General features: G+C 66.2%; 49 protein-coding genes and 4 tRNA genes. 26 read left to right on the top strand and 27 right to left on the bottom strand.

From position 1 onward, the window contains the following. Positions 1 to 163: 163 nt before the first annotated feature. From ACLMAL_RS16895 to ACLMAL_RS16885, 3 genes are all read right to left on the bottom strand, one after another. On the bottom strand, positions 164 to 868 hold the full coding sequence (locus ACLMAL_RS16895) for a hypothetical protein (RefSeq protein WP_411999906.1): 705 nt from the start codon (positions 866 to 868) through the stop codon (positions 164 to 166). A 319-nt stretch (positions 869 to 1187) separates the two neighbouring features. Continuing rightward, positions 1188 to 2864, bottom strand: coding sequence for a DUF2142 domain-containing protein (locus tag ACLMAL_RS16890; RefSeq protein ID WP_411999905.1), 1677 nt, complete (start codon positions 2862 to 2864; stop codon positions 1188 to 1190). Next, positions 2861 to 3853, bottom strand: coding sequence for a glycosyltransferase (locus ACLMAL_RS16885; protein ID WP_411999904.1), 993 nt, complete (start codon positions 3851 to 3853; stop codon positions 2861 to 2863). Before ACLMAL_RS16885 ends, ACLMAL_RS16890 begins: the two co-directional genes overlap by 4 nt. Positions 3854 to 3991: 138 nt before the next feature. On the opposite strand from ACLMAL_RS16885, the gene ACLMAL_RS16880 reads away from it, so the two are divergent. Further along, positions 3992 to 4582, top strand: coding sequence for a GtrA family protein (locus ACLMAL_RS16880; RefSeq protein ID WP_411999903.1), 591 nt, complete (start codon positions 3992 to 3994; stop codon positions 4580 to 4582). Positions 4583 to 4736: 154 nt separating this feature from the next. Beyond that, the gene (locus ACLMAL_RS16875) at positions 4737 to 6638 is read left to right on the top strand and encodes a glycosyltransferase (protein ID WP_411999902.1); all 1902 of its coding nucleotides are present in this window, start codon (positions 4737 to 4739) and stop codon (positions 6636 to 6638) included. Between the two features lie 172 nt (positions 6639 to 6810). Here ACLMAL_RS16875 and ACLMAL_RS16870 read toward each other — a convergent pair whose 3' ends face one another. The 7 genes from ACLMAL_RS16870 to ACLMAL_RS16840 form a co-directional block, all read right to left on the bottom strand. Continuing rightward, complete coding sequence (locus ACLMAL_RS16870) at positions 6811 to 7662, bottom strand: SDR family oxidoreductase (protein ID WP_411999901.1); 852 nt, start codon at positions 7660 to 7662, stop codon at positions 6811 to 6813. A 160-nt stretch (positions 7663 to 7822) separates the two neighbouring features. Then, positions 7823 to 8518 carry a hypothetical protein gene (locus ACLMAL_RS16865; protein WP_411999900.1) on the bottom strand — a complete coding sequence of 232 codons (696 nt, stop codon included), beginning with the start codon at positions 8516 to 8518 and terminating at the stop codon, positions 7823 to 7825. Between the two features lie 55 nt (positions 8519 to 8573). After that, positions 8574 to 9623 carry a ribosome small subunit-dependent GTPase A gene (gene rsgA / locus ACLMAL_RS16860; protein WP_411999899.1) on the bottom strand — a complete coding sequence of 350 codons (1050 nt, stop codon included), beginning with the start codon at positions 9621 to 9623 and terminating at the stop codon, positions 8574 to 8576. 271 nt (positions 9624 to 9894) lie between these two features. Further along, complete coding sequence (locus ACLMAL_RS16855) at positions 9895 to 10986, bottom strand: glycosyltransferase (RefSeq protein WP_411999898.1); 1092 nt, start codon at positions 10984 to 10986, stop codon at positions 9895 to 9897. A 73-nt stretch (positions 10987 to 11059) separates the two neighbouring features. Beyond that, complete coding sequence (locus ACLMAL_RS16850; protein WP_411999897.1) at positions 11060 to 11899, bottom strand: ABC transporter ATP-binding protein; 840 nt, start codon at positions 11897 to 11899, stop codon at positions 11060 to 11062. 10 nt (positions 11900 to 11909) lie between these two features. Further along, positions 11910 to 12764, bottom strand: a complete 855-nt coding sequence (locus ACLMAL_RS16845) for an ABC transporter permease (RefSeq protein WP_411999930.1) — start codon at positions 12762 to 12764, stop codon at positions 11910 to 11912. Positions 12765 to 13028: 264 nt separating this feature from the next. Then, the gene (locus ACLMAL_RS16840) at positions 13029 to 13637 is read right to left on the bottom strand and encodes a bacterial proteasome activator family protein (protein ID WP_411999896.1); all 609 of its coding nucleotides are present in this window, start codon (positions 13635 to 13637) and stop codon (positions 13029 to 13031) included. A gap of 237 nt (positions 13638 to 13874) precedes the next feature. On the opposite strand from ACLMAL_RS16840, the gene ACLMAL_RS16835 reads away from it, so the two are divergent. Further along, positions 13875 to 15077: a cysteine desulfurase-like protein gene (locus ACLMAL_RS16835; RefSeq protein ID WP_366529420.1), complete on the top strand. Its 1203-nt coding sequence runs from the start codon at positions 13875 to 13877 to the stop codon at positions 15075 to 15077. Between the two features lie 227 nt (positions 15078 to 15304). On the opposite strand, the gene ACLMAL_RS16830 is transcribed toward ACLMAL_RS16835, so the two are convergent. Continuing rightward, positions 15305 to 15790, bottom strand: a complete 486-nt coding sequence (locus ACLMAL_RS16830) for a carboxymuconolactone decarboxylase family protein (RefSeq protein WP_411999895.1) — start codon at positions 15788 to 15790, stop codon at positions 15305 to 15307. Positions 15791 to 15963: 173 nt separating this feature from the next. Between ACLMAL_RS16830 and ACLMAL_RS16825 the strand changes: the two genes are divergently transcribed. Next, the gene (locus tag ACLMAL_RS16825) at positions 15964 to 16842 is read left to right on the top strand and encodes an RNA polymerase sigma-70 factor (protein ID WP_411999894.1); all 879 of its coding nucleotides are present in this window, start codon (positions 15964 to 15966) and stop codon (positions 16840 to 16842) included. 76 nt (positions 16843 to 16918) lie between these two features. Here the strand turns inward: ACLMAL_RS16825 and ACLMAL_RS16820 are convergent, their stop codons facing one another. Then, complete coding sequence (locus ACLMAL_RS16820) at positions 16919 to 17923, bottom strand: NAD(P)H-quinone oxidoreductase (protein ID WP_411999893.1); 1005 nt, start codon at positions 17921 to 17923, stop codon at positions 16919 to 16921. A 153-nt stretch (positions 17924 to 18076) separates the two neighbouring features. Here ACLMAL_RS16820 and ACLMAL_RS16815 point away from each other — a divergent pair, with 153 nt between their 5' ends. The 3 genes from ACLMAL_RS16815 (at position 18077) to ACLMAL_RS16805 (ending at position 19907) form a co-directional block, all read left to right on the top strand. Continuing rightward, positions 18077 to 19252 (top strand): lactate 2-monooxygenase, encoded by a 1176-nt coding sequence (locus ACLMAL_RS16815; protein ID WP_411999892.1) that lies wholly within the window; start codon positions 18077 to 18079, stop codon positions 19250 to 19252. A gap of 132 nt (positions 19253 to 19384) precedes the next feature. After that, a complete protein-coding gene (locus tag ACLMAL_RS16810; protein ID WP_328412600.1) occupies positions 19385 to 19795 on the top strand; it encodes a MarR family winged helix-turn-helix transcriptional regulator in 411 nt (136 codons plus the stop codon). 24 nt (positions 19796 to 19819) lie between these two features. Next, a tRNA-Ser gene (locus tag ACLMAL_RS16805) sits at positions 19820 to 19907 on the top strand. 24 nt (positions 19908 to 19931) lie between these two features. Here the strand turns inward: ACLMAL_RS16805 and ACLMAL_RS16800 are convergent. Continuing rightward, the gene (locus ACLMAL_RS16800) at positions 19932 to 20984 is read right to left on the bottom strand and encodes a nitric oxide synthase oxygenase (RefSeq protein WP_411999929.1); all 1053 of its coding nucleotides are present in this window, start codon (positions 20982 to 20984) and stop codon (positions 19932 to 19934) included. Between the two features lie 297 nt (positions 20985 to 21281). Here ACLMAL_RS16800 and ACLMAL_RS16795 point away from each other — a divergent pair, with 297 nt between their 5' ends. Both ACLMAL_RS16795 and ACLMAL_RS16790 read left to right on the top strand, forming a co-directional pair. After that, positions 21282 to 21428 carry a hypothetical protein gene (locus ACLMAL_RS16795; protein ID WP_328408102.1) on the top strand — a complete coding sequence of 49 codons (147 nt, stop codon included), beginning with the start codon at positions 21282 to 21284 and terminating at the stop codon, positions 21426 to 21428. A gap of 340 nt (positions 21429 to 21768) precedes the next feature. Further along, on the top strand, positions 21769 to 22836 hold the full coding sequence (locus ACLMAL_RS16790; protein ID WP_411999891.1) for an alpha/beta hydrolase: 1068 nt from the start codon (positions 21769 to 21771) through the stop codon (positions 22834 to 22836). Positions 22837 to 22889: 53 nt separating this feature from the next. Here ACLMAL_RS16790 and hisC read toward each other — a convergent pair whose 3' ends face one another. Continuing rightward, a complete protein-coding gene (gene hisC, locus ACLMAL_RS16785; protein ID WP_411999890.1) occupies positions 22890 to 23984 on the bottom strand; it encodes a histidinol-phosphate transaminase in 1095 nt (364 codons plus the stop codon). A 96-nt stretch (positions 23985 to 24080) separates the two neighbouring features. On the opposite strand from hisC, the gene ACLMAL_RS16780 reads away from it, so the two are divergent. The 4 genes from ACLMAL_RS16780 (at position 24081) to ACLMAL_RS16765 (ending at position 25316) form a co-directional block, all read left to right on the top strand. Beyond that, positions 24081 to 24821: a dienelactone hydrolase family protein gene (locus tag ACLMAL_RS16780; protein WP_411999889.1), complete on the top strand. Its 741-nt coding sequence runs from the start codon at positions 24081 to 24083 to the stop codon at positions 24819 to 24821. Between the two features lie 91 nt (positions 24822 to 24912). Then, positions 24913 to 25002 (top strand) — tRNA-Ser (locus ACLMAL_RS16775). Positions 25003 to 25039: 37 nt separating this feature from the next. Further along, positions 25040 to 25112, top strand: a tRNA-Arg gene (locus tag ACLMAL_RS16770). 72 nt (positions 25113 to 25184) lie between these two features. Continuing rightward, entirely contained in the window at positions 25185 to 25316 is a 132-nt protein-coding gene (locus ACLMAL_RS16765; RefSeq protein ID WP_411999888.1) for a hypothetical protein, read from the top strand. A 24-nt stretch (positions 25317 to 25340) separates the two neighbouring features. Here the strand turns inward: ACLMAL_RS16765 and ACLMAL_RS16760 are convergent, their stop codons facing one another. The 6 genes from ACLMAL_RS16760 to ACLMAL_RS16735 form a co-directional block, all read right to left on the bottom strand. Beyond that, the gene (locus ACLMAL_RS16760; RefSeq protein WP_411999887.1) at positions 25341 to 25826 is read right to left on the bottom strand and encodes a hypothetical protein; all 486 of its coding nucleotides are present in this window, start codon (positions 25824 to 25826) and stop codon (positions 25341 to 25343) included. Continuing rightward, on the bottom strand, positions 25793 to 26014 hold the full coding sequence (locus tag ACLMAL_RS16755) for a hypothetical protein (protein ID WP_328408111.1): 222 nt from the start codon (positions 26012 to 26014) through the stop codon (positions 25793 to 25795). The genes ACLMAL_RS16760 and ACLMAL_RS16755 overlap by 34 nt, the downstream gene beginning before the upstream one ends. Positions 26015 to 26378: 364 nt before the next feature. Beyond that, positions 26379 to 26597, bottom strand: coding sequence for a hypothetical protein (locus ACLMAL_RS16750; RefSeq protein ID WP_411999886.1), 219 nt, complete (start codon positions 26595 to 26597; stop codon positions 26379 to 26381). A 1383-nt stretch (positions 26598 to 27980) separates the two neighbouring features. Then, complete coding sequence (locus ACLMAL_RS16745) at positions 27981 to 28748, bottom strand: VOC family protein (RefSeq protein WP_411999885.1); 768 nt, start codon at positions 28746 to 28748, stop codon at positions 27981 to 27983. Positions 28749 to 29045: 297 nt separating this feature from the next. Continuing rightward, entirely contained in the window at positions 29046 to 29774 is a 729-nt protein-coding gene (locus ACLMAL_RS16740) for a maleylpyruvate isomerase family mycothiol-dependent enzyme (protein WP_411999884.1), read from the bottom strand. A 70-nt stretch (positions 29775 to 29844) separates the two neighbouring features. Next, positions 29845 to 30237, bottom strand: a complete 393-nt coding sequence (locus ACLMAL_RS16735) for a RidA family protein (protein WP_411999883.1) — start codon at positions 30235 to 30237, stop codon at positions 29845 to 29847. Between the two features lie 72 nt (positions 30238 to 30309). On the opposite strand from ACLMAL_RS16735, the gene ACLMAL_RS16730 reads away from it, so the two are divergent. Further along, on the top strand, positions 30310 to 31884 hold the full coding sequence (locus tag ACLMAL_RS16730) for an esterase-like activity of phytase family protein (protein ID WP_411999882.1): 1575 nt from the start codon (positions 30310 to 30312) through the stop codon (positions 31882 to 31884). Here ACLMAL_RS16730 and ACLMAL_RS16725 read toward each other — a convergent pair. From ACLMAL_RS16725 to ACLMAL_RS16715, 3 genes are all read right to left on the bottom strand, one after another. Beyond that, complete coding sequence (locus ACLMAL_RS16725) at positions 31881 to 32588, bottom strand: DUF998 domain-containing protein (RefSeq protein WP_411999881.1); 708 nt, start codon at positions 32586 to 32588, stop codon at positions 31881 to 31883. The two genes, ACLMAL_RS16730 and ACLMAL_RS16725, sit on opposite strands and share 4 nt — an antisense overlap. A gap of 269 nt (positions 32589 to 32857) precedes the next feature. Beyond that, on the bottom strand, positions 32858 to 33289 hold the full coding sequence (locus ACLMAL_RS16720) for a very short patch repair endonuclease (RefSeq protein ID WP_411999880.1): 432 nt from the start codon (positions 33287 to 33289) through the stop codon (positions 32858 to 32860). Continuing rightward, positions 33286 to 34440 (bottom strand): DNA (cytosine-5-)-methyltransferase, encoded by a 1155-nt coding sequence (locus ACLMAL_RS16715; RefSeq protein ID WP_328408126.1) that lies wholly within the window; start codon positions 34438 to 34440, stop codon positions 33286 to 33288. The genes ACLMAL_RS16720 and ACLMAL_RS16715 overlap by 4 nt, the downstream gene beginning before the upstream one ends. A 357-nt stretch (positions 34441 to 34797) precedes the next feature. Between ACLMAL_RS16715 and ACLMAL_RS16710 the strand changes: the two genes are divergently transcribed. Both ACLMAL_RS16710 and fadD32 read left to right on the top strand, forming a co-directional pair. Continuing rightward, on the top strand, positions 34798 to 36048 hold the full coding sequence (locus tag ACLMAL_RS16710) for a KasA/KasB family beta-ketoacyl-ACP synthase (RefSeq protein ID WP_411999879.1): 1251 nt from the start codon (positions 34798 to 34800) through the stop codon (positions 36046 to 36048). 100 nt (positions 36049 to 36148) lie between these two features. Next, the gene (gene fadD32 / locus ACLMAL_RS16705) at positions 36149 to 38062 is read left to right on the top strand and encodes a long-chain-fatty-acid--AMP ligase FadD32 (RefSeq protein ID WP_411999878.1); all 1914 of its coding nucleotides are present in this window, start codon (positions 36149 to 36151) and stop codon (positions 38060 to 38062) included. A gap of 10 nt (positions 38063 to 38072) precedes the next feature. On the opposite strand, the gene ACLMAL_RS16700 is transcribed toward fadD32, so the two are convergent. After that, positions 38073 to 38351 (bottom strand): putative quinol monooxygenase, encoded by a 279-nt coding sequence (locus ACLMAL_RS16700; protein WP_411999877.1) that lies wholly within the window; start codon positions 38349 to 38351, stop codon positions 38073 to 38075. Positions 38352 to 38625: 274 nt separating this feature from the next. Here ACLMAL_RS16700 and ACLMAL_RS16695 point away from each other — a divergent pair, with 274 nt between their 5' ends. The 3 genes from ACLMAL_RS16695 to ACLMAL_RS16685 are packed head-to-tail and all read left to right on the top strand — an operon-like array spanning position 38626 to position 43161. After that, positions 38626 to 40473, top strand: a complete 1848-nt coding sequence (locus ACLMAL_RS16695; RefSeq protein ID WP_411999876.1) for an ABC transporter ATP-binding protein — start codon at positions 38626 to 38628, stop codon at positions 40471 to 40473. Then, positions 40470 to 42521, top strand: a complete 2052-nt coding sequence (locus tag ACLMAL_RS16690; protein ID WP_411999875.1) for an ABC transporter ATP-binding protein — start codon at positions 40470 to 40472, stop codon at positions 42519 to 42521. The genes ACLMAL_RS16695 and ACLMAL_RS16690 overlap by 4 nt, the downstream gene beginning before the upstream one ends. 37 nt (positions 42522 to 42558) lie before the next feature. Beyond that, positions 42559 to 43161, top strand: coding sequence for a putative glycolipid-binding domain-containing protein (locus ACLMAL_RS16685; RefSeq protein WP_411999874.1), 603 nt, complete (start codon positions 42559 to 42561; stop codon positions 43159 to 43161). Positions 43162 to 43439: 278 nt separating this feature from the next. Here ACLMAL_RS16685 and ACLMAL_RS16680 read toward each other — a convergent pair whose 3' ends face one another. Then, a complete protein-coding gene (locus tag ACLMAL_RS16680) occupies positions 43440 to 44390 on the bottom strand; it encodes a prephenate dehydrogenase (protein ID WP_411999873.1) in 951 nt (316 codons plus the stop codon). 58 nt (positions 44391 to 44448) lie between these two features. Here ACLMAL_RS16680 and ACLMAL_RS16675 point away from each other — a divergent pair, with 58 nt between their 5' ends. From ACLMAL_RS16675 to ACLMAL_RS16655, 5 genes are all read left to right on the top strand, one after another. Next, positions 44449 to 44988 carry a tRNA adenosine deaminase-associated protein gene (locus ACLMAL_RS16675; RefSeq protein WP_328408135.1) on the top strand — a complete coding sequence of 180 codons (540 nt, stop codon included), beginning with the start codon at positions 44449 to 44451 and terminating at the stop codon, positions 44986 to 44988. Between the two features lie 52 nt (positions 44989 to 45040). Next, positions 45041 to 45475 carry a nucleoside deaminase gene (locus ACLMAL_RS16670; RefSeq protein WP_411999928.1) on the top strand — a complete coding sequence of 145 codons (435 nt, stop codon included), beginning with the start codon at positions 45041 to 45043 and terminating at the stop codon, positions 45473 to 45475. A gap of 263 nt (positions 45476 to 45738) precedes the next feature. Next, positions 45739 to 45829: transfer RNA gene (locus ACLMAL_RS16665), tRNA-Ser, on the top strand. A 173-nt stretch (positions 45830 to 46002) separates the two neighbouring features. Further along, a complete protein-coding gene (locus ACLMAL_RS16660) occupies positions 46003 to 46254 on the top strand; it encodes a type II toxin-antitoxin system Phd/YefM family antitoxin (protein WP_411999872.1) in 252 nt (83 codons plus the stop codon). Next, on the top strand, positions 46247 to 46660 hold the full coding sequence (locus ACLMAL_RS16655) for a type II toxin-antitoxin system VapC family toxin (RefSeq protein ID WP_411999871.1): 414 nt from the start codon (positions 46247 to 46249) through the stop codon (positions 46658 to 46660). Before ACLMAL_RS16660 ends, ACLMAL_RS16655 begins: the two co-directional genes overlap by 8 nt. 203 nt (positions 46661 to 46863) lie before the next feature. Here ACLMAL_RS16655 and ACLMAL_RS16650 read toward each other — a convergent pair whose 3' ends face one another. Beyond that, positions 46864 to 47622 carry an SDR family oxidoreductase gene (locus ACLMAL_RS16650; protein ID WP_411999870.1) on the bottom strand — a complete coding sequence of 253 codons (759 nt, stop codon included), beginning with the start codon at positions 47620 to 47622 and terminating at the stop codon, positions 46864 to 46866. A 314-nt stretch (positions 47623 to 47936) separates the two neighbouring features. Between ACLMAL_RS16650 and ACLMAL_RS16645 the strand changes: the two genes are divergently transcribed. After that, complete coding sequence (locus ACLMAL_RS16645; protein ID WP_411999869.1) at positions 47937 to 48137, top strand: hypothetical protein; 201 nt, start codon at positions 47937 to 47939, stop codon at positions 48135 to 48137. Positions 48138 to 48362: 225 nt separating this feature from the next. Continuing rightward, positions 48363 to 48563 carry a hypothetical protein gene (locus tag ACLMAL_RS16640; RefSeq protein WP_328408144.1) on the top strand — a complete coding sequence of 67 codons (201 nt, stop codon included), beginning with the start codon at positions 48363 to 48365 and terminating at the stop codon, positions 48561 to 48563. Between the two features lie 90 nt (positions 48564 to 48653). Here the strand turns inward: ACLMAL_RS16640 and ACLMAL_RS16635 are convergent, their stop codons facing one another. Next, positions 48654 to 49643, bottom strand: a complete 990-nt coding sequence (locus tag ACLMAL_RS16635) for an EamA family transporter (RefSeq protein ID WP_411999868.1) — start codon at positions 49641 to 49643, stop codon at positions 48654 to 48656. Positions 49644 to 49864 lie beyond the last annotated feature (221 nt).

Raw genomic sequence — 49864 nt, 5'->3', positions numbered from 1 at the left:
ACACGTCGCTCACCAACTCAACGATCGTCCACGCAAAACGCTCGACTGGGAAACCCCAGCCGAGCGTCTGCGTGATCTACTTACCCGCTAAAAGCAGGCAGTGTTGCGACGACCCCTTGAATTCACCCATTTGCCGGGCGGGTTTCGTGGGTTCGAAGGCGCGTTACTTGGCCGGCGCGTTGAACGGCTGGTTGATGGTGGTGAAGTACTGGATCGCCGCACCGATGGCGACCGGGGCGGTGATGAAGATCTGGCCTGCGACGGCGCCGACGGCGCCGACCAGGGCCACACCCGCGACGCAGCCGACAGCGGCGGCAGGCAGGAACGGACCGAACAGGCCGACGATGGTGCCGCCGACAACCGCGCCGCCCAGCACGCCGCCGAGCACGCAACCGACAGCCGCGCCACCGAGGCCGCCGACCAGGGTGCCGATGGTGGCGCCCATGGCGATGGTGTCCTTCATGCGGTTGAAGGCGGCCTGCTCACGGTCGTATTCGCTCTTCCAGGGAGCCTTGTCCTCGAAGGGCAGCGCGACCGGCTTGTACGCGGCGTGTGCCATGTCCATCTGCGGGGTGAGAGTCGCGGTGCGGCCCGAAATCGCGGCGGCGATCGGGAACTCGAAGTCGTCCACCCGGAACGACAGCGGCGTTCCCGCCAGCACCGTTCCATTGGTCGCCTTGATCTTGAAGACGCCGTCTTCGACGGTCATGGCGCCGGCATCGGTCGTGACGATGGTCGAGGTGTCGGTGGCGTTCGCGGTGAAGTTGACCGGCGCCTCGTCGGCGGGTGCGGCGTTGACAGTGCCGGCGGTCACGCCGATCGCGGCGATCAGCAGTGCCGACGTGGCGGCAAATTTCCTCATCAGCATTTTGAATCCTCGATACACATTGTTCGGAGTGGACTCCGTAATAAGAATCGAGGTCAGCTAATTCGTGGTGAATCAAACGTGATTGTTTATTAAGCCCCCGTTCACCTGCCGGGCCGGGTGGTCTCTTTGGTGTCTGAAAAGTGCTACCTGTCAGCGGTTTTCGTGTTCAGCACCAGGGTAGACCGCGGAGGGTTTGCGCAGCATCTCGAGACGGACATCACAACTTATCTCACGTAGTGATGTGTCAATTGTGATCTGGGTGAGTGTTCGGCAAATTCAAGATCACAATTCGCGACCGATGGTCCGGCAACTATCAAGATCAGCCCCAGACAATGGAGTAGTACTTCCACAGCGCGGCGATGAGTGCGAACGCAGTGGCCGCGATGACGGTGATCGCCGGGCCCCGCGTCGGCGTCTTGCCCTCGGAGTCGGTGAGGCGCAACGGCATCCACCGCAGCAGCACGGTGAGCCCGATGATCGCCAGCGGGACGAAGTAGCGGCCCTGCACGCCGTCGATGATGTAGTAGCCGACCGGCGTGAAGGACATAAAGAGCGTCACGTAGATCATCGCGACGCTCGCAGCCAGGGTGAGCGCGACGATCAGGGCGCGCCGGAACGTCGCGGTGGCCGGGTTCATCCGCTCCGCGATGCCGACGCTCACCGCGAAGGCGAGCAGGCAGGCCAGCATCGACAGGGCGGGCACGTCGATGTAGGAGAAGCCGAGTTCGCCGAAGAACTGGCTGAACCACCGCTGGTCCCGCAGTGCGATGCTCTCGCCGAAGGTATTCACGAAATGCAGGGGATCGGCGAGGATGCCGTGCAACTGCTCGCCGGGCTTGACCGAATTCCACTGGTGCGGTGGGCGCATCAGGCCCATGCCGTCCCCAGTCGGCGCGGCGACCTTCATCCAGGCCGCGAAGACAAGACCACCGGCGGCGGCGAATCCCCAAGGGATCCAGCGCTGCCAACCGGACTCGGCCCACGATGCGCCGGGCGCGACGCGGGAGAATCCGAACCGATGCACCGGTACCACCACGATGAGCATCGCGAGCAGCACATATGTCGGCTTGCTGATCGGCAGCAGGATGGTCGCGGTCAGCAGCGCCGCCGTTTCCACCCGCCCGAGCCGGTCGCCGAGGAACAGCGCTTTGACCAGCAACGCGGACACCATGATGGCCAGCGCGTTGGTCAACGTGTCGGCGGTGACCGTGCCCGACTGGAATACCGCGATCGGCAGCGCGGCGACGGTGAACGCCAGCCATTGCACCCGATGTCTGCGCAGCGCCCACAAGCCGAATCCGACAACGGTCAGGTAGACGAAAAGTCCGGCGAGCCGGGTGAGCAGCACCATGCCGCCGACGTCGAGGCCGAACAGCTCGGAAAGTCGAATGCCGACGGCGGCCGGGATATACGGCACCGGCGAGTAGGCGGCGGTATTGGTGAACCAGACCGGTTCGGTGGCCGAGGAGACTTCCGCGCCGCCGAGCCGGTCGTAGTCGCCGGGATCGGCGACCATCGGGTCCGGCTCTTCCGGGTTGGTTGTGTAGTCGTGCATCGCATAGCCCATCACGGCGGTGATGCTGGTCGGCACGTTACCGCCGTAGGCGACGCCGCGATCGTCCTTGATCCGCTCGGGCAGGAAGCCGCCGTGCGCGACCTGATAGGCCCTGCCGAACTGGGTGATCTCGTCATGGCCCCAGAAGGGGGGGGTCACCACGGCGAACAATGCGCCGAAGACGGTGGCCAGGAGGGTGAAGGCGACGGTCGCCGCGCCGAAGCGGGCGACGATGCGCTGCGCTGTTCGGCGGACCGCGTTACCCGTTGTGCCTGCCGATTCGGCAGCGTCGGGCGACTTCGGTTGTGCGGCACCATCGTCCGAGCTCGGGGACTGGTCGAGGATGGGTGCGCGACCCGGCGCGCTATCGGCTGGTGTCGCGTTATCCGCAGGTGTCGACTCTTGGTCGTCGGTCGTGGTTCGGTCGGCCGAAGTGGTCAACGGTCGGCTCCACCGTTCGCGTCACCACCATGTCCGTTCGGGTGCGGGTCGTCGGCGCTGACGGCCGAGTAGCGCAGGTAGACCAGCCGGGATGCCTCGTGCCGTGAGCGGCGGATGCCGTCCAGGATCAGGCCCGCGGTCCAGGCCAGGCTGCCGAGCAGCAGCAGCGTGAAGCCGAGGAACAGTGTCGGGAAGCGCGGCACCTCGTGGGTGTTGTAGAACTCGACCACTATCGGGATGGTCAAGATGATCGAGACCAGGAAGCTCAGGGTGCCGAACAAGCCGTAGAACGCGACTGGGCGTTCATGCCTGGCAAGGCCGATGATCAGCGCCAGAATCTTGAAGCCGTCGTGATAGGTGCGCAGCTTGCTTTCGCTGCCCGCGGGCCGATCGCGGAAGCCGACGGGGACGGCGGTCTGCGGCACCCGCAGATGCAGCGAATGCACCGTCAGTTCGGTCTCGATCTCGAATTCCCGCGACACCGCGGGGAAGCTTTTCACGAAGCGGCGCGAGAACACCCGGAAGCCGCTGAGCATGTCTTCGACGTTCTCGCCGAACACCTTTCCGACAACACCGTTGAGCACCTTGTTGCCGGTCTCGTGGCCCGAGCGGTACGCCGAGGCGCCCTCGTCTTGCTGTTTGCGGACGCCGAGCACATGGTCGTAGGGGCCGTCGAGCAGTGTCTTGATCATCAGCGGTGCGGCCGACGCCTCATAGGTGTCGTCGCCATCGATCATCAGATACACATCGGCCTCGATGTCGGCGAAGGCCCGCCGCACCACATTGCCCTTGCCCTTGGTGTGCTCGGCGCGCACGATCGCCCCGGCCGCGCGGGCTCGCTCGGCGGTCGCGTCGGTACTCAGGTTGTCGTACACATAGACGACAATTCCCGGCACGGCAGCCTGGAGGTCGGCGACGACCTTGGCAACCGAAGCCTCTTCGTTGTGGCACGGGACCACGGCGGCTATACGAAGCTCGGTGGAGTCCACCCGGGTCAATCCTCGAGGTCGGCGGTGTGAATGGGAACACCGGGAGGGTACAGGGCAGTGTGGCGCAGCGCGTACCCGGTAAGGGTTGCGTGCGCTCGGTTCACCGAGCCTAATGCGTGCGGTCGGAGGCGTCCGGTTATGACGCTGCGCCGGGCGCAGCGCAGGCGTGGTCGGCACCGGCTGGGGTACCGTCGCCCGGTGTCCTACCCCGAGCAGCCCGTGTCAGCACCCGAGCGGTCCGGCTCCGTGCCACCGGTGCCGGCCGCACAGCCGCTTGCCGCGAAAGTGGTCGGCGCCCTGCGGCGCGGCGGGGCGTTCCTCGTGGTCGGCGCGATCGGGTTCCTTGTCGATGCGGGCACCTACAACCTGCTCGTGTTCTGGGGCGGGGAGGGAATTCTGTACCACTCTCCGTTGCCCGCCAAGATCATCGCGATCGCCGTAGCTACCGTGGTCACCTACTTCGGCAACAAGTGGTGGACGTTCGCGCACAAGAACACCGACAACCCTGGCCGCGAATATCTGCTCTACGCCGTGTTCAACGTGGTGGCCATCGGCTTGCAGCTGGGCTGTCTCGGTTTTTCCCGCTACGTGCTCGACCTGTCGACACCGCTGTCGGACAATATTTCCGGCACGCTGATCGGGCAGATCGTCGCGGTGGTTTTCCGTTATTGGGCCTACGACAAATTCGTCTTTGTCGGTGGCCCGGCGAACGCAGAGCAACAGAAGTAATTGCGGCACCCTGGTTGCTGAACAGGCGCGGGCGGAGGTCGGTTGATATCCTCGCACCCGCCGCGAACGGCATCCAGGGGCTGTCTGTCCCGTCGGCACCCCGAGCGAGCACCCGGGAGCGCCGCCAATCGACACCGAGGATTTCGAGGACTTCATGGATCAGTCGGCTACCCAAGCCGTTACCGAAACGAACGATCGACCTTCGGCTGCTGAAGCGCCCGCCTCGCTGCGCGCCGACCATCGGGCGCCCGATCGACTGCTGCTGCAGCGCGGCATCTTCACCGGACCATCGGCAAAGGTCAGCGACGAGCTGTATGCCGTCGTGAAGGGTCGCGCGCATCGGGAGCGACTGGCGTTACGACTGGAAAAGGGCGCGACCGCCCACACCAACACCTACTTCGGTCGGTTCGCCGCCAGCTACTGGCAGCGCTGGACCACCGTCACCGAGGTGCGGGCGACGATGGTGCTCGACGTGGCCGCGAAGGCGAGGGTCCGGGTGGTCGCCTCTGATATCGCCGGGCACCGACGGATCATCGAGACCGCCGAGATCACCGCGGCCGGCCCGCTGACACTGACAGCGCCGCTGGACCAATACGTCGACGGTGGTGCGTTGTGGCTCGAGTTCGATGCCATCGGCGGCGACCTCGGGATCACCGAACTCACCTGGACCTCGGTCGCGCCCGACCATGTGCGGCCGGTGGCGATCGCGATCTGCACCTTCAACCGGGCCGCGGATTGCGCCGAAACGGTGGCCGCGCTGGCCTCGGACGCAACCGTGCTCGCCGCGATCGACGCGGTGTACGTGGTCGACCAGGGCACCGATCTGGTGGAGAACCGTCCGGTGTTCCAGAACACCCTGCCGGTCTTCGGCGACAAACTGCGCTACATCCGGCAGCCCAATCTCGGCGGTGCGGGTGGCTTCACCCGCGGCCTCTACGAGGTGTCCGCGGTGAACGAGCACGCCGATGTGATCCTGATGGACGACGACATCCTGTGCGAGCCGGAAACGGTGCTGCGGCTCAATGCCTTCGCCAATATGACAGTGGAGCCGACGCTGGTCGGTGCCCAGATGCTGTTTCTGCTGAACCCCGACTACCTCAATGTCGGCGCCGAAGAGGTGCACCTGCACGAGCTGAAGCACGGGCAGAAGGTGCCGAAGGCATTGCGCAACACCAGCATGCTCAAGCGCAACCAGGAGCGGCGCGTCGATGCGGGCTACAACGCCTGGTGGACCTGCCTCATCCCGGCGGAGGTCGTGGCCAAGATCGGTCTGCCGATCCCGATCTTCTTCCAGTGGGACGACGTCGAATACGGCGTTCGGGCCCGCGAGAACGGGTTCGTGACGGTCACCCTGCCGAATGCCGCGGTGTGGCACGCCGACTTCTATTGGAAGGACTACGACGACTGGGCGCGTTACTTCAGCACCCGTAACTCGCTCATCGTCGGTTCGCTGCACGCCGATCTCGACGCGAAGGCCATCAGCCGCCAGCTGTTCCGCAGCCTGGCCGAACACCTGGTTGCCATGCAATACGGTCTGGTGCACACCACCCTGCAGGGCATCGAGGACTTCCTCCAGGGCCCGAAGGTGTTGCGCGACGGCGGAATCGAGGCGCTGGCCGCCGCCCGCGCCGCCCGCGGCGACTATCCGGAGACGGCCAAACACGCGGCCGCAACCCCACCGGTGCGCTCCGGAGATATCCAGCTGCGCAGGGCGGGCGGTGAACCGAGCCGCGTGACTGCTGTGCTGATCAAGCGCGCCATCGGCCAGTGGACCGGCCGTACCCAGCACGGCTTGATCGGCATCACCCGCGAGGACGCGCACTGGTGGCACGTCGCACTGTTCGACCATGTCGTTGTCACCGATGCCTCCCAGTCCGGCGTCCGAATCCGCCGCCGCGACAAGGCAAGGGCCCGCGCTCTGCTGCTGCGCACCCTGCGCACCCTGCGGCGCCTGCGCCGTGAACTGCCCGCCTTGCAGCAGCAGTACCGCGCCGCGGTCCCGGAGCTCACCAGCCGCGCGAACTGGGAACGCCTCTACGGCATCGAGTCGGACTAGGTCGCCATACAACGAGTGACGAGCCGTACCCGCCATCGCGGGTGCGGCTCGTCCGGTTCGCCGGGGCGCGTCGGCGCAGTCGCCGATAAACCCGCTGCGCAACAGTAGTTTCACGACGCGGCGCCCGACCTCGAACAGAGGCCGAGCGCCGGGTGTACCTCGCGACTGTGCTTCAGAGGAACAGGTCGGTGGTCAGTTCGCCGTCGCCGGGGACGACACGGTACTTGTCCAGATCGGTAATGCCGTGGGCGGCAAGGACTTCGTCGTCGAGGAAGAAGTTTCCGCTGGTCTCCTTGGACGGTGCGGTGAGGACCAGGTAGGCGGCGTCGGCATAGATGTCGGGGGTGCGGGAGGTGGCGATCATTTCTTCGCCGCCGAGCAGGTTCTGCACCGCGGCAGTAGCGATGGTCGTGCGCGGCCACAGCGAGTTGACCCCGATGCCGTCGCCCTTGAGCTCCTCGGCCAACCCCAGTGTGGTCAGCGACATTCCGTACTTGGCGATGGTGTAGCCCAGCGCCATGCCCGCCCACTTGGGGTCGAGGTTCAGCGGCGGCGAGAGGGTGAGGATGTGCGGGTTGCGGCCCGCCGCCGCCGACTCGCGCAGTGCCGGAATGCTGAGCTTGGAGAGTAGGAAACTGCCGCGGCAGTTGATGTCCTGCATGAGGTCGTACTTCTTCATCGAGATGGCGTCGGTGGGGGAAAGGTCGATCGCCGAGGCGTTGTTGACCACTAGGTCGATGCCGCCGAAGCGCTCGACCGTCTGGCGCACGGCCTCGGCCACCGACTCGTCGATCCGCACGTCGCCGACGAACGGCAGCACCCGGCCGCCCGCGGCCTCCAGCTCGGCCGCCGCGGTGTGGATGGTGCCGGGAAGTTTGGGATGCGGCTGGTCGGTCTTGGCGATGAGGGTGATGTTCGCGCCGTCGGCCGCGGCCCGTTTGGCGATTTCCAGACCGATGCCGCGGCTGCCGCCCGACATGATCATCGTCTTGCCTGCGAGCGGCTTCGATCCCGGTTCCGTCATGACCTGCTCCTGTCGTCTGTGCCGCAGGTGGCGCCCCGCGGCCTTCCGCGCTTTGCACGTTAAGGGTAAACCCTGCCCCTATGCAACCAGTTGCATAGGGTGGTCGAAGAGAGGGCATCGGAACCGCGATGTTCCGATGCCCTCGACTTCATCAGAGACGTCAGATGCTCGCGATCATGACGATGTTGAGCAGCATGATCAGTGCGGCCAGTCCCCAGGTGACGTAGAGGAACACCATGCCCGGCGTCTTCTGCGGCACCTGACCGATCGCGCCGTTGAGGAAGATGACCACGGGCGCGCGGTAATAGAACCGTGTGCCCTGCCCCTCGGTGATCGGCACTGTCACATTGGCGGGGCCCATATCGAACAGCCACGGGGTGGTGACCTTGACGTGGTACTGGCCCGGCCCGACGGGGATGTGATTCTGTCCCCAGCGCGTGTTCGGCACCCGCTGACCATTGACCAGGATCTTCGGCTTGGTCAATGCCAGCAGGAAGGCGAATCCCGAGTACGACGCATCGATGGTGATTCCGGGCGGTGCAGGCGGCGCGGGCGGTGCGCCGTAGGGCGCCTGCTGCGCGAACTGCGGTGCGGGCTGTCCGTACGGCTGCCCGTACGGTGCGGCCTGTTGCCCGAACTGCGGAGCTTGCGGCTGACCGTAGGCAGGCTGCGGTTGGCCGTAGGCAGGTTGCGGGATCTGCGGTTGGCTCGGGTGTTGCTGATCCGGCGCGTACTGCGGCGGTGCACCGTATGGTTGCGGCGCACCGTACTGCGGTGCGGGCTGGCCGTATGCGGGCTGCCCAGGCCATTGCCCGGGCTGCTGGCCCTGAGGCGGATACCCGCCGGGGTAACTCATTCAACCCTCCCAGTTATCGATTAATGCGAGCCGACCCTACCGTGATTCGGCCAGTTCAGCGCCGCCCAGAGTTCCGCTCCTGGTAAGTCCTCCGGTGCTGCTTGGTGACGTTGCGCCAGACTCGCTCCCGCTCGGCTTGCAGGCGTTTGTCGGTGCGGGCGGCCATCCAGGCGTTCTCGCGGGCCAGTTTGCGATAGCTGTCGACCCGGCGCTGGGTCAGCGCGCCGCTATCGATGGCCTCCTGTACCGCGCAGCCCGGTTCGCCGTGGTGCGCACAATCGCCGAAACGGCATTGCTCGGCAATGGATTCCAGATCGCTGAAGGTCTTTTCGATGCCCTCGGCCGCATCCCACAACCCGATGCCACGCAATCCGGGCGTATCGATCAGCGTGCCGCCATCGGGCAGCGGTTGCAGCTCCCGGTGCACTGTAGTGTGCCTGCCCTTCTTGTCCGCCGCGCGAACAGCATTGGTGGCGAACGCTTCTCGACCGAGCAGGGCATTGGCGAGCGTCGATTTGCCTGCGCCGGAAGGGCCGATCAACGCGACGGTTCCGTCGAGCATCGCGGTGAGCACATCCAGCCCGAACCCACTGCTGGCACTGACCGCGAGCACGGCAGCGCCCGGTGCGACGGCGCGCACCTCGTCGAGCGGAATATCCAGCGCCGCATCCACTTTGGTGAGCAGCACAATCGGCTGTGCATTACTTTCCCAGGCCAGCGCGAGCATCCGCTCGATGCGCCCGAGATCGACATCTCCGTCGGCCGCGGTGCAGATCAGTACGGTGTCGACATTCGTGGCGAGCACCTGCCCCTGCGACCGTCCCGACACCGCCGATCGCGTGATCGCCGACCGTCGCGGCAGCAGCTGCCGTACCGTCGACTCGGCGTCGATGCTCACCCAGTCGCCGGTGCACAGGCCGCTGATCTCGGAATCCGATCGCGGACACCGAGCCCGGGCCTGCCCCGCGGGCGTCGCGACATCGCATTCGCTGCGGTCCATTCGAATCACCCGCGCGGGCACGCATCCATCGGTGATGAGCGCCTCGTATTCAGTAGCTACGGCTTCGGTCCAGCCGTAAGGGACAAGCAGGTCGTAGTCGACCATGATGGAAGGAATCCTTCGTCGAGCACCGAGCCCGACCCGGGCTCAGTGAGTGGAATGAGAGGTGGAGGTCCGTCCGGCGGCGCGCAGTCGCGCGGCTCGCCCGGGCATGACAATCCGAAGTTTGGTAGTCACGCGGCCCACCTCCTCACCTATCTCCTCGAAGTTCCTCAACACACTGACAGCTGCGCCCAACCCTGCGCAACCTATTTTTCCCGCGCCGAAGCGCGCGCGGTTCGGCGGGGATGGCTTGCGGCGCTCGGTTGCTACGAGGTCAGCGTTTGTCCGGCTTGCCGAACTGCTCGTTGCGGCCGAGGCTGCGTAGCTGGAACCATTCGCGCAGGCCGGCGGGGTCGCGGCGGGTGACGAGGAAGAACCAGGAGAAGCGGATCCATTCCTGGGGGAGCAGCTTTCGCATACCGGGCTGGGCCATCAGGTAGCCACGGTTGCGGTAGGTGAAGTAGCGCTTCACCGGATCATCGGGGTACTGGGTGTGCATGCGGCCGCCGAGGATCGGCTTGAATTCGGCGGCGCCATTGGGGTGTAAGTAGGCCGTTTGTAGGCAGGTGCCGAAGGGCAGGCCGGAGCGGACCAGGCGGCGGTGCACCTCGACCTCGTCGCCGCGGACGAAAAGGCGCAGATCGGGCACACCGATCACGTCGACCGCCTTGGCGGAGATGAGGGCGCCGTTGAACAGGGAGGCGATACCGGGCAGGAAGTCCTCGTCGCCTAGCTCGGAGCGCAGCCGCCGCCACACCACGCCGCGGCGCAGCGGGAAGGCGAGTCGATCCGGTTCGTCGATATCGCAGACCACCGGCGAGACCTCGGAAAGACCGTGCCGGGCAGCGCAATCCAGCAGAATGGACAGCACCTCGGGGCCCTCGGGCCTGCCGTCGTCGTCGGCGAGCCACACCCAGTCCGCGCCCTGGGTGAGCGCGTGCAGCATGCCGAGCGCGAAACCGCCCGCGCCACCGAGGTTGTGCGCCGATCCCAGGTAGGTCGATTCGATCGGCTGCTGCCGGACCAGTTCGGCGACCTCGGGCTCGTTGCCATTATCGATCACGATCAGGTGGTCCACCGGCCGCGACTGGGAGGTGACGACCTTCAGCGATTCCGCGAGCAGCTCACGCCGCTTGTGTGTGACCACGACCGCGATGATCCTGGCGTCGGGGCCGGTACCGGTCGGGGTGAGGTCGGCGGGAGCGGTCGCCGGCGCCGAATCACTCGCGGTTGCGTCGACCTTCGGTGCCGCCGCGTCGATCGAGGCATCGGCCGCGGTTACCGTCTCGGAGGTGTCCTGCGGCGGATCGACCGGGGACTGCCCCCCCGTGACGATCGGGGGTTCCTGCCCAGTCGATTCACTCATGCCTCCGCCTCGCTGACGCTCGGCCCCGGCATGCGCGATGCGCGCTGGCACACGATTCGCTCGCTGCGCTCGCTCATGCCTTATTCCGCTCCAGTTCTCGTTCGGTGCCCATTGTCCGCTCGGCTTCCATTTCGCGCAGCACGGTGGCGACGTGGTTTCCCGCATCCGGTCCTTCGTACGCGCGCACAACTTCTTCTATACCGCCGCGCAAACGGATCTGCCCATGGTCGATCCACATGGCGGTATCGCAGAGTTGCGCGAGGAATTCATTGGAATGGCTGGCGAACACCAGGATGCCGGACCTGGCCACCAATGACTGCAACCGGATACGGGCTTTCTTCATGAATTCGGCGTCCACCGCGCCGATGCCCTCGTCCAGCAGCAGGATTTCCGGGTCGATCGAGGTGACAACGCCCATGGCCAGGCGAACCCGCATACCCGTCGAATAGGTGCGCAGCGGCATGGACAGATACTCGCCGAGTTCGGTGAAATCGGCGATCTCATCGATCTTGGACAGCATCTGCTTGCGCGTCTGCCCGAGGAAAAGGCCGCGGATGATGATGTTCTCGTAGCCGGAAATCTCCGGGTCCATGCCGACGCCGAGATCGAACACCGGCGCCACCCGGCCACGGATGCGCGCACTGCCGCGCGAGGGCTCGTAGATTCCCGAAAGCAACCGCAGCAGCGTCGACTTGCCTGCGCCGTTGTGCCCGACAAGGCCGATCCGGTCGCCTTCTTTCAGCGAAAGCGTGATGTCGCGCAACGCCTCGACGACCACGACATCGGACTGATTGCGTCCGATCGCGCCGCCCGCCTTACCGAGGAACGCCTTCTTCAGCGACCGCGATTTGGCGTCGAAAATCGGGAACTCGACCCACGCCTGCCGGGTTTCGATACTCACATGGTCGGTCATCGAGCCCCTCCTAAACCCAGTACGGCACGCGTGAACGGAACTGCTTCATCGCGAAGATCGCCACGATCCAGCCGATCACGGTGATGGCGCCGACGATCACCCAGTGATACAGATGCTGATCGTCGCCGAGCAACGGCGCACGGACGATTTCCAGGTAATGGAACGTCGGGACGATTTCGGCCAGTTTCGCGCGCTCGCTGACCTGGCCGCCCTGGGCCTCCAGGCTTTTCGTATTCCACATGACCGGAGTCAGCACGAACAGCATCAGCGTGAGGCTGCCGAGGATCGGCGCGATATCGCGGTAGCGAGTGCTGAAGATGCCGAACACGATCGACACCCACATCGCGTTGAGGAACAGCAACCCGAGTGCGGGGATGGCGAATATCGCGGTCCAGTGCAGTTTCTCCCAGACACCGAATGCGACCAGCACAACCAGATAAATCAGCATGTTGTGCGCGAAGAACAGCAGCTGCCGCCACACCAGGCGATAGACATGCACGCTCAGCGCCGAGGGCAGCTGTTTGATCAGTCCCTCGTTGGCGATGAACACATCGGAGCCCTCGAGGATGCTCGCGTTGATCACGTTCCAGACGATGATGCCGACGGCCACATAGGGCAGGTAGTCCTTGATCGGCTGATCGAGCAGCGCCGCGTACAGCAGGCCGATCGCCGCGGCTTGCACGCCGGTCGCGATGGTGATCCAGAACGGCCCGAGCACCGAGCGCCGGTAGCGCTGCTTGATGTCCTGCCAGCCGAGCGACAGCCATAGTTCGCGCTGCGAAAAGCCACCGCGGAAATCCTTGAAGGCGCGCTGGAAGGTCTGCGAATCCGACACGATCGGTGTCTCGACCGCGACGGACTCCACTGCGGGAGCGTTGTCTGCCGATGTGGTCGGCTGCTCGTCGGGGGTCACCGGAGTCTCATTCGCTGACTTCTTCTTCGCGTCTTCCGTCGAGGTCTCTGCGGAAGGCTCGTCGGAAAGTGCTTGGCTGGTATCTGAACGCACTTGGCTCTCTTCAGTACGCCCCGGGTCGACAGCGGAAACCGAGTCGGGGCGAGCGGCAGCGGCGGGCACGGTGCCCGAGCCTACCCTCGTAAATTCCGGTCGGCCCGCGTGGCCACGCGGGGTCTACAGATACTGTCCGGTTCCGCCGGTGGTCTGGCCCGGTGCGCCACCCCGTGGGTCGAGCGCATGGATGCCGGGTGGCAGCGCGCCCTGACGCATCTGTTCCAGCTGGGCACGTGCCGCCATCTGCTGCGCGAACAGTGCGGTCTGGATGCCGTGGAACAGCCCCTCCAACCAGCCGACCAGCTGCGCTTGGGCGATGCGTAGTTCGGCGTCGGTGGGGATGGCGTCGTCGGTGAACGGCAGCGTGAGCCGCTCCAGCTCGTCGCGCAGTTCGGGGGCGAGGCCCTGTTCCAGCTCGCGGACCGAGGATTTGTGGATCTCGCGCAGCCGGGTGCGGCTCGCATCGTCCAGCGGTGCGGCGCGCACCTCTTCCAGCAGCTGTTTGATCATGGTGCCGATGCGCATGACCTTCGCGGGCTGCTCGACCATGTCGGCGAGCGATTCGCCGGAGTCGTCGTTGTCATCCGACGCATCGGATTTCTTGTCGCTGTCGGTGACAACCTGCGCGGTGAAGGGCGAGTCCGATCCGGCCTCCGCAGGGGCGGCCAGCGGTCGGCCATCGGGTCCGATCACGACGATGGATTCCGGTGCCTCATCCGATTGCGTCATGATCCCTATCATGTCGCGTTCGCCGCGAACACGCTAAGGCGGGCGGTCGAGGTCGCCGGAGTCCGTGCCGCGGCGGTGTGCCGGCGTTCTATTCTGTTCGGGTCGTGTGGTTCGGATTTGCTGAAAGTCGGTTGCCATGCTGAGTCCCAGGTCGTTGCGTTCGTGCCTGTCGGTGTCTTTCCCCTCGAGAGGGAACGCGGTTACACAGCCCCGCCCGCTGCCCTTAGAGTGGCCAACATGACATACGACGTCGCGAGGGTTCGGGGCCTGATACCGTCCCTGGGCGACGGCTGGATCCATCTCGACCCGCAAGCGGGAATGCTGGTCCCGGATTCGGTATCTCGTGCCGTCTCAACAGGTTTCCGCACCTCGTCGTTTTCGCATATCGGACGCAATGGCGCCGCGGTGCGCAGCGCCGCGATCTTGGACGCGGCCCGTGAGGCCGTTGCGGACCTGGTCGGCGGCGATCCCGCAGGTGTGGTGCTCGGACCGGATCGGGCGGTGCTGCTGGCCTGGTTGGCGGAGTCGCTGAGTTCGCGCCTCGGGCTGGGCACCGGGATTGTGCTGTCGCGTTTGGACGACGAGGCCAATGTCGCGCCGTGGCTGCGGATCGCGAACCGCTACGGCGCGCATGTGCGCTGGGCCGAGGTCGAGATCGAGACTTGCGAGATGCCTTCGTGGCAGTTCGAGGAACTGATCGGGCCGACCGCCCGGCTCGTCGCGCTCACTGCGGCATCACCGATCGTCGGGTCCGCGCCCGCGGTCCGGGTCGCCGCGGACCGTGTACACGAGGTGGGCGGTCTACTCGTCGCCGACGCCTTCGGTGCGTCACCGTACGCGCTCATCGATATCGACGAACTCAATGCCGACGTCGTCGCGCTCAGCGCCCCGGCGTGGGGTGGCCCGCAGATCGGCGCGCTGGTCTTCCGAGATCCCGCGTTCCTGGACCGGATCCCGTCGATGTCGTTGAATCCGTATGCGAAGGGCGCCGAGCGGCTCGAGGTGGGTGGCCACCAGTACGCCCTGCTCGCCGGGCTCACCACCTCGATCGACTTCCTCGCCGGGCTCGACGAGCGGGCCACCGGCACCCGCCGCGAGCGCCTGGAGATGTCGATCACCTCGCTGCAGGACTACCACGATCAGCTCTTCGAGCACTTGATGGACGTGCTCGACAAGATCCCCAACCTGACCGTCATCGGCCGCGCCTCCACCCGCATACCGACCGTCAGCTTCACCCTCGCCGGTATGCAGGCCGAGAAGGTCGCCGCCAAGCTGGCCGACAACCGGATCGGCACCCTCAGCGGCGTGCACGGCGGCAGCCGTCTGCTGGACGCGCTCGGTGTCAACGATGAAGGTGGTGCGGTGACCGTCGGCCTCGCTCCGTACACCACCAAATTCGAGATCGACCAACTCGGCAGGGCGCTCGCCGCCCTGGAGTGACCGGGGTCGACCGAGTGGCGCCCGTGGTTATTGCGGCGTCTGCTTCCTGGAAGTACTGAAAGTTGTTGCGCACCATAATGGCTGCTGCAACCCGACAACCTGCGCATACGTGAGCGCGGCGCCACCGGTGCGGTCCGGCGCCGCCGACCGAAGTCGCACTTCGCTCGCGCCGGACCTGCCCGGCCCGGATCGAATGATCCTGGGCCGGGCAGGGATTCGTCTGCCGATCAGTTCGCCATGCCGGCGAACATGCCTGGCTGGTAGGAACCCCCTTGGTTGCGCACGATCACGCCGAGCCGGTTGGCCGCGTTGATCTGGGCGACCAGGCAGACCAGCGCGGCGATCTGGTCATCGTCGTAGTGCTTGCGCACCTGAGCCCAGGTCTCGTCGGACACGCCGTGCTGGGCGTCGGCGAGCCGGGTACCCTCCTCGGCGAGCGCCAGCGCGGCCCGCTCGGCCTCGGTGAACACGCTGGCCTTGCGCCAGACGGCGACCAGGTTGAGCCGGACTGCGGTTTCACCGGCGGCCGCGGCCTCCTTGGTGTGGAGGTCGACGCAGAAACCGCAGCCGTTGATCTGGCTGGCGCGCAGCGACACCAGCTCCTGCGTGGCCTTCGGCAGCGTCGACTGTTCGATCACCAGGCTGGCGTTGGCGAACCGCTTACCGAACTTCGCGCCGGTCGGGTTGTCGAGCATGTTGAATCGGGCGTCCATGATTTCGTCCTTACTGGTGGTGTTGCGTACCGAACGAACACAAGATGCCGACGACCCGATCCCCGTGACAGCGCGGCCATGTGATGTGGGCCACCGATCGCGGGTGTCACAAAACGGTGGGTACCGGCGTCTTGTGCCCGACACAGTCGAGATCGCACAGACAGGAGCCGCCGATGAGCGAGCGCATGGACTCCGCCACCGAGGCGTTCGTCACCCACCGCAACCTGCTGTTCACCGTCGCCTACGAGATGCTCGGCTCGGCCGCCGACGCGGAGGACGTCCTACAGGAGACCTGGATGAAATGGGCGGACGTCGATCTGGATGCGGTGCGGGAGCAGCGTGCCTACCTGGTTCGGATCACCACCCGCCAGGCGCTGAGCCGGCTGCGTACGCTCGGCCGTCGCAAAGAGTCCTACGTCGGTCCCTGGTTGCCTGAGCCGCTGCTGACCGCGCCCGACGTGGCAGAGGACGTCGAGTTGGCCGACAGCGTCTCGATGGCGATGCTGCTGGTGCTGGAGACGCTCGCGCCGACCGAGCGGGCAGTGTTCGTGCTGCGCGAGGTGTTCGATCTGGAGTACGACGAGATCGCGGAAGCCGTCGACAAGACGCCGGCCGCGGTCCGCCAGATCGCCCACCGGGCGCGGGCGCACGTTGCCGCGCGCCGGCCGCGCGGGGTTGTCTCCCCGGCCGAGACCCGAGACGCACTCGAAGCGTTTCGACGAGCGATCGAAACAGGCGATCTGCAGAGCCTGCTCGACCTGCTCGCGCCGGAGGTCGTCCTGCTGGGTGATGGTGGCGGCGTCGTGCAGGCCGCGTTGTCGCCCGTCGTGGGGGCAGGCAGCGTGGCTGCCGTGCTGGGCAGGATCGCTGCCGCGGCGTCGCTGCAGCCGGCGCAGGTCAATGGCAACCCGGCGCTGATTCTCCGGCTCAACGGCGAGATCGACACCGTCGTGGCGGTGCGCATCGACGAGGGCCTCATCACCGGGCTCTACGCCGTGCGCAATCCTGCGAAGCTGTCTCGTGTCGAACAGGAGACCGCGGTGAGCCGCTGAGTCCGAAAGACTCCGTCGGCGTCGCTACCCGACGGGTCGCCGATCCGGCCGACCCGGCCGGACTGCGGCACGGTGGTCAGATCTCGCGGACGCGCAGGATCACTTTTCCGAAGGTCTCGCCGGAATCGAGCATCCGGTGGGCCTCGGGGGCGTCCTCGATCGGGATCTCCGCATGGATGACCGGCACAATGGTGCCGTCGGCGATCAGCGGCCAGACCTGGCGGTTCAGGTCGGCGATGATCGTGGCCTTGCTGTGGTTGCCGGTGGCGGGTCTGTTGCGCACGTTGTTCGCGTGGATGCTGCCCCATTTGCCGAGCAGCGCAGCGAGGTTCAGTTCGCCGCTGACGCCGCCCTGCATGCCGATGACGACCAGGTGGCCGTGCTGGGCGAGTGCCTCTACATTGCGCGGCAGGTAGGCGGCGCCCATGTTGTCGAGGATGATGTCGGCGCCGGGGCCGCCCGCGCCGGACACCTCGGCGCGGATCCGCGCGACGAAGTCGTCGTCGCGATAGTTGATCAGCACGCTCGCACCGAGCTCCTTGCAGCGCTCCAGCTTCTGCTGCGACCCCGCGGTCACCGCGACCCGCGCCCCTCGGGTCACCGCCAACTGGATGGCGTGGGTGCCGATTCCACTCCCACCGCCGTGGATGAGCACCAGCTGGCCCGCGTGCAGGCCCGCCGTCGTGACGAGGTTCGACCACACCGTCGCGGCTACCTCCGGCAATCCGGCCGCCGCACCGAGATCCAGTCCGTCGGGCACCGCAAGCACCTGCGTCGCCGCCACCACGACCCGTTCGGCGTAACCGCCGCCGGACAGCAGCGCGCACACGCGATCGCCGACCTGCCAGTCGTGCACACCGTCGCCGAGCTCCGCGATCACACCGGAGACTTCCAAACCGACGATCTCGCTCGCCCCGGGCGGTGGCGGATAGGAACCCTGGCGCTGTAACAGATCCGCGCGATTGACACCGGCCGCGGCCACCTCGATCAGCACCTCACCGTGCCCCGGCGCCGGGTCAGGAGTTGGCGTCCACTCCATCACCTCGGGCCCGCCGAAACCGTTCAGGTTGATTGCACGCACCCAACCCATCCTGCCGGGTGCGCCGTCGGACCGTGCGCCCGACGGCCTATTCGAGCCGTCGACTCGGCAGCTGTGACACCGCGCCGCATACTCGGCGCACCCAATCCGACGAGCATCCTGCGCGAACGGATCGAACGGACTACCGTCCCACCCGTGAGCGGCTTCGTCGACTTCCAGAATGAGATCTACCTGGGCGGACTCGGTGGTTCAGTGCCCGAATTGCCGATGACGGCCGCGGGATTGGAGCAGCGGGCACAGCAGGTGCTCGACCCGGCCGCTTTCGCGTATGTGGCGGGCAGCGCGTCGTCGGAACGGACCGCCGCGGCCAACCGCAGCGCGTTCGATCGGCACCGGATCGTGCCACGGATGCTGCGCGGCACCTCAGGGCCGGGAGCGCGCGATCTGTCGGTGGAGGTGCTCGGCACCCGATTGGCCGCGCCGGTGCTCACCGCGCCCGTTGGGGTGCTCGAACTGCTGCACGAGCGCGGTGAGGTGGTCGTCGGCGAGGTCACCAAGGAACTCGGCCTCGGCACGGTGCTGTCGACGGCGGCCTCCTCGACCATCGAGGAGGTCGGCGCGGCGGCGGGCGAGTGGTGGTATCAGCTGTATTGGCCCAGCGATGACGAGCTCGCGCGCTCGTTCGTCGCCCGCGCCGAGCGCGCGGGGGCCAAGGCGATCATCGTCACCGTCGACACCCCGAGTCTCGGCTGGCGGCCACGCGATCTAGAGGTTGCGCATCTGCCGTTCCTGCACGGCAAGGGCATTGCCAACTACCTGTCCGATCCGGTCTTCCGCGCGAAATTGCCGACGCCGCCGGAAGACAGCGAGGACGCGATGCGGGCGGCCATCCTCACCTGGGCCGCCGTGTTCGGCAACCACACCCTGCGCCCGGCCGACCTCGCCCGGCTGCGCGAATGGACCGATCTGCCGATCGCGGTGAAGGGCATCTTGCACCCTGAGGATGCCCGCCAGGTGGTCGACGCGGGCGCCGACGCGGTAGTGGTGAGCAATCACGGCGGCCGCCAGGTGGACGGCTCGATCGCCGCGCTGGACGCGCTGCCCGCCGTCGTCGCCACCATCGGCGACCGCGCCGACGTGCTTTTCGATTCCGGCGTGCGCACCGGCTCGGACCTGCTGATCGCGCTGGCGCTCGGCGCGAAGGCGGTGCTGTACGGCAGGCCGTGGGCCTACGGTCTCGGCATCGCCGGGCGGGCGGGTGTGCGCCACGCGCTACGGGTGCTGTTGGCCGATTTCGACTCCGCGCTCGGCCTTTCCGGGTGCGCGAGTCCGGGCGCGTTGGACCGATCGCTCGTCGCGACCGCGCGCTGAGCTCCACGCGGCCTGGATTGTCCCAGATCAGACGCGCTTAGAATAGAGAACGTGCATCCCGAACCCAGCCCTCGCGTGCCTGCGGAGCCGAATTGGCTCGACCCGGAGCAGGCGCGCGCATGGCGGGCCTACATGGACGGTCACCAGCGCCTGATGGCAGCGCTGAATCGACAGCTGCAACGCGACAGTGACCTCAGCCTCGCCGAATACCGGATCCTGGTCCTGCTGTCGGAGGCGCCCGGTCGATCGCTGCGCATGAGCGAGCTCGCCGATGGCGTGCTCTCGTCCCGGAGCAGGCTGACCCATCAGATCCGTCGCATGGAAGACCAGCGCATGGTGCGCCGCAATACCTGCCTCGAGGACGGCCGCGGTGTGCTGGCCGAACTCACCGAGGAGGGCATGCGCAGACTGGAGGCGGCGGCCCCCGGACACGTCGACGCCGTTCGCCGCGACTTCGTCGGCCTGCTGACACCCGCCCAACTGGAAGCGATCGGCGAGGCCTTCGCGTGCATCGACCGGGTGATCGGAGAGCGTGCCGGCTGACCCGTCGGCTACGATCGTGACCCTGGAGACGTGGCAGAGCGGCCGAATGCACTCGCCTTGAAAGCGAGCGTCGCGAGAGCGACCGGGGGTTCAAATCCCTCCGTCTCCGCCATAGTTGGCCATTCGTCCCTCACGGTCAGCTACGTTGGACGAAATTCGGGCGGATGTCGAGGTCCGGCGGGTCGTAATACCGATGGAAGGTGGGGGTCAGGCCTGCGGAGATCGGGGGGTTGACCCAGGTCCAGTCGGTTGGACAGGCGCGGCCCGCGGCCTCTTCACGCTTGACATGGTCGCAGAACTGTTTGGCCACAGTGTGGTGGTCGACGATGTAGACGCCGGATCTGCGGAAGCTGTGCAGCACTGCCCGGTTCAGTTCGACGAGGGCTTGGTCGCGCCACAGGGTGCGTTCGTGGCGGGTGTCCAGACCCATCATCTCGCCGATCAGCGGGAGCATATTGTAGCGGTTGGTGTCGGTGAGGTTGCGCGCACCGATTTCCGCGCCCATGTACCAGCCGTTGAACGGGGCGAACGGGTAGGTGATGCCGCCGATCTCCAGGTTCATATTCGAAACCGCAGGCACCGCATGCCATTTCAGGCCGAGGCCAGCGAACCAGTCGAAGTCGGGGTGTTCGAGCTCGACCTCCCGTGCCAGCTCGGGCGGCACGTCGAACCAGCGGATCGGCTCGTCGGGCGTGCTGATGAGCACCGGCAGAATGTCGAAAGGTGTTCGCGCGCCGCACCAACCGAGCTTCGTCGCGAACTCGGTGATCGCGATATTGGCCGCATCGCCGGTGACGGAGCCGTCGCCATTGCGATATCCCGCATACCGGATCAATTGTGGACTGACGATGCGGAATTCGCGTCCGTCGGCCTGGCGTGGCGGGCCGACGGTGATCATCGACTGGATCGCGCCGCCATTGGTGGCCATGTGCAAATGCTGCCAGCAGACCTCTGCGAGCTCCCGGGCCGAGCGCACTCGCCGCGCATCGAGCAGCTTCAGCGACCGCCAGTGTTTCCGACCGACACAGCGGGCGTGGTTGCGCCACGCGAGTTTGGCCCCGATCAGGATTTCCTCGGCCGTCTGCTGGTAACTGCCGGTCTGCTCTAGTTGCTCCAGCGCGCTGCGACGACGGTGCGTCGATAGGTGGGCCAGTTCGGGCCGGCGGAAGAACTCGTCGCATTCATGCATGCGCCGCCGCAGCTCGAGGCTGAAAGACTCGGTGTCGGTGGGGGTTTCGAGCTGTTTGTCGAGCGACGCTACGGGAAACACTTGATTCACAGTTTTCTCCGGTCGGGCATCAGGTACTGCGGCCAAACAGACGGACATCTTTCGAGCAGAGAATTCGCGCACCTAGGCGCAGTCGATCCCGATGACATCCGGTGGACCTCGGGATAACTCGCGGATTGCGGTGGTCGCGTGGCGGGCGTGCTGGCCTACCGAGGGTGTGGGGCGAGCTACTGGATTGCCGCGGGCGCACATAGCAGCATGACCTTGCTGCCGGTGTTTGCTATCCGCGATCATGCTCGTCCCAATCGACGGCTGAAAAGGCCCGTGCAGCAGCGTACGACCGGTGTGCTGGTCGTGTGCCTGGATTCGCGGTTTTGGCTGCTCGGCTGCGGCGTGCTGTCCTGATCCGGCGTGTCGCAGTCCGATCGATCGGTTCGGCTTACCTCGCCGCGATCGACAACACCCGCCCGAAAGCTGGTGGCAGACAACAGCAGCCGGAAAGTCCACACGGTCGATTCTAGATCTGGGCGAAACCTGGATTCGGGTGATCTCGGCTACATTGTCGTCGGTCTGTTCGTAGTGACCTGGGTGGTCGCGGTGGCGGGTGGCGCGTCGCCGGGGTGGAACGGCGCTGGCAGCACAGCCTGGCCGCCGACCGAGAATTGTAAGGTGGCGCAGATCCCGCCGGATTCGGCGCTGATATGGCGGCGGCGGCAACCTTTACATCTCTGGCAGGATGGCGATCATGCTGTCTCGGCCCAGGGTGCGGCGTTGGGTCTCCAGCGCCATGGTGAGTGTTGCACTGATAACGGGTGCGGTGGCGATCGGTGCGTCCTCGGGATCCGCGGCGCCCGGCGATCTGCCGCGGCCCAGCACTGGATCCGCGGACGGGCCCGCCCCGGCCGAGCCGACAACCGCGCCCGCGCGTCAGGCGGCCATCGACCACATCGAACCGATCAACGACCGCTGGTTGCGGGTGTTCGTGGACTCGCCCGCCATGAGCCGCGACGTCGAGGTGCACGTGCTGCTGCCGCGTGAGCGCAACCATGCGCGCCCGACGGTCTACATGCTCGACGGCCGCGCTGCGAACCCGACCAGCAACAACTGGACCGAACAGGGGCATGCGGAGGAATTCTTCGAAGACAAAGACGTCAATGTGGTGCTGACGGTGGGCGGCCCGGCCAGCTTCTACACCGACTGGCAGCAGCCGGATCCGGTGCTCGGCACCAATAAGTGGGAAACGTTCCTCACCAAGGAGCTGCCGCCGCTGATCGATGCGAAATTCGAGGGCAATGGGCGCAATGCGGTCATGGGTGTCTCGATGGGCGCCGAGGCCGCGATGATGCTCGCCTTCCGGCAGCCGCAGCTATACGTGGCAGTGGCTGGGCACAGCGGCTGTTTCTCCATGGGAACCGACTTCGGGCAGACGCAGGCCCGCGCGATCGTGGCCACCTACAGTGGTCAGCCCGACAATATGTTCGGCAAGCAGAACGATCCCGCATGGCTCGCCCACGACGTCATGCTGAACGCGGAAGCCTTGCGCGGCAAGGCGATCTACCTCTCGGTGGGCAGCGGCCTGCCCGGCGAGTACGACACGCCGGACAACCCCGAGATAGTCAGCACCATCGGATTCGGTGGTCCGCTGGAGGCCGCCACGAATCTGTGCACGCAGCGGCTCGCCGAGCGATTCGCCGCGCTCGGCATCCCGGTGACCTCGCACTTCCGGCTGACCGGAACCCACTCGTGGCCGTACTGGCGTGATGAACTCGCCCGGTCGTGGCCGACGGTGTCGCGGGCCCTCGGCGTCGCCTAGCCCAACCGCGGGCGCTCAGCCCAACCGCGGGCGCTCAGCTCAACCGCGGGCGCTCAGCCGAACTGCGTCGCAACGCCGAACTCGGCCGCAACGCTCGGATCGGTGGCGAAGCGCAGGAACTGATCGTTTTCGTGCGGGTCGCCGATGGTCACCCGGACACCGTCGGCGCCGTAGGGGCGCACCAGCACGCCGGCCTCCGCGCTCGCCTCGCCGAACTCGGCGCTGCGCGCACCGAGCGGAAGCCACACGAAGTTCGACTCGCTCGGCGGCACCGAGTAACCGGCCGCGAGTAACGCGTCGCGGATTCGCTCGCGTTCGGCGACGAGGGTGTCGGTCCGGTCCAGCAGTTCGTGCCGCGCCTCCAGCGAGGCGATCGCGGCAGCTTGTGCGACCCGGTTCACGCTGAACGGGATATGCACCTTGAGTAGCGCGGAGATCACCGCGGGATCGCCGATGGCGTAGCCCGCCCGCAGGCCGGCCAGGCCGTAGGCCTTGGAGAAGGTACGCAGCACAACGACATTGGGCCGGGTGCGGCCGAGCTCGACGCCGTCGGGGCGGTCCTGCGGTGTCAGCCGCAGGTACTCGTAATAGGCCTCGTCCAGCACGATCAGCACCCGCTTCGGGATCGCGTCGAGGAAGCGCTGCAGCCGATCCTTGTCGATCGCGGTGCCCGTCGGGTTGTTCGGATTGCACACGAAGATCAACTTGGTGCGTTCGGTGACCGCGGCCGCCATGGCGTCCAGATCGTGCACCAGCTCCGGGGTGAGCGGCACCTGCACCGCGGTCGCGTTACCGACCTGGGTGACGATCGGGTACGCCTCGAACGAGCGCCAGGCAAACAGCACCTCGTCGGTCGGCGCGGAGCAGGTGATCTGCACGAGTTCCTGACACAGTGCGACGCTGCCGCAGCCGACGGCGACATTCGATGTGGTGACGCCGAGGAAGTCCGCAAGCGCCGCGCGCAGCTCCGTGGCCTGATTGTCCGGATACCGGTTGGCCAATTCGGCGGCCTCCGCGATCGCCTTCGCCGCGGCGGGCAGCGGACCGAAGGTCGTTTCGTTGCTGGCCAGCTTGACTGCGCCGGGATGGTTGCGGCCAGGGACGTACGCCGGAATGGAATCGAGGTCCGGCCGGATCTTCGCGCTCACGCTCCAAGCCTATGCCGGGCACCAGAAAATCTGTGGGGTAGGGCCGCTCACGTGCAATTTCTCGCGAATATCAGCATGTCGCCCTACGCTGGTTCCATGTCGGGCACTTATGACGATATTGCGCCGCTGCGCCGTGGCGACGACATGATTTTCGATCCAGACGCGGAATTGTCGGTGGACAACCGGCAACAAGCGGGCGAGAAACAGGTGCCAATCACCGTGACCGAGCCGGAGGGCCATGCCCGCGGCGGGATCGTGGTGCTACACGAGTCCCGTGAGTTCACCGGGTCGTTGCTGGAGCTCATGACCGCGTTGGCGACCGAGGGCTGGACGGTGGTCGCGCCGAACCTTTTCCACCGGGCCGACGGTGAACCGGCCGCCGAGGTCTTCGGCGACGAGCTGTTCGAGGATTTCGACGCCTGCTTCGACTGGCTGACCCGCCGTGGTGTGTTCCCCGACTGCATCGGCGTGCTCGGCTTCGACCACGCGGGCACCGCCGCCTTCCTCGTCGCCACCAACCGGCCGATCGGCGCCGCGGTGAGCGTCGCGGCGCCCGGCATCGTCGAGTCGCTGACCGACCGGGCCGACGCCCTCCTGAACGCCGCCCCGAATCTGCAGGCTCCCTGGCTCGGCCTCTACGGTTGCGACGACCCCGCCACCCCGCCCGTCGACGTCGACAAACTGCGCGACGCGGCCGCCCGCGCCGCGGTGGCCAGCCTTGTCATCAGCTACCCCGGCCTGCAGCACCGCGCCGATCGTCCCGGCCTCGATGACGACCGTGATTTCATCGACTCGCAAGCCAGGATTTTCGACTGGTTCGACAGCAATCTACGGTGATAACCAGGCGTTTTGCGATCTGGACGATAGCTCCTGTAACCTTCATGCTCGGCGGTTCGAAAGGACCGGTGCCCTCGAAGAGAAGGCTCCAGGAGGCGTGCCAGAGCGGCCGAATGGGACTCACTGCTAATGAGTTGTCCCTTCACGGGGACCGGAGGTTCAAATCCTCTCGCCTCCGCCACAACCCCGGTTCGCCGGGTAACAACTGAACACCGCATGCGCCCGTAGCTCAACGGATAGAGCATCTGACTACGGATCAGAAGGTTAGGGGTTCGAATCCCTTCGGGCGCACACAGGTAGAAGGCCCCTTCCGGGATACCGGGAGGGGCCTTCTTGCATCTTTGACGACACCGTTCGACGACAATGTCACCCGAACAGGGCATCCATCCCGGTCGCCGCGTCCCGTTGCACCTCATCGATTACGTCGATGCCGATGCCCGTCGTTCTCCGGTCGGCGTGGTCGCCAACGCACAGGAATACGAAACGGATGAGTGAGTGGGCGGGCACTGGGTCCGAAGGTCAGGCGGACTTCAGTGTGAATACCATCTGAAAGTCGGCGTGACCAGGCGCGGTCGTATACCCGTTCTGTGCGGTGAACGCGCAGCTCATGACAAGTTTGTACTGCTTGTCGAGCTGAAGATTCGGGACCATCGAATGCCACCGATAGTCTGCCGGGATGGCACTGTGGTTGTCCGAGTATCCGGACTTGCCCTCGACATAGGCACCGCACGCCATCGTGTTGCCGACGATGAGCCCTTGCACGTCCGGCGAGAGCTGCAACGACCAGATGAGCCGGTTGCCACCCTCTGGTTGCTGACTCGCGTAGACCGCGCTTCCGGTGAACGTGCCGTGGTCACCGTCGTACCGGTAATCCTGTTTCCCGGGTGTGAAGTCGGCATAGCCAGGAATGGCGTTTGCCGGGCCTGTGGCCGCAGCGAGGATGCCTGCGGCGGCGGCCAGGGCGGTGAGTATCAGTCTCTTGGGTGTACCGACTTTGCGCGACATGTGTATTCCCCCTGCGGGATCGGTTCGACATCGACATCGACCGGTAGCCCCTCGGCGATCGTGGTGATGTCGAGGTCTCCGCGAGCGTCCGACAGGTGGAACCAAACGAGCGTGCTGTCGGCGTCATCGAGCTTGATCACGCCGGTACCGTTACGCGGTTTCCAGCGCCACACTGTGCCGGTTTCCATCCTGTGCCCCTCTCCTGTCGCGGCCTACTCGGTCGCGTTCCATGGTCCCGCGAAAATGCCTCGAGCCGAGGCGGATTGACTACTGCACCTCGAGCCTATGCCGTCGAACCGCCCTCGAACCGCTCTCTGCACGGCGGCGTCGCTAGATCGGCAAACCTGCGTCGCTCACCGGTCGGCGCGCTCGGTACCTCCAGTAATCCAACGCACAAGCAGCGGCGGGAGTGCTGCGTCTGCGAGCACGCAAGCCCGTCACTGGCCCCGATGGGCTTGGTGTTGACAGCGTGTAGCTCTGTGTACAGGGGCGGTGCGTGTCGGCCTTTCCAGTCGTGGCGAACCTCGGTGGTGTCGGTGTCGGGGGGCGGGGTCAGGACTCGAGGTACAGGCGTTCATTGGGCAGGCGCGGTAGGCCCTCGGTGTCGCCAGGAACCACGGTGACCGCGTCGGGATAGTGGTGGGTGCGCCAGTCCTGCACGAACACCAACGCGGCAGTCACACACGCCGCGAAGTCCATGCGTACGTCGTGCAGCTGGACCGATAGGTGTACGTCCTCCTCGCCAGGGCGCGGGGAGGACGGAGCGGGCATCATCGGTTCCCGCGACGTAATGCCGCGTAGGTGGGGGATTCGTGCTCCCACCGCACCGTGTCCCACAGCCGCCGTGGCATCAGATCGAAGCATTCTCCCAACGACGGCGCACCGGGGCACTGCGTCTCGGTGCCGTCGGGGTGGCGCACTCGCAGGACGCGGATAACCCGGCCGTCGGCGTACCAGTCGGCGGCGGCCCCTCCGTCTACCTCGGTGGTCGCCCGATCGACTGGAGTACAACCCGCCCGTTGTCTCGTTGTTTGTGTCCATCCCTGTGCCTCCCTGCGCATCGACAGTTGCACCCAACGCTGAAGACTTACGCCGGACTCCAGCAGCTCACTGCCGATCGGCGTACGGAGATGAGGAGGACTGGCAACAACCCAGCGTCGGGGCTGATACCGACGTTATGAGCTGTGCCACAGAGGATCTGTCCTAAAAGGACAGGACAGATTCAGGTGTTCGGAGAGGATCTGGAGCGATGCCAAGTCGCCAAGCCAGGCCACGAAGATTGCGGCCCGCCGCATCGCGGCGGGCCGCTCGGAGCTGATCGGCAATAGCTTCGCGGACGAAAAAGTCAGTCCGAACCTGTTGCGGCGCAATGTCTTCGGCCCTTATCAGCAGAGCTAGTCCGGTCTCTCGGTACTTCGGCTCTGCGAGCAGCGTCCGCCCGGCCTCGGCGTAGTAGTTCGCGCGTCGGGACGGGGAAGGGATGGAATCAATCGGCATGGATCGGGCCAACTCGACAGCCTGTACCCCGTCGCCGAGTTCCATGCCGATGGACGATCGCCATATCCCAACATTGGTGCGGCCGAACCACAGTCGGCCGAAACCTCCGACTTCCCCGTCCATCCGTGCCGCGACTGCTTCAGCTTCCGCAAGGTGCGTGTTCGCGGTATCCCTGTCGGACTGCACCGCACTCGCGAGTGCGGCCGACAAATGGAGCATGCCGTATGCCTGGAGGGTGGAGGAATCGTCAAGATGCGGGGTGAGCCGATCCGCAGTGCAAACGGCACGGTGTATTGCTGCGAGCGTGATAGCGAGCCAGTAATGCTGCCGCGCAACCAGATCGCGAACCCGATCCATGCCGGTGACGCCAGTTCTTCCGCGCAGGCGTGCGCGGCCTTGACGATCATGATCGGCAAGCCTCGGACACCGAGGCGCTTCGTCGTCTGCGCCAACGGTATCAGCGGGTGCCGAGAGGACGGCCGAGGATTTTCCTGGACAGTCGGATCCGTTGCTGCCACTGGTCGGAGGAATTTTCGGGAACAACCGAGACAGGTTCCGGTGGTGGCTCTCCCGATCAGAACTTTAGGGGTTCGAATCCCTTCGGGCGCACAGAAACAGCCACCTCTTACGGGGTGGCTGTTTCTGTGCGGCCGTGGCTCAGGACTGCTGAGCCGACTCGATGATGCGGAACTCCGCGCCGAATGGGTCACGCAGTCCGGCCATGCGGCCGAATGGCGTGTCCTGTGCGGGCAGCGTCACGGTGGCGCCTGCGGCGGTGGCGCGTTGCAGAGTCGCGTCGGTGTCGGCGACGTCGAAGTAGGTCAGCCAGGCGGATTTGGGCGCGGACGGCTCGCCCTGGATGCCGCCGATGGGCCGTTGGTCGGGGCGATGCAGCACCGTGTAGTCGAAGCCTGCCATCGGTTCCAGCGTGAAGTCGAAGACGGCCGTGTAGAAGTCGCGCGCCGCGTCCGCCTTGGCGGTGACGAGTTCATTCCAGACCATCGCGCCCGGCTCGTTGACGACCTGTGCGCCGATGTGCACGCGCGCTTCCCACAGGCCGAACTGGCCGCCTGCCGGATCGACGGCGATGGCCATCCGACCCTGCTCCATGACGTCCATCGGCGCCATCGGGATCTGGCCGCCCGCATCGGTGATGCGTTTGGCCGCGCCGTCGCAGTCGTCGGTGGCGAAGTACATATTCCACCAGAAGTCGGTGGCGTCAGGGTCGGAGTTTTTCATCAGGGCGGCCACGGGCTTGCCCTGCACCAGGCACATCGTGTAATTGCCGGTTTCCGGCGGCCCCTCCTCCCCGAATTCCCACCCGAACACCGCGCCGTAGAACTCCATCGCGCGCCGGTGATCGGGAATACCCAGGTCCACCCAGGTGGGGGTACCGTTCGGCGGAGCTTGCGTGATCACTGTCATGGGACGCTCCTTCGTCGAAGTGCGCTGACATACCGTCCCTATCCTCGCCCGCATCCCGCACGAGGTGGCCTATTCCAGCAAAGTCGCCTTGTGCGTGTCGAGAGAATCCACGCAGTGGCGGCTCAGTCGTTCTGTCACTTCCAGGCGGGAGGTCCTCGGTACAGTCGGTCACGTCTCGATCGTGGCGAGACACTCGATGAGACACGGCTTCGAGCAGCACCCTGATTCTCGCGGCCGTGCTGACGGGAATCACCAATCCGACCAGAACTCGTGGCTTGGCTGTTGCGTTGTGTCACTTCACTTCCAGGCGGGGAGAGCCGGGAGGTCGCCGGTCAGGTCGGCGCCGGTGGACCGGCCGATCAGCCAAGCCAAGAGGGACGTGGCGGGGCCGCTGACGGTGCGGGACGGTGCCTCGGCGCCGATGGTCGCGGTGAAGTCGGTGTCGATGGCGTGGATGGCGAATGTGGTGGCGCCAGGGTCCGATGCGGCGGCTTTGGCGAGGTCGGCGGCGGCTCGGGGAAGTAGGCGGGTCACGAAATCGGTTGGCCAGTCGGCGGGTTGGTAGCCTGCGGCCAGGTCGACGTGATGGATTTCGACCTCCTGTAGCCGCATCCAGATCACCTCGGTAGCGGGGATCGGCCTGCCCTGCCTGGTGCGGACGATGGCCTCCCACGCCTCCGGCGGCGCCTCCATGGCGAGGGTGAGCCAGCGGGTGGCGGCAGCCTCGTTGTCGGCGAGCTGATCGGCCAACGGGCGTGGGGCGCCTGCCTTGATATCGGCATCGCGGATTTGCATGCTTGCGTACTGGGGCGTCTCGTTGCCGGTGCGGGCCCAGATCAGTAGGTTGACCAGGCTGTCGGCATTGCGGGCCAGGTGGGCGAGTACGTGTCCGCGGGTCCAGCCGGGCAGCAGCGAAGGGCCGGTGACATCGCTATCGCCGAGACGGCGTGCGGTGTCGAGGAAGCGGGTCGTCGCCTCGGCGACAGTGTCGAGCTGGACGGTGGTTTCCGGAGCATCGCTTGTCACGATGCCGACCCTAGCGATCCCGGCCCGGCCCCGCCCCGTAAACCGCGGAGTCCCGGGGCTATCACGGTGACTACTCGCCGACGACCGCGTCGGCCTCGATCTCGACCAGCAGTGCCGGGGTGATCAGTGCCTTGATCTCGTACATGGAAGCGGCCGGCCGGATGTCGCCGAAGACCTCCGCGTGCGCCTTGGCGATCTCCGGCCAGCGGGAGATATCGGTGACGAAGATGCGCGTGCGGATCACATCTTCGAGGCTCGCGCCGGCGTCGGTGAGCGCGGAGGCGATGCGGCGCAAGACTTCCCTGGTCTGCTCGCCGATATCGGCACCGCCGACCGCACCCCCGCCAGGGAGTGAGGCGGTGGTGCCGCTGACAGCGATCACGTTGCCGAGCCGGACGGCGCGGGAGTAGCCGACGATGTCTTCGAACTCGGAGGCCGAGGCGATATTCACACGAGCAGTCATGACGCCATCATGGCATCGACTCGTCACTCGGACTTCTTTCCAACGTCGGATCGACAAGGTAGGCAGACAGGCGTGAACGCTCATTGTCGTCCTCGCATCGCCGCAGTCGCCGTTCTGTGCGTCGGCGTGCTCGCCGCAGGCTGCTCGGCTTCGGGCCCGAAGGTGAACTTCACCGTGGCCGCGGACCAGCCGCTGGTGATCTCCCTGGATGATCTGCTCAGCGCGACGGGTGGCAGTGCCGCCGTCGCCTTCGCCGATCCGCAACACGGCTCGCTCAGCAGGCGCACCGACGGTGCGCTCGTCTACCAGCCGAAGCCCGGCTACACCGGCGCCGACGAATTCGGCGTCACCACAACCGATGCGGTCCGTTTGTACACCACCGACCTGCCGCCGCTCGGCGAGTTGGGCGGTGCCACCGTGCAGGCCAGCGGTTTCGGCTCGGCATGGACGCCGGTGCCAGGATCGAAGGACGAGTTCTACGGCCTCACCGACCGCGGCCCGAATGTCGACGGTCCCGGCAAGAACGAGAAGCTTTCGCCGACACCGGGATTCGTTCCCAAGATCGGCCGGTTCAAGCTGGTCGGCAACCGCGCCACGCTGCAGTCCTCGATCGATCTGCACACCGCGAACGGCACCCCGTTCAACGGCCAGGTCGATGTTGCGGCGAGTACCGGTGAAACCATCCGCGACCTCGCGGGCGCCGTGTTGCCGCCCACCGATCACGGGCTCGATCCGGAGGGTCTGGTCGCGCTACCCGACGGCAGCTTCTGGGTTTCCGACGAATACGGCCCGTTCCTGGTGCATTTCGATGCCAAGGGCGCCGAGATCGAGCGGCTCGCCCCCGGCGCCGGACTGCCGAAGGAGATTGCGCTGCGCACCCCTAACCAGGGCATGGAGGGTCTGACCAGCACCCCGGACGGCGGCACTCTCGTCGGTATCGTGCAGAGCGGCCTGAAAACCCCCGGGCTGGACGGCTCGGCCAAGGAGGTGCCGATGACCCGCATCGTCACCGTTGACCTGAAAACCAAAGCGCTGCGCGAATTCGTCTACCCGCTGGAGAACCCGAAGCAGACGAAGGTCGCGGTCTCGGAGATCACCGCGCTGAGCCCGACCACCTTCCTGGTCGACGAACGCGACGGCGAGCTGCCGCCCACATCGAACAAGAAGCTGTGGACCATCGACATCTCCGGCGCCACCGATGTCGGCCCGCAGTCGAAGGTGCCCGGCGCGCAATACGATCCGGAACGCGGCGGCCTGCTGATCGACGGCAAGGCGCTGGAGACCCTGGTCGGCACGGTGCCGACCGCCGAGGGCAGTGCGGCACTGAGCCGGGCGGGCGTCAAGCCGGTCGCCAAGATCGAGAACCTGGATCTCACGGCACTGGTCACCGGGCTCAATGCCGACGGCAAGTTCTATGGGCACGACAAAATCGAGGGCATCGCGACCCTGGACGGCGGCAAGACGATCTACATCGCCAACGACAGCGACTTCGGCTTGGCAGGCAGCAAAGGCGAGCAGCAACCGTTCATGCTGAAGCCCAAGACCCTGCCGGACGGTGTCCAGGACACCGGCGAGATCCTGCTCGTGGACACCGGCAAGCTGCCCGCGAAGCTCGACAGCCACACGGTGCGCCTACAGGTCGGCTAACTATCCGGGTCGGTCCATTCCCGACCCTCCAGAATCACCGCGGCGGCCAGCGTGATCAGCCACAGCGACATCGATCCGACCTGGATCCGCTGGGCAATGCCGAGCGCGTAATTGCCGGTCAGGTTGTCGGCGACCAGCATCCACACGGTCGCCGCCGACCCGATCACCAGCACAACCAGACCGGCCTCGCGCAGGATCCGCCAGCGGTGGTATCGGAACGCCGCGAGGCTGAATGCGAAGGCGGCGACCGCGATAGCGGTCACCGCGATGGTGCTCGTCAGCGCGTGCGGCTGATGCAGCTGCGGGAAAAGTTCGCTGCCGCCTCCGCCGCACGCGGCATTGTCCTGCGGGGTGCAGTCGCGCAGCGGCAGCAGTACATCGCCGATGGTCGCGGCGCCGAAACACAACAGCGCCACCCAGCCGGCGGTGGTGAACCTGCGCCGGGGAAACAGCAGTAGCCCGGCAATGGCCGCGGGGATCAGCAATGCGCCGACGATCTTGTCGGCCGTCGCGAATACCTCCCGGTGGGGCCTGCCCTCGGCGTCCAGTTCGCTGAGGAAAGAATTCACCGGGTCGACGTCGATGTGCAGGAAGAATTCGAGCAGCCACGACGAATAGCAGAGTCCGGCGATCGCGATGGCCGCTGCGATGAACCAGGAGGCCGCGCGTACGTGCCGTTCGGCGATCTTCCGGCTACCACTCACCCGACCCATTGTCCCGCCTATTTCCGGTCCGGTGATCACCGATTGATCAGTGTGTCCTAACCAACATGGCTCGTACAGCATTCCCAACCCGCGCACAGGATCCTGTCAGGTCTATCGGACACCCTGTGGGGGAGACAACATCGAAGGAGTTCCCATGATTGCTTTCGCGACAGCCCTGGGCGGGATCGCTGTGATGTCTGCCATGGCGGTGTCGGCCTATCTGGCCGCGCATGCTCCGCGCGCCTTGGTCCGGGTGCGCCAGCGGTCATTCAGCGGCCGGCCTCGATAACGGTCTGCACCCGATTCGCCGCCGCCACGGCGTCTTCGTGTTCCCACACCCGAATCACTTGCCAGCCGGCCGCGGCCAGCGCCGAATCGGTGGCGCGGTCCCTCTCCACATTGCCGAGCAGCTTCTGTGCCCACCATTCCGCATTGTTCTTGGGATCGGTGGCGTGCTGCGGACAGCGATGCCAGAAGCATCCGTCGACGTAAACCGCCACCCGCAGCCGGGGAAACACCAGATCGGCCCGGCGGCGCTGACCTGGTAGCGGCGCGCGATCGACGAAATACCGCAATCCCCTCCGGTGCAGTTCCCGGCGCAGTGCAAGTTCCGGCTTGGTTCCGCTGCGCCGCTGCCGCGCCATACGCGCACTCGTCGCCGCGTCGGTCGGCGGCCGCCGTGCCGAAGCGTCCGCACTCATGCCGCCCAGCCGCCCATCCGATCGAGATGGCTTTCCATATCGGCCAGGAAGCCGGGCGGAAATCGCAGACTGCCCATACCGGTTCTGCGCAGAAATCCGGCGGTCGCGCGCGCGGAAAGCAGCCGGGAATCGGTGAGGAAATTGCCGAGATCCTCATACGGCTCATGCACCGGCCAGGTCGACACCGGCACCCGGTGGGCAACACCGCAGCGACCCCACGCGGCGGTCGGCCACGGCTGGCCGGGTGCCAGCGGCTGATCATCGGGAATCGCACCGAGCGGATCGGCGAGGCGCGCGCCGACCCACTCCGCCATCCGGACATTCACCGCATTGCCGACCAGCTTCCAGCGATGCCCCTGCCGAATACCCGGCGCATCGGTTGCGGGCGCGGTCCAGTCGGAATCGAAGCCCTGCAAGCGTTCTCCGTCGACGATGCCCGGCGTGACCACCTCCCCGGACGGCAGCCGCACCGCGGGCGGGCTTGCGATGCCGAGCGCAGAGCCGCCCTTGATGGTGGGGATCGCGTTCACCGCCCAGCCGAGTCCGCGCACGCCTTCGGTCCAGTAGAAGCCGCACGGATCTCGTTCGGGATCGCCGACGGTCCGCTCGCCCGCGTCGTCGCCGAAAAGAACCTGGCGCGGGTCCTCGGTGCGGGAGGCGAGCATCAGCACCCGCTGCCGACGCTGCGGCAGCCCGAACGCGCGCGCGTCCACCACCCGATAGGCCCAGGTGTATCCGAGCTCCTCGAGCGCCGCGGTGATGTGCCGCATCGCCGCGCCACGACCGAGTTGCAGCATGAACGGCACGTTTTCGATCAGCAGCCAGCGCGGCCCGCGCCTGCGACGCACCAGCCGGAACACCTCATCGACAAGGCCGGACCGTTTACCGGTGATGCCCGCGGTGCGTCCGGCCTGTGAGAGGTCCTGGCAGGGAAAGCCCGCGGCGACGAGTTCGGTGCCTGCGGGGATGGCGCGCAGCGTGGTGATGTCGCTGTGCAACGGCACATCGGGAAAGCGCGCGGCGAGCACAGCCTGGGCGCCCGGCTCGATCTCGCAGAGCAATTCGGTGTCCCAGCCGTGCGTGCCGAGTCCGAGCTCGAGCCCGCCGATACCGGCGAACAGCCCGACCATCCGCCCGCGCGTCACAGTCATCCCTTTCCGCGATCCCACGATGGGCGCTGGTCGGCCGTAGCGATTGCTTGCAGGTCGCTCGAAAGGACCAGCAGCTAATGCGAACCAGCAGCGATTGCTTGCGGCGATTGCGCTCCGTGCTCGCACAGCAGGTTACTCGAGTCGGGATCTCGGTGCAGGCCGCCCACCCGGCCGCGTGTCCAGCACCGAGATCCGGACGCGCGCACCGATAATGCCAATGGGCTATCGGCCGGGTATCGTCATGGCCGTTCGACGGCAGGAGGCGAATCTGCTCCTGGCCACTGCTGACCTTCCGGCGCTCCAGCGTCGACGCGCAGTTCCCGGTTTATCCCAAGTGACGCCAGGAAAGTGAGCGATATGCAGATTCCGTCCACCAAGAATGGGGCCTACCCCAGCGTTGTCGTCACCAGTCTCGCGGCGACCACCTCGATCGCCGGTGATGTCGATTCCACCTGGAAGGGCCTGCTCAATGGGGAGAGCGGCATCGACATCCTCGAGGACGCCTTCATCGAGGATTTCGGTCTCCCTGTCCGTATCGGCGGCCATCTGAAGGTAGCGCCGAGTGCGGTTCTGACCAGGGCCGAGACGCGGTCCATGTCCTATGTGGAGCAGATGGCCATCTGCCTCTGCCGCGAAGTCTGGCGCAATGCGGGCAGCCCGGAGGTGGACAGGGACCGCCTCGGCGTCGCGATCGGCACCGGCCTCGGCGGCGCCGAGGCCATCGTCGACGCCCGCGACAAAATGGAAAACGGTGGCTACCGCAAGGTTTCGCCACTCACCGTGCAGGCGATCATGCCCAACGGCGCTGCCGCCTGCGTCGGCTCGGAGCTCGGTGCCCGAGCCGGTGTCGTGACGCCGGTGTCGGCTTGTTCGTCCGGGTCGGAGGCGATCGCCAACGCGTGGCGGATGATCGTGATGGGCGATGCCGACATGGTTGTCACCGGCGGCGTCGAGGGCTCCATTCAGGCGCTGCCGATCGCAGCATTCACCATGATGCGCGCGATGAGTACACGCAACGACGACCCGAAGTGCGCGTCGCGGCCGTTCGACGTCGATCGCGACGGCTTCGTCTTCGGCGAGGCAGGCGCGATGATGATCGTCGAGACCGAGGAGCACGCCAAAGCGCGCGGCGCGACTATCCACGCGCGGCTGATGGGTGCGGGGATCACCTCCGACGGTTTCCATCTGGTTGCTCCCGACCCCGAGGGTTCCGGCGCAGCGCGTGCGATCACCAGGGCGCTGCAGAGCGCCGGATTGACCAAACACGATGTCGACCACATCAATGCCCACGCGACCGCGACACCGATCGGTGACACCGCCGAGGCGCTCGCGATCAGCAAGGCGATCGGCAACCATGCATCGGTGTACGCGCCGAAATCGGCACTCGGACATTCCATCGGCGCCGTCGGCGCGCTCGAGTCGGTGATCACCGTGCTCTCGGTGCGTGACGCCATCGTCCCGCCGACGCTGAACCTGGAGAATCAGGATCCGGAAGTCGACCTCGACATCGTAAGGGGTCAGGCAAGGGCCGGGCGCATCGAGTACGCCGTGAACAACTCTTTCGGCTTCGGTGGGCACAACGTCGCACTCACTTTCGGCCGGTACTGAGTGACCCGGGGCCACCGGACCTGCTAATCTTCCCGGCGCTCCGGTGTCTGTCTGTGTTCAGTGTCATGGCTTAGTGCGTGCGTTGGAAAAGGATAAGGCGATGATCGGCGAAACCTTCGACGACTATTTGGACGAGCAGGGCAATATCAAGATCTTGGGTGACAAGACCTTGATCGACTTCGTCGACAAGCACAGCGCGGAGAACGGTGACGGACTCGCGTACCGCTTTATCGACTACTCGCGAGAACGCGATGGTGAGTACCTGGAACTGACCTGGCGCGAGTTCGGTGTCCGGCTGCGGGCGGTCGCGGCTCGACTTCAGCAGGTGTCGCAGCCGGGTGATCGGGTGGCGATCCTTGCCCCGCAGGGCCTCGACTACGTCGTGGCGATCTTCGCGGCTGTCTACGCGGGCAATATCGCGGTGCCGCTGTTCGACCCCGAAGAGCAGGGTCACACCGATCGCCTACACGCGGTGCTCGGTGACTGCGCGCCCGCGGCGATTCTGACGGTCGGATCCGCTGCGGCGGGGGTGCGGAACCTCTTCCGGCATCTGCCCGCGGGGCAGCGTCCGCGCTTCATCGCCGTCGACGCGGTCCCCGACAGCGTCGGCGCGGCGTGGGTGCGGCCGAAGATCAATATCGACAGTGTCGCCTATCTGCAGTACACCTCGGGGTCGACGCGGACGCCTGCGGGTGTGGCGATCACCCACCGCTCGGTCGGCACGAACCTGCTGCAGATGATCGATGCCATCGGCGTCACCGAGAACTCGCGCGGCGTCACCTGGCTGCCGCTGTTCCACGACATGGGTCTGCTGTGCGTAATCCTGCCGACCATCGGCGGCGGCTTCATCACGATCATGTCGCCGAGCGCGTTCGTGCGTCGACCCTATCGCTGGATCAAGGAATTGGCTGCCGCCTCCGACGGTGCGGGGACCTTCGCCGCCGCACCGAATTTCGCGTTCGAGCATGCCGCGGCCCGGGGCAAGCCGAAGCCGGGCGAGGAGCTGGATCTGTCCAACGTGATCGGCTTGATCAACGGCAGTGAGCCGGTATCGGTGTCGTCGATGAAGAAGTTCAACGAGGCGTTCGGGCCATACGGTCTGCCGAAAACCGCCATCAAGCCGTGCTATGGCATGGCGGAGGCAACGCTGTTCGTCTCGGCGACCAAGGCCGAGGACGAGGCCAAGGTGGTCTATGTGGATCGTGGCGAGCTCAACGGCGGACGCATGGTCGAGGTCGAGCCGGGCACCGACAACGCGATCGCCCAGGTTTCGTGCGGCTACGTCGCGTTGTCGCAGTGGGCGGTGATCGTCGATCCGGAGTCCGGCATCGAGCGCGCCGACGGCGAGGTCGGCGAGATCTGGCTGCACGGCGAGAATATGGGCATCGGTTATTGGGGTCACCCGGAGGAATCCGTCGCGACTTTCCAGAACAGGCTCACCAAGCGGCTACCCGGCGGCAGTCATGCCCAGGGCACCGCATCGGACGCGAAGTGGATGCGCACCGGCGATTTCGGTGCCTACTTCGACGGCGAGCTGTTCATCACCGGCCGGGTCAAGGATCTGGTGATCGTCGACGGCCGCAACCACTACCCGCAGGATCTGGAGTTCTCGGCGCAGGAATCCAGCACCGCGCTGCGCCCGGGATTTGTCGCGGCGTTCTCGGTGCCTGCGAACGAGTTGCCCGCGTTGGTGTTCGAGCAGGGCAGTCGCTCCGGTCTGAACTACGACGCCGAGGACACCTCCGAGCAGTTGGTCATCGTCGCCGAGCGTGGGTCCGGCGCGGGCAAGCTGGACCCGCTGCCGGTCGGGGACATCGTGCGTGTGGCGATCGCGCAACGGCACGGCGTCACCGTCCGCGACGTACTGCTGGTGCCCGCGGGTTCCATCCCGCGCACCTCGAGCGGCAAGATCGCCCGCCGCGCCTGCCGGGCCGCCTATCTCGAGGGCACCCTGCGCGGCGGATATCAGCAGCAGGCCTTCCCGGACGCGCCGGACGATCAGCAGGCCGTGTGAGAAACCACCGCTACAACCGGGTTTCGTCGGTGTAGTCGAATTCGCGGACCTCGGCGCCCAGGATCTGGGCGTCGAGTTCGCCTTCGGTGCCGGCGCCGCGGAACCGGTCGAGCGCGGTCCGGGTGGACCAGCGCTCGTAGACGTTGACCCGATCCGGTTCGACCAGATCGGCGCCGAGGCTGAAATCCAGGCAGCCCTCGGTCGCGCGGGCGAGCTCGACGACCTCGCGGCAGCTCCCGAGATACTTCTCCCGGTCGGTGACGCGCAGGTAGCCGGCGACGAGGATCACTTCCGGAGTCTATGCCCGGCGGGTACAGCTCGTGCTTACTTGACCTCGAGATAACTCGAGGTTGTTGGCTGTGGACATGACTGCGGTGCCGACCTGCCCGAGCGCGATTTCCCTTGCAGATACCGATGCGCCGGTCGCTGACCAGCCGGAAAATCGGTTGGCCGGAGCGCGCGTCGATGCGACGCTGGATTGTCGGACCCCGATGCGAACATCATGGGAGGGTCCGTTCGCGACACCGCCGATCCACGGACCACGAGGGGGAGCCTTGTCTGTCATGCTCGAACGGCCGTCGGCCGAACCGGAGGCCGATAGACCGGAGCGGCTCGATGCCGCCGCGCCTGGACGTTTGCATTCGCTGCGTCGGTTTCTGCCCTACCTCCGGCCGTATCGCGCCGCACTGATCGGGGCGACGGCACTTGCCGTAGTCGCCACCCTGACCGCGATCGTGATCCCGCTGCTGATCGCGCGCATCATCGATGGCCCGATTGCCCATCGCGATTTCTCCGGTGCGGTCCTGCCGGTGCTCGCGGTGCTGACACTCGGCCTGCTGGAGGCACTCGGCGTGTGGGGACGCCGATGGCTGGTTTCCAAACCCGCGACGCATTTCGAAATCACGATGCGCGCCAAGATCTTCCGCAAGCTGCAGTCGCTGGCGATCGGACGCCACGACGCCTGGGAATCGGGACAGCTGCTCTCCCGCGCGATCGATGATCTGGCCACGCTGCGCCGGTTCGTCGCGTTCGCAGGCCCGTTCCTGGTGCTGCACTTCGTCATCATTCCGGTCGGCCTGCTCGTGTTGTGTGCGCTGAGCTGGCAGATCGGGTTGATCTTCGGGATCATCTCGATCCCGCTGGTGTACATCTGCACGCGGTTCGTGCGGCGCTACGAGGTGGCGTCGCGCCGCTCGCAGGACCAGTCCGGCGATCTGGCGACAACGGCCGAGGAGTCTGCGCAGGGCGTCCGGGTGTTGAAAGCGTTCGGCCGCGGCGTGTTCTTCGGCGGGCGCTTCACCGCACAGTCGCGCGAACTGCAGCAGACCGAAATGCTCAAGGTCCGGTTGGACGCGACACTGTGGTCGGCGATGATGAGCCTGCCGCAGCTAGCGATCGCCTTCGCGCTCGGCTACGGCGGCTACGCCGTCGCGCACGGCACGATGACGCTCGGCACCTTGGTTGCGGCCATCACGCTGTCGACGTTCCTGCAGTGGCCGATCATCTGGACCGGATTCCTGCTTGCCGAGCTCAACGATTCGCGCACCGCGGCGGACCGGTACTGGGAGATCATCGACACTCCGGTCGACATCACCGATCCGGCCGACCCGGTAGAGCTGCCTGCGCACATCGCGGGCGAGCTGACCTTGGACGGTGTGCGGTTCGCCTTCCCCGACGCGAAAGGGGAGGTGCTGCACGATGTCTCGCTGAAGGTGCGCCCCGGTGAAACGGTGGCGCTCGTCGGCGCGACGGGCAGCGGAAAAACCGCGCTGCTCAACCTGATTCCGCGGCTCTACGACGTCTCCGACGGTGTCATCACCATCGACGGCATCGATATCTCTGCGATGCGGGTGTCGGATCTGCGGTCGCTGGTCTCGGTGGCATTCGAGGATCCGGTGCTGTTCTCGGCGAGCGTGCGGGAGAACGTCGCGCTCGGTGACCCCGAGGCCACCGATGTGGATGTGCGCCGCGCGCTCGACATCGCCCAGGCCGCGGAGTTCGTGGATGACCTGCCGTGGGGGCTCGACACCAGGATCGGTGAGCAAGGGCTCAGCCTCTCCGGCGGTCAACGTCAGCGGCTCGCGCTGGCTCGTGCGGTGCTCGGCCCTGTCAGCGACAACGTACAGACCACTCGACATGGTCGGCAGGGCGTGGGTGATCGGACCCGGATCATGGTGCTCGACGACCCGCTGTCAGCACTCGACGTGGAAACCGAAGAGCGCGTGCAGGAACGGCTGCGCACCGTGTTGGCGGGAGCGACCACGCTGCTCGTCGCGCATCGGCCGTCCACGGCGGCGCTGGCCGACCGGGTCGCGGTGCTCGCCGACGGCCGGATCGTCGCCGAAGGTTCGCACGATCAATTACTGAAGACCAACAGCCGTTATCGCGAGCTGATGGGAGGTGAATCATGACGACGGAAGCGGAGGCGACCACGCCGCGCGAGGCCGAACCGGCCACCCGGGATTCGGTCGCCGATTGGCGCGGCATCGCCAGCGAGGACAAAGAGGTCACCCAGACCGGAAACCTGGTGCTGGCCGGTCGATCCCGGCGACTGCTGCTCGACCTGGTCCGGCCGTACCGCAAGATCGCGGTGCTCGCCATGGTGCTGATCGTGGTGGACAACGCCGCGATGGTTTCGGCGCCGCTGTTCATCGCGCACGGTCTCGACACCGGGATCGCCGAAGGAGCCAGGGGCAACTGGACTCCGTTGGCGCTCACCGTCGTCGGTTACCTCGGCACGGTCGGCCTCGGCGTGCTCACCACGTTCTTCTTCCTGCGGGTTTCCGGCAATCTTAGTCAGAGCGTGCTGTTCGACCTGCGGGTCCGCTCGTTCGAGCACATGCAGCGGCTCAGCGTCGCCTTCCACGAGAAGTACACCTCGGGCAAGGTTGTCGCCCGGTTGACCGGCGATATCGAGACACTCCAGGAACTGCTGGAGAGCGCGCTGAATCAGGCACTGAGCGCAATCCTTTCGGTGCTCACCATCGCGGTCCTGCTGGTCTATCTCGATCAGACACTCGCCGCGATCGTGCTCGTCGGTTTCGTCCCACTGGTGCTCGTCACCCGCTGGGCGCAGCGCAGGCAGCGTGCGGGCTATCGACGTACGCGCGGCGCCATCGCGAAGGTCGTCGTGCAGTTCGTCGAGTCGATGGGCGGCATCCGCGCCGTGCAGACCTTCCGGCGCGAACAGCGCAACGAATCAGTACTGGCACTGGAGGATTCGGAGTATCGGCAGGCCACCACCGCCGCCATGCGCGGCATGGGCGACTACGCCGGACTCACCCGGCTGCTCGGCAACCTGACCACCGTGATCGTCATCGTGGTCGGTGCGTGGCGGGTGATCGAGGGTGACCTCGCGGTCGGTGTCCTCGCCGCGTACCTGCTGTACCTCAATGAGTTCTACGGTCCGCTCGACGAACTGGCCCAGGTCTTCAACTCCTATCAGTCCGCGGCGGCGGCGCTGGAGAAGATCTCCGGTGTGCTGGAGGAGGAGCCGTCGGTGCCGGAACCGACCGAGCCGACATCGCTCGGTAAGGCCCGGGGCGCGGTCCGGATGGATCGCGTGTGGTTCGGATACGACTCCAGTGCGAACCGGCCCGCGGAGACCGGTACGAAGCAGCAGGTCGACGGCGGTGTGAATGCACTGCCCGACGATGCCGAGCCGCTGCCCGAGGTGGGCACAGCCGTGTCCGCGATGGGGGACGAGGCCACAAAGACGTTGCAGCCCAACGGTATAACGCTCGACAAGGCATCGAAGCCGGAAGGCGGGACCCGCACTGTGCTGCCGGAGTTCACCTTGGACATCCCGGCGGGCCAGGTGATGGCCCTGGTCGGCGCGACCGGTGCGGGCAAGTCGACGCTGGCCAAGTTGCTGACACGTTTCTACGATCCGTCCGGTGGCACGGTGACCCTGGACGGCATCGACCTGCGCAAGCTGACCGATGTCGACCTGCGGCGCAATGTTGTGATGGTGACCCAGGAGTCGTACCTGTTCTCCGGATCGGTGGCAGACAACATCCGGCTCGGCAGACCCGACGCCACCGACGAGGAGGTGTACGCGGCGGCCCGCGCGATCGGACTGTACGACTTCGTGCAGGCGTTGCCCGAGGGTTTCGACACCGACGTGCGCAAGCGTGGCGGCAGGCTCTCGGCGGGCCAGCGGCAGTTGGTGTCATTCGCGAGGGTGTTCCTAGCGGATCCCGCGGTGATCGTGCTGGACGAGGCCACTTCGAGCCTGGACATCCCGAGCGAGCGGCTGGTCCAGCAGGCACTGGAAACGGTGCTGCGCGACCGCACCGCGGTGATCATCGCGCACCGGCTCTCCACTGTCGCCATCGCCGACCGGGTGCTGGTGCTGGAATCCGGCAGGATCGTCGAGGACGGCACCCCCGAAGCCCTGATCGGGGGCACCGGACGGTTCGCCGGTCTGCATGCGGCCTGGCGCGAGTCGCTGGTGTGACGCGGGGGCAGACGGCTGCGTCCCTTACGGTAGATACGTGACGAACCCAGCCTCTGGCCCTGACAGCCAACCGGCATCGCGGTGGCCGGCGATTCTCACCTGGCGTGCGCACAACGCAGTGCGGATGGAGTCGGTGCGCGTGACGCTCAACGGCAACCGCATCCGCGCCGCGGGCCGGATGATCGGTGGCGCCTGCGCGGACCATCCCCCCTTCAGCGCCTCCTACGATCTGGTCACCGACGAGAACGGCGTCACCAAGCGGCTGTCGCTGCGCAGCACCACTGCGGCGGGGGAGCGGCACGCGTCCATCGCACGCGATGAAGAGAACTACTGGCTGGTGGATGCGGGTGGCAGCCACGTGCGCTCCACCTTCGCGGGTGCGCTCGACGTGGATGTGGTGCTGAGTCCGTTCTTCAACACCTTGCCGATCCGCCGCTTCGGCTTGCAGCACGCAGTCGGCGATGTCCAGGTGCCGGTCGTCTACGTCCGCCTCCCCGACCTGCTCGTCCAGGAAGCCAGCCTCACCTACAGCAGCGGCACGGACGGGATCAGCGTCCTGTCGCCGGTTTCCAGCGCCACTGTCACCGTCGACGCCGACGGCTTCCTGCTGGACTACCCCGGCCTGGCCGAGCGAATTTGACGGCAGCCCGCCTGTCGGTGACCCATGACCAGCAGCACGGTTGATCGCCCCCACCAGGCCCGGTCCACTCGTGGACGACTGTCGGCGCGGACGCCTTTCCCCTCGGCGCTAATGCTGCGCATCGAGCCGAAGCTGCCTGCGTAGGTCGAGCCTCGATCAACATCGCATCGGCCGAACATTCGGCCCATCAATCCAGCTGAACCGATGACGCCGTGCTGGATTCTGCACGCAACATCCTGTGCCTCAACCAGCATCGCGATCGGCCTGGTGACCGATCATCAGTCCAGACTGGTGATAACGCCGCCGCGCCGACCAGCTTCGCGCAACTGCCCCAGCCAGTCCTGCTCGCCAGGGTGGACACCGGTGATCTCCCAGCGTTGCGCCGTTTCGTAGCGCTGCCGTGCCGCGAACCCGGCGTCGACGAGATCCGCAAGCGATCCTGTCTCGCGCAGGCTGTCGCGGGCGGCGGCGAGCACCGTGAGCGTGTCGTCCAACGTGGCGAGCAGCGCCGCGGAATTCGGTTCACAGATCGCGCGCACCAGGCCCGGCGCGGTCCCCGCCACTCTGGTGCCATCGCGGAACGAGCCCGCCGCGAGCCCGAGCGCCAGCTCCCCGCCGCCGTCACCCGCGATCGCGAGCGCCTCGGCCAGCACATGTGGCAGGTGCGAAATCCGGGCGACGGCGCTGTCGTGCTCGTCCGCGACAACCGGCACGACCACCGAACCGCAGGCCAGCGCCAGCCGCACCACGCGCGTCCACGGTTCCGGGGGCGTGCCCTCGTCGACGCCGACCGCCCACGCCGCGCCTCGGAACAGACCCGGATCAGTGGCGGCCCAGCCGGATTCGGAGGTGCCCGCCATCGGATGCCCGCCCACATAGCGCGTTGACAGTCCGTGTTTGTGTACGGCCGCCGCCACCGGAGCCTTCACGCTCACCACATCGGTGAGCGTGCACCTGGGCGCGAAGGCGGAAACCTCTGTGAGTATGTGGTCGACCGCGGGCATCGGCACCGCGACGACGATCGTCGCGTCGGTGTCCGCGGCCCTGGTCAACACGCCGAGCAGATCGCCGGTGACATCGAATCCGTCGGCGCGTGCGGCCTGCGCACCCGGCTCCGATCGGTTGTATCCCCAGGCGTCGAAGCCCGCGCCGGCAGCGGCGCGGAGCAGGGAACCACCGATCAAGCCCGTCCCGAGGACGCACACGGGTGCTTTCTGGTCACGAGTCACCGGAACAGATTCGCATACGACTTCAACATTTCGGCTCGAGCCGACTACCGTTGCGGCCATGGCAGCACAGCGCTCGGGCACGAACAGGGCGGCGTCGGATGATTACGACGACGTAGAAGGGTTCGCAGTGGCCGTTGTCCGCGAAGAAGGACAATGGCGGTGTAGTCCGCTGAGTTCGGCTGCACTCACCGATCTGTCCGCGGCGGAGAACGAGCTCAAGGCATTGCGCAGTTCAGGCGCGGTGTTCGGACTACTCGACATCGACGACGAGTTCTTCATCGTGCTCCGGCCCGCACCCAGCGGCACCCGCATGCTGGTCTCGGACGCGACCGCCGCGATCGACTACGACATCGCCGCCGATGTGCTCGAGGCTCTCAATGTCGAAATCCCGGATATCGACCCCGACGAACTCGACGACATCGAGCCATGGGAGGAAGGCGACCTCGGCGTCCTCGCCGATCTCGGCCTGCCCGAACCTGTGCTCAGCGTGATCCTCGCCGAGACCGACCTGTACCCGGATGAACAGCTCGGCATGATCGCCCAGCGGCTCGGCTTCGCCAACGAGCTGTCGGCCGTGCTGGACAAGCTGCCGCGCTAACAGTGTGTCGGCCGACGTGGGCTTGCTGAGAGACGGTCTGTCCGACTCCGACATGGTGCGCGCCGCGATCGCCGCCGCCGGCGACGCGGGTGTCCGCGACGTGCCGGTGGGCGCCGTCGTGTTCGATTCGGCAGGCCGCGAGCTCGCCCGCGCGGCCAATGCGCGCGAAGCCCTCGGCGACCCGACCGCACACGCGGAAATCCTCGCCCTGCGCCGCGCCGCCGAGGTGCACGGTGATGGGTGGCGACTCGAGGGCGTCACCCTCGCGGTCACCCTGGAACCGTGCACCATGTGCGCGGGCGCACTAGTCCTCGCCCGCGTCGCCCGCGTCGTATTCGGCGCATGGGAACCCAAAACCGGCGCCGTCGGCTCACTCTGGGATGTAGTCCGCGACCGCCGCCTCAATCACCGCCCCGAGGTGCGCGGCGGAGTGCTCGAGCAGGAATGCGTGGCACTGCTCGAGGCGTTCTTCCGAACTCAGCGTTGAGCTCAGTGCCGCCGACTTCGCAGCCGACGCAGTATCCGCCTCGCCTGACACGGCTCCCGACGCGGTCGAGGAGATCGCGACCCGACGACACACAAAGTCCCCTGAAACGGTCGAACGGATGTGGGACCACCTAGCGCCGCTGTACGGCAAGAGCGAACCCGTCGACCTCATCCACAGCGCCATGCAGTCATGGCGCCGGCCCTCCATTCCCCGCCTCTACAGGCGATTTATCGATCCGGCGGCCGTCCGGTATGGTTGTCGGCGGTGGCGTGTCCGAGCGGCCTAAGGAGCACGCCTCGAAAGCGTGTGAGGGGTAACCCCCCTCCGAGGGTTCAAATCCCTCCGCCACCGCCAAAGCCCTTCACCTGTTCACGCAGGTGAAGGGCTATTTTCTTCTCTGTAGTAGGGGATTTCGGATCCCCTCCACCACCGCTCGGGCCTCTCATCTTTTTGCACAGGTGGCTATTTTCTTCTCCACAGGCTGTAGCATTCTGTACACCATGTAGCAGTTTGGGTAGCCTGGGGGTATGAAAACGATCCAGCAACGCGACCTCCGCAACGACAGCGGCAAGGTCCTCGCTGCTGTCGAAGCCGGCGAGAGCTTCACCATCACCCGTAATGGCAAACCTGTCGCCGAACTCAAGCCCCTGACACGGCGAACCTTCGTGCCCATCGGCGAACTCGCCAGCACCAGCGCCCACGTGCCGCGTATCGACTACAACGAGTGGCGTGCCGACATGGATGCGATGATCGACCAGGAGATCCCTGGCCGTGAATGAGCCCACCATCCCCCGGCACGTGCTGCTCGACACATCGGTCCTTATCGATTTCCCCGAGGTGCAATCAGCGCTGCCCGATGAAGCGGAAGCCGCCATCAGCGCGATAAGTCTTGCCGAACTCGCCGCGGGACTGCACTCCACCAAAGATCCGATGAAACAAGCCCAACGCCAACTCCAGTTTCAGTGGGTCGCGAAATCGTTCAACCCGCTCGCGTTCGATGCCGAGACGGCCAACGTGTATGGGTCGTTGGCGTTTCTCCTCGAGCAGATCGGGCGTAAACCCCGAGGACGAGTGGCCGACCTCCAGATAGCAGCTACAGCAGTTCAGTACAGCTTGCCGCTGTACACCCGCAACCCAGACGGCTTCAAGGGGCTCGGACCGCTGCTGAACGTCGTCGCGGTATAGACGGGCGCAGGGCAGCGGACGGCCACGAAATGCAACGCGGCCTGATGTTGGTGCGCGCTGGGGACAAGCCTGAAGGTGAGCTGGCACATGCGGCTCTCGATGCGCTGCCACCTGGATGTTGATGGACGAGATCGCTCGCTGATCCGATGCAGGTGCCGACATGTCCACACATCACGTGGATATGCCGCCGGCCGCCACACGGGCTAACGGGCAGGGTAGTGCTGGTCCAGCCACTCAGCGAAGGTTGGTCCGGCGAGGATCGCGTCGGGCCCGGGGAGTAGGGCGCCGTTTGCTTGGAGTTCGTGGTTGGGGTCTTCGAGGTCGGTGATTTCTTCGACTCGGGAGGGGGTGCCACGGCGGGCGGCGAGCCGGGATGTGGCGGCGGCGAGGTTGAGCTCTTCCGGGCCGGCTATTTCGATGGTCGTGGTGGGAGCCGTTTCGTCGGTGGCGAGTTCGGCCAGTTTTTCGGCGACGGTGCGGGCGGCGACGAGTCGGGTGCGGGTTGCGGGGACGTACGCGACATCGTCGCGGGTGGTCCAGTCCAGCATCATCTCGGTGAACTCGTGGAACTGCGCGGCACGCAGGATCTGTACGGGCACCGGGCCTTCGTTGAGGGTGCGTTCCTGCACGAGCTTTCCGGCGTAGTGACCGGCGGTGAACGGGTCGATGCCGATGATCGAGACCAGGACGATTCGGGTGACGCCGGCCTCGGCCGCTGCTTGTTGCAGGTTTCGGGCGGTGGTGCCGAAGAAGTCTGTCACCGCGTCGGTTTCTGCGGTCGGTGCGTTCACCGCGTCGACGATGACCTGCACACCGGTCAGCGCCTCGGCGAGACCTTCCGCGGTGTAGACGTCGACGCCGGTGGAGCGGGCTATTGCGACTACCTCGTGGCCCTGATTCTCCAGCACATCGACCACCTCGCGGCCGATCCGCCCGCTTGCTCCGGCTACTGCGATCTTCATCGTCTGCTCCTTTATCAGTCTTCTGAGGAACAGACGAAACGTAGCGCCGGAGTGTGACATCGGCATCGATGCGCACGTTGTGCGGCGTTTCTCCGGTCGTGCGGTCCGCTCCACCGCGTGCGGGGCTACGGGGACTCGGAGGGCCACGTGGCTGTCGGCCGGAGGATGAGTCGAAATCCGGCGGAGGCCCCTGGGTGATCTTCGAATTCGCGGGTATACGCGCAGTAGATGAGTGCAGGAAGGACGCGATGACAGTGCGCCGCCGAAGAGTCCGCGTGGGAACCATGCGCGGCAGATATATGAGTGAGAGTTATATGAGAATTGGCAGTCTGCTGGTCCTGATCTGGTTGGTGATCGGTGTGATCGCCGCGGGTCAGCGCCACTATTTCGACAGCAGCCCGGTGAACTGCGCCGGGTTCGGCACCATCGCCGTCACCGTGATCGCCGGTCCACTCAACTATATGGGTGTGAATCCGAAGATCTCGGATTGCAATGTGCCGCAACCTAGTCCGTAGCAGTTAGGGCAGTGTCGGCCGGTTGGTCCTCCGTTCGCGGTGGTCCACCGCAACAGTGCGGCCCGAGGGCGCGGCGCGCAAACATCGGCGAACAAGTGGGCGGGTTGCGCTCTTACGCGGATAATCGGCACACGTGCGGGTATCCGCTCGAGAGGAAGCGCGGGACCGATGCCAGGCAGGATGCGTCGTGGCACGGCCCGTGCCGCGACGATGCGCAGGTGAAACATGAAACGGGGCACTGCTCTTGTCCTGATCTGGCTGGTCATCGGCGTGATCGCGGCGGGTCAGCGTAACTATTTCGACAGCGGTCCGATCAACTGCGCCGGGTTCGGCTCGATCGCATTGACCGTGCTCGTCGGCCCGCTCAACTACATGGGCGTGAACCCTAAGGTTGCGGACTGCAATGTCCCGCAACCGAGTTCATAGCCGCTTTGTCCCGAGGGCACCGGACTCGCCCTGTTCCGGCGAGCATAGAGCGCTTGCTCGCCGGAACAGGGTGCGATAGACGATGCCGTCCTACGCCGCGACGATCTCTCGATGCGACTGCGACTGCGACTGCGACTGCGACTGCGACTGCGACTGCGACTGCGACTGCGACTGCGACTGCGACTGCGACTGCGACTGCGACTGCGACTGCGACTGCGACTGCGACTGCGACTGCGACTGCGACGGTTGGGTTTTCGGCTCACCGGTGAGGCGGGCAGCCCCTGCTGCCGCGGCAATCACCAGGCCGACTCCGATCCATTGCGTGAGGTGCAGCCCCTCACCGAGCAACAGCAGCCCCACCCCGGCCGCGACCGCAGGCTCCAAACTCATCAGCACCCCGAACGTCGAAGCCGTGATTCGGCGCAGCGCCTGCAGCTCGATGGCGTGCGGGACCAAAGAAGACAGCACGGCGATACCGACAACACCGAGCAGCACTATCGGGTCGAACAGTGCCGAGCTTGCGTCGGCCGCGACCAGGGGCAGCGCCAGAATCGCGCCGAAGCCCAATGCCCAGGCCAGTCCGTCATGACCCGAGGTGTGTTCGCCGACCACCTTGCTGAACACGATGTAGCTGCCCCAGCCCGCAGCCGCGAGCAGCGCGAACAGCACGCCGGTCCAGGACATGGGCCCACCGGTTTTCATCAGAAGCAGCACGCCGCCGCCGGCTAGCAGTGCCCACAGTAGGTCGCGGCCGCGGCGGGAGGCTGCGACCGCGACGCCGAGTGGCCCCAGGAAATCGATAGTGACCGCGATGCCGAGCGGAATGCGATCGATCGCCGCGTAGAAGAACGAATTCATCACGGCCACAGACACTCCGAGCCCGATGATGCCGGGCAGTGCGTGCCGTTCGATGCGCAGCGACGGCCGCCACAGCGCCATCGCGATGATGCCTGCCATCAGCAGCCGTAGGGCTGCGGTCGGGCCGGTGCCGAGGATTTCGAACAGCTGCTTGGCGATGATTGCGCCGAATTGGATGCTGAGCATGGCGGCGAGGATGAGGACGGGTGCACTGCCGAACATGGAAGCTGTTCTGCCAGTGTGTGATTGCGGCAATGCAACGGCGGGTGGGATTTCTTTGACCGGGCCGATAACCAACGGGTGACTCCATTCTGCGGACGCGCGCCTACGCCACCGGTGCGTGCCGGTGGTGCGCGGTCGGATCTCGTATTCGGTTGTGCGGGAGGGAGATTGGACATATCCGTGGAGATGGGCGCGCGCTGGTAGCGCGCGGGATCATCCAG

This window comes from Nocardia sp. CWNU-33 (assembly GCF_046764895.1).
GTDB lineage: Bacteria > Actinomycetota > Actinomycetes > Mycobacteriales > Mycobacteriaceae > Nocardia.
Note: the sequence above shows the minus strand (reverse complement) of the source record. Positions and strands in the feature narration are given on the sequence as shown.

What these genes read in the sequence shown, in the direction of transcription:
- ACLMAL_RS16895 (WP_411999906.1), bottom strand. Translation starts at nt 868, where the DNA reads ATGCTGATGAGGAAATTTGCCGCCACGTCGGCACTGCTGATCGCCGCG.
- ACLMAL_RS16880 (WP_411999903.1), top strand. Translation starts at nt 3,992, where the DNA reads ATGACGCTGCGCCGGGCGCAGCGCAGGCGTGGTCGGCACCGGCTGGGG.
- ACLMAL_RS16875 (WP_411999902.1), top strand. Translation starts at nt 4,737, where the DNA reads ATGGATCAGTCGGCTACCCAAGCCGTTACCGAAACGAACGATCGACCT.
- ACLMAL_RS16870 (WP_411999901.1), bottom strand. Translation starts at nt 7,662, where the DNA reads ATGACGGAACCGGGATCGAAGCCGCTCGCAGGCAAGACGATGATCATG.
- ACLMAL_RS16865 (WP_411999900.1), bottom strand. Translation starts at nt 8,518, where the DNA reads ATGAGTTACCCCGGCGGGTATCCGCCTCAGGGCCAGCAGCCCGGGCAA.
- rsgA (WP_411999899.1), bottom strand. Translation starts at nt 9,623, where the DNA reads ATGGTCGACTACGACCTGCTTGTCCCTTACGGCTGGACCGAAGCCGTA.
- ACLMAL_RS16855 (WP_411999898.1), bottom strand. Translation starts at nt 10,986, where the DNA reads ATGAGTGAATCGACTGGGCAGGAACCCCCGATCGTCACGGGGGGGCAG.
- ACLMAL_RS16850 (WP_411999897.1), bottom strand. Translation starts at nt 11,899, where the DNA reads ATGACCGACCATGTGAGTATCGAAACCCGGCAGGCGTGGGTCGAGTTC.
- ACLMAL_RS16840 (WP_411999896.1), bottom strand. Translation starts at nt 13,637, where the DNA reads ATGACGCAATCGGATGAGGCACCGGAATCCATCGTCGTGATCGGACCC.
- ACLMAL_RS16835 (WP_366529420.1), top strand. Translation starts at nt 13,875, where the DNA reads ATGACATACGACGTCGCGAGGGTTCGGGGCCTGATACCGTCCCTGGGC.
- ACLMAL_RS16830 (WP_411999895.1), bottom strand. Translation starts at nt 15,790, where the DNA reads ATGGACGCCCGATTCAACATGCTCGACAACCCGACCGGCGCGAAGTTC.
- ACLMAL_RS16825 (WP_411999894.1), top strand. Translation starts at nt 15,964, where the DNA reads ATGAGCGAGCGCATGGACTCCGCCACCGAGGCGTTCGTCACCCACCGC.
- ACLMAL_RS16810 (WP_328412600.1), top strand. Translation starts at nt 19,385, where the DNA reads ATGGACGGTCACCAGCGCCTGATGGCAGCGCTGAATCGACAGCTGCAA.
- ACLMAL_RS16800 (WP_411999929.1), bottom strand. Translation starts at nt 20,984, where the DNA reads ATGCATGAATGCGACGAGTTCTTCCGCCGGCCCGAACTGGCCCACCTA.
- ACLMAL_RS16795 (WP_328408102.1), top strand. Translation starts at nt 21,282, where the DNA reads ATGACCTTGCTGCCGGTGTTTGCTATCCGCGATCATGCTCGTCCCAAT.
- ACLMAL_RS16790 (WP_411999891.1), top strand. Translation starts at nt 21,769, where the DNA reads ATGCTGTCTCGGCCCAGGGTGCGGCGTTGGGTCTCCAGCGCCATGGTG.
- ACLMAL_RS16780 (WP_411999889.1), top strand. Translation starts at nt 24,081, where the DNA reads ATGTCGGGCACTTATGACGATATTGCGCCGCTGCGCCGTGGCGACGAC.
- ACLMAL_RS16765 (WP_411999888.1), top strand. Translation starts at nt 25,185, where the DNA reads ATGTCACCCGAACAGGGCATCCATCCCGGTCGCCGCGTCCCGTTGCAC.
- ACLMAL_RS16760 (WP_411999887.1), bottom strand. Translation starts at nt 25,826, where the DNA reads ATGTCGCGCAAAGTCGGTACACCCAAGAGACTGATACTCACCGCCCTG.
- ACLMAL_RS16755 (WP_328408111.1), bottom strand. Translation starts at nt 26,014, where the DNA reads ATGGAAACCGGCACAGTGTGGCGCTGGAAACCGCGTAACGGTACCGGC.
- ACLMAL_RS16750 (WP_411999886.1), bottom strand. Translation starts at nt 26,597, where the DNA reads ATGCCCGCTCCGTCCTCCCCGCGCCCTGGCGAGGAGGACGTACACCTA.
- ACLMAL_RS16745 (WP_411999885.1), bottom strand. Translation starts at nt 28,748, where the DNA reads ATGACAGTGATCACGCAAGCTCCGCCGAACGGTACCCCCACCTGGGTG.
- ACLMAL_RS16735 (WP_411999883.1), bottom strand. Translation starts at nt 30,237, where the DNA reads ATGACTGCTCGTGTGAATATCGCCTCGGCCTCCGAGTTCGAAGACATC.
- ACLMAL_RS16720 (WP_411999880.1), bottom strand. Translation starts at nt 33,289, where the DNA reads ATGAGTGCGGACGCTTCGGCACGGCGGCCGCCGACCGACGCGGCGACG.
- ACLMAL_RS16715 (WP_328408126.1), bottom strand. Translation starts at nt 34,440, where the DNA reads ATGACTGTGACGCGCGGGCGGATGGTCGGGCTGTTCGCCGGTATCGGC.
- ACLMAL_RS16710 (WP_411999879.1), top strand. Translation starts at nt 34,798, where the DNA reads ATGCAGATTCCGTCCACCAAGAATGGGGCCTACCCCAGCGTTGTCGTC.
- fadD32 (WP_411999878.1), top strand. Translation starts at nt 36,149, where the DNA reads ATGATCGGCGAAACCTTCGACGACTATTTGGACGAGCAGGGCAATATC.
- ACLMAL_RS16695 (WP_411999876.1), top strand. Translation starts at nt 38,626, where the DNA reads ATGCTCGAACGGCCGTCGGCCGAACCGGAGGCCGATAGACCGGAGCGG.
- ACLMAL_RS16690 (WP_411999875.1), top strand. Translation starts at nt 40,470, where the DNA reads ATGACGACGGAAGCGGAGGCGACCACGCCGCGCGAGGCCGAACCGGCC.
- ACLMAL_RS16675 (WP_328408135.1), top strand. Translation starts at nt 44,449, where the DNA reads ATGGCAGCACAGCGCTCGGGCACGAACAGGGCGGCGTCGGATGATTAC.
- ACLMAL_RS16670 (WP_411999928.1), top strand. Translation starts at nt 45,041, where the DNA reads ATGGTGCGCGCCGCGATCGCCGCCGCCGGCGACGCGGGTGTCCGCGAC.
- ACLMAL_RS16660 (WP_411999872.1), top strand. Translation starts at nt 46,003, where the DNA reads ATGAAAACGATCCAGCAACGCGACCTCCGCAACGACAGCGGCAAGGTC.
- ACLMAL_RS16650 (WP_411999870.1), bottom strand. Translation starts at nt 47,622, where the DNA reads ATGAAGATCGCAGTAGCCGGAGCAAGCGGGCGGATCGGCCGCGAGGTG.
- ACLMAL_RS16645 (WP_411999869.1), top strand. Translation starts at nt 47,937, where the DNA reads ATGAGAATTGGCAGTCTGCTGGTCCTGATCTGGTTGGTGATCGGTGTG.
- ACLMAL_RS16640 (WP_328408144.1), top strand. Translation starts at nt 48,363, where the DNA reads ATGAAACGGGGCACTGCTCTTGTCCTGATCTGGCTGGTCATCGGCGTG.
- ACLMAL_RS16635 (WP_411999868.1), bottom strand. Translation starts at nt 49,643, where the DNA reads ATGTTCGGCAGTGCACCCGTCCTCATCCTCGCCGCCATGCTCAGCATC.